This window comes from Arthrobacter sp. NPDC056691 (assembly GCF_042791415.1).
Classification (GTDB): Bacteria; Actinomycetota; Actinomycetes; order Actinomycetales; family Micrococcaceae; genus Arthrobacter.
Genome location: NZ_JBHTXX010000019.1, coordinates 38,751 through 96,421 on the forward strand (window position 1 = coordinate 38,751; position 57,671 = coordinate 96,421).

Annotated in this window: 43 protein-coding genes and 1 tRNA gene; 17 read left to right on the plus strand and 27 right to left on the minus strand. The window is 67.9% G+C overall.

Translation table 11 applies throughout. The annotated features are described in order from the left end of the window. Window positions 1–190 precede the first annotated feature (190 nt). A complete protein-coding gene (gene nhaA / locus ACFRAU_RS15545) occupies window positions 191–1,567 on the plus strand; it encodes a Na+/H+ antiporter NhaA (protein WP_378000596.1) in 1,377 nt (458 codons plus the stop codon). A 10-nt stretch (window positions 1,568–1,577) separates the two neighbouring features. Here nhaA and sufU read toward each other — a convergent pair whose 3' ends face one another. The 9 genes from sufU to ACFRAU_RS15590 all read right to left on the minus strand — a co-directional run bounded on the left by sufU (window position 1,578) and on the right by ACFRAU_RS15590 (window position 13,845). Then, the gene (gene sufU / locus ACFRAU_RS15550; RefSeq protein WP_377997925.1) at window positions 1,578–2,027 is read right to left on the minus strand and encodes a Fe-S cluster assembly sulfur transfer protein SufU; all 450 of its coding nucleotides are present in this window, start codon (window positions 2,025–2,027) and stop codon (window positions 1,578–1,580) included. Between the two features lie 44 nt (window positions 2,028–2,071). Further along, window positions 2,072–3,397, minus strand: coding sequence for a SufS family cysteine desulfurase (locus ACFRAU_RS15555; RefSeq protein ID WP_378000597.1), 1,326 nt, complete (start codon window positions 3,395–3,397; stop codon window positions 2,072–2,074). A 509-nt stretch (window positions 3,398–3,906) separates the two neighbouring features. Beyond that, window positions 3,907–6,657: a LuxR C-terminal-related transcriptional regulator gene (locus ACFRAU_RS15560; protein ID WP_378000598.1), complete on the minus strand. Its 2,751-nt coding sequence runs from the start codon at window positions 6,655–6,657 to the stop codon at window positions 3,907–3,909. Further along, complete coding sequence (locus tag ACFRAU_RS15565; RefSeq protein WP_378000599.1) at window positions 6,650–9,388, minus strand: LuxR C-terminal-related transcriptional regulator; 2,739 nt, start codon at window positions 9,386–9,388, stop codon at window positions 6,650–6,652. Before ACFRAU_RS15565 ends, ACFRAU_RS15560 begins: the two co-directional genes overlap by 8 nt. A 173-nt stretch (window positions 9,389–9,561) precedes the next feature. Continuing rightward, window positions 9,562–10,146: an aminoacyl-tRNA hydrolase gene (gene pth, locus ACFRAU_RS15570; protein ID WP_378000600.1), complete on the minus strand. Its 585-nt coding sequence runs from the start codon at window positions 10,144–10,146 to the stop codon at window positions 9,562–9,564. A gap of 118 nt (window positions 10,147–10,264) precedes the next feature. Continuing rightward, complete coding sequence (locus ACFRAU_RS15575; RefSeq protein WP_377997920.1) at window positions 10,265–10,879, minus strand: 50S ribosomal protein L25/general stress protein Ctc; 615 nt, start codon at window positions 10,877–10,879, stop codon at window positions 10,265–10,267. A 295-nt stretch (window positions 10,880–11,174) separates the two neighbouring features. Then, window positions 11,175–12,155, minus strand: coding sequence for a ribose-phosphate diphosphokinase (locus ACFRAU_RS15580; RefSeq protein WP_377997919.1), 981 nt, complete (start codon window positions 12,153–12,155; stop codon window positions 11,175–11,177). 5 nt (window positions 12,156–12,160) lie between these two features. Next, the gene (gene glmU / locus ACFRAU_RS15585) at window positions 12,161–13,651 is read right to left on the minus strand and encodes a bifunctional UDP-N-acetylglucosamine diphosphorylase/glucosamine-1-phosphate N-acetyltransferase GlmU (RefSeq protein ID WP_377997918.1); all 1,491 of its coding nucleotides are present in this window, start codon (window positions 13,649–13,651) and stop codon (window positions 12,161–12,163) included. Window positions 13,652–13,773: 122 nt separating this feature from the next. Then, window positions 13,774–13,845, minus strand: a tRNA-Gln gene (locus tag ACFRAU_RS15590). A 246-nt stretch (window positions 13,846–14,091) separates the two neighbouring features. Here ACFRAU_RS15590 and ACFRAU_RS15595 point away from each other — a divergent pair. After that, window positions 14,092–14,691 carry a TetR/AcrR family transcriptional regulator gene (locus ACFRAU_RS15595; RefSeq protein ID WP_378000628.1) on the plus strand — a complete coding sequence of 200 codons (600 nt, stop codon included), beginning with the start codon at window positions 14,092–14,094 and terminating at the stop codon, window positions 14,689–14,691. Window positions 14,692–14,758: 67 nt separating this feature from the next. Here ACFRAU_RS15595 and ACFRAU_RS15600 read toward each other — a convergent pair whose 3' ends face one another. From ACFRAU_RS15600 to ACFRAU_RS15620, 5 genes are all read right to left on the minus strand, one after another. Continuing rightward, a complete protein-coding gene (locus tag ACFRAU_RS15600) occupies window positions 14,759–16,585 on the minus strand; it encodes an ABC-F family ATP-binding cassette domain-containing protein (RefSeq protein ID WP_378000601.1) in 1,827 nt (608 codons plus the stop codon). 34 nt (window positions 16,586–16,619) lie between these two features. Further along, window positions 16,620–17,588: a 4-(cytidine 5'-diphospho)-2-C-methyl-D-erythritol kinase gene (locus ACFRAU_RS15605; RefSeq protein ID WP_378000602.1), complete on the minus strand. Its 969-nt coding sequence runs from the start codon at window positions 17,586–17,588 to the stop codon at window positions 16,620–16,622. After that, window positions 17,588–18,475, minus strand: coding sequence for a 16S rRNA (adenine(1518)-N(6)/adenine(1519)-N(6))-dimethyltransferase RsmA (gene rsmA / locus ACFRAU_RS15610; RefSeq protein ID WP_378000603.1), 888 nt, complete (start codon window positions 18,473–18,475; stop codon window positions 17,588–17,590). Before rsmA ends, ACFRAU_RS15605 begins: the two co-directional genes overlap by 1 nt. A gap of 169 nt (window positions 18,476–18,644) precedes the next feature. Beyond that, window positions 18,645–19,802, minus strand: coding sequence for a ubiquitin-like domain-containing protein (locus ACFRAU_RS15615; protein ID WP_378000604.1), 1,158 nt, complete (start codon window positions 19,800–19,802; stop codon window positions 18,645–18,647). Between the two features lie 294 nt (window positions 19,803–20,096). Then, window positions 20,097–20,984, minus strand: coding sequence for a TatD family hydrolase (locus ACFRAU_RS15620; protein WP_378000605.1), 888 nt, complete (start codon window positions 20,982–20,984; stop codon window positions 20,097–20,099). 235 nt (window positions 20,985–21,219) lie between these two features. Between ACFRAU_RS15620 and ACFRAU_RS15625 the strand changes: the two genes are divergently transcribed. The 4 genes from ACFRAU_RS15625 to ACFRAU_RS15640 all read left to right on the plus strand — a co-directional run bounded on the left by ACFRAU_RS15625 (window position 21,220) and on the right by ACFRAU_RS15640 (window position 27,991). Continuing rightward, window positions 21,220–22,329: an AAA family ATPase gene (locus ACFRAU_RS15625; RefSeq protein ID WP_378000606.1), complete on the plus strand. Its 1,110-nt coding sequence runs from the start codon at window positions 21,220–21,222 to the stop codon at window positions 22,327–22,329. 14 nt (window positions 22,330–22,343) lie between these two features. After that, window positions 22,344–23,768 (plus strand): DUF58 domain-containing protein, encoded by a 1,425-nt coding sequence (locus ACFRAU_RS15630; RefSeq protein WP_378000607.1) that lies wholly within the window; start codon window positions 22,344–22,346, stop codon window positions 23,766–23,768. Beyond that, the gene (locus ACFRAU_RS15635) at window positions 23,765–26,305 is read left to right on the plus strand and encodes a transglutaminaseTgpA domain-containing protein (RefSeq protein WP_378000608.1); all 2,541 of its coding nucleotides are present in this window, start codon (window positions 23,765–23,767) and stop codon (window positions 26,303–26,305) included. The genes ACFRAU_RS15630 and ACFRAU_RS15635 overlap by 4 nt, the downstream gene beginning before the upstream one ends. A 276-nt stretch (window positions 26,306–26,581) precedes the next feature. Then, on the plus strand, window positions 26,582–27,991 hold the full coding sequence (locus tag ACFRAU_RS15640) for an MFS transporter (protein WP_377995272.1): 1,410 nt from the start codon (window positions 26,582–26,584) through the stop codon (window positions 27,989–27,991). A gap of 112 nt (window positions 27,992–28,103) precedes the next feature. Here ACFRAU_RS15640 and ACFRAU_RS15645 read toward each other — a convergent pair whose 3' ends face one another. Continuing rightward, window positions 28,104–29,603, minus strand: a complete 1,500-nt coding sequence (locus tag ACFRAU_RS15645; RefSeq protein WP_378000609.1) for an NAD-dependent succinate-semialdehyde dehydrogenase — start codon at window positions 29,601–29,603, stop codon at window positions 28,104–28,106. Between the two features lie 315 nt (window positions 29,604–29,918). Next, window positions 29,919–30,911, minus strand: a complete 993-nt coding sequence (gene rsmI, locus ACFRAU_RS15650; protein ID WP_378000610.1) for a 16S rRNA (cytidine(1402)-2'-O)-methyltransferase — start codon at window positions 30,909–30,911, stop codon at window positions 29,919–29,921. Between the two features lie 80 nt (window positions 30,912–30,991). On the opposite strand from rsmI, the gene ACFRAU_RS15655 reads away from it, so the two are divergent. Together ACFRAU_RS15655 and ACFRAU_RS15660 are read left to right on the plus strand one after the other, a co-directional pair. Further along, window positions 30,992–32,698, plus strand: coding sequence for a dolichyl-phosphate-mannose--protein mannosyltransferase (locus ACFRAU_RS15655; protein ID WP_377995275.1), 1,707 nt, complete (start codon window positions 30,992–30,994; stop codon window positions 32,696–32,698). A 55-nt stretch (window positions 32,699–32,753) separates the two neighbouring features. Next, on the plus strand, window positions 32,754–34,583 hold the full coding sequence (locus ACFRAU_RS15660) for an AMP-dependent synthetase/ligase (protein ID WP_378000611.1): 1,830 nt from the start codon (window positions 32,754–32,756) through the stop codon (window positions 34,581–34,583). Between the two features lie 41 nt (window positions 34,584–34,624). Here ACFRAU_RS15660 and ACFRAU_RS15665 read toward each other — a convergent pair whose 3' ends face one another. Both ACFRAU_RS15665 and ACFRAU_RS15670 read right to left on the minus strand, forming a co-directional pair. Next, on the minus strand, window positions 34,625–35,887 hold the full coding sequence (locus tag ACFRAU_RS15665; protein ID WP_378000612.1) for a TIGR01906 family membrane protein: 1,263 nt from the start codon (window positions 35,885–35,887) through the stop codon (window positions 34,625–34,627). A gap of 155 nt (window positions 35,888–36,042) precedes the next feature. Further along, window positions 36,043–37,035: a stage II sporulation protein M gene (locus ACFRAU_RS15670; protein ID WP_377995278.1), complete on the minus strand. Its 993-nt coding sequence runs from the start codon at window positions 37,033–37,035 to the stop codon at window positions 36,043–36,045. 69 nt (window positions 37,036–37,104) lie between these two features. On the opposite strand from ACFRAU_RS15670, the gene ACFRAU_RS15675 reads away from it, so the two are divergent. Further along, the gene (locus ACFRAU_RS15675; RefSeq protein ID WP_378000613.1) at window positions 37,105–37,917 is read left to right on the plus strand and encodes an RDD family protein; all 813 of its coding nucleotides are present in this window, start codon (window positions 37,105–37,107) and stop codon (window positions 37,915–37,917) included. Between the two features lie 10 nt (window positions 37,918–37,927). Here ACFRAU_RS15675 and ACFRAU_RS15680 read toward each other — a convergent pair whose 3' ends face one another. From ACFRAU_RS15680 to ACFRAU_RS15695, 4 genes are all read right to left on the minus strand, one after another. Next, window positions 37,928–39,160 (minus strand): Ig-like domain-containing protein, encoded by a 1,233-nt coding sequence (locus ACFRAU_RS15680; RefSeq protein WP_378000614.1) that lies wholly within the window; start codon window positions 39,158–39,160, stop codon window positions 37,928–37,930. A gap of 152 nt (window positions 39,161–39,312) precedes the next feature. Continuing rightward, the gene (ahcY, locus tag ACFRAU_RS15685) at window positions 39,313–40,794 is read right to left on the minus strand and encodes an adenosylhomocysteinase (RefSeq protein ID WP_377995281.1); all 1,482 of its coding nucleotides are present in this window, start codon (window positions 40,792–40,794) and stop codon (window positions 39,313–39,315) included. 51 nt (window positions 40,795–40,845) lie between these two features. Next, window positions 40,846–41,085: a hypothetical protein gene (locus tag ACFRAU_RS15690; RefSeq protein WP_331574087.1), complete on the minus strand. Its 240-nt coding sequence runs from the start codon at window positions 41,083–41,085 to the stop codon at window positions 40,846–40,848. A 94-nt stretch (window positions 41,086–41,179) separates the two neighbouring features. Next, complete coding sequence (locus ACFRAU_RS15695) at window positions 41,180–41,563, minus strand: DUF3499 domain-containing protein (protein WP_377995282.1); 384 nt, start codon at window positions 41,561–41,563, stop codon at window positions 41,180–41,182. Window positions 41,564–41,685: 122 nt separating this feature from the next. Between ACFRAU_RS15695 and ACFRAU_RS15700 the strand changes: the two genes are divergently transcribed. Continuing rightward, window positions 41,686–42,198: a metallopeptidase family protein gene (locus tag ACFRAU_RS15700; RefSeq protein WP_378000615.1), complete on the plus strand. Its 513-nt coding sequence runs from the start codon at window positions 41,686–41,688 to the stop codon at window positions 42,196–42,198. Window positions 42,199–42,207: 9 nt separating this feature from the next. Here the strand turns inward: ACFRAU_RS15700 and ACFRAU_RS15705 are convergent, their stop codons facing one another. The 3 genes from ACFRAU_RS15705 to ACFRAU_RS15715 are packed head-to-tail and all read right to left on the minus strand — an operon-like array spanning window position 42,208 to window position 47,835. Beyond that, window positions 42,208–43,905: a DUF5719 family protein gene (locus ACFRAU_RS15705; RefSeq protein ID WP_378000616.1), complete on the minus strand. Its 1,698-nt coding sequence runs from the start codon at window positions 43,903–43,905 to the stop codon at window positions 42,208–42,210. Continuing rightward, complete coding sequence (locus ACFRAU_RS15710; RefSeq protein WP_378000617.1) at window positions 43,898–47,245, minus strand: glycosyltransferase family 2 protein; 3,348 nt, start codon at window positions 47,243–47,245, stop codon at window positions 43,898–43,900. Before ACFRAU_RS15710 ends, ACFRAU_RS15705 begins: the two co-directional genes overlap by 8 nt. Before the next feature lie 29 nt (window positions 47,246–47,274). Beyond that, a complete protein-coding gene (locus tag ACFRAU_RS15715) occupies window positions 47,275–47,835 on the minus strand; it encodes a WhiB family transcriptional regulator (RefSeq protein WP_378000618.1) in 561 nt (186 codons plus the stop codon). A gap of 349 nt (window positions 47,836–48,184) precedes the next feature. On the opposite strand from ACFRAU_RS15715, the gene ACFRAU_RS15720 reads away from it, so the two are divergent. Next, complete coding sequence (locus ACFRAU_RS15720; protein WP_377995287.1) at window positions 48,185–48,883, plus strand: TIGR03089 family protein; 699 nt, start codon at window positions 48,185–48,187, stop codon at window positions 48,881–48,883. Between the two features lie 32 nt (window positions 48,884–48,915). Here the strand turns inward: ACFRAU_RS15720 and ACFRAU_RS15725 are convergent, their stop codons facing one another. Further along, on the minus strand, window positions 48,916–49,482 hold the full coding sequence (locus tag ACFRAU_RS15725) for a GtrA family protein (protein WP_378000619.1): 567 nt from the start codon (window positions 49,480–49,482) through the stop codon (window positions 48,916–48,918). A 196-nt stretch (window positions 49,483–49,678) separates the two neighbouring features. Here ACFRAU_RS15725 and ACFRAU_RS15730 point away from each other — a divergent pair, with 196 nt between their 5' ends. From ACFRAU_RS15730 to ACFRAU_RS15755, 6 genes are all read left to right on the plus strand, one after another. Beyond that, window positions 49,679–50,872, plus strand: coding sequence for a 5-(carboxyamino)imidazole ribonucleotide synthase (locus ACFRAU_RS15730; RefSeq protein ID WP_378000620.1), 1,194 nt, complete (start codon window positions 49,679–49,681; stop codon window positions 50,870–50,872). After that, complete coding sequence (gene purE, locus ACFRAU_RS15735; RefSeq protein ID WP_378000621.1) at window positions 50,869–51,456, plus strand: 5-(carboxyamino)imidazole ribonucleotide mutase; 588 nt, start codon at window positions 50,869–50,871, stop codon at window positions 51,454–51,456. Before ACFRAU_RS15730 ends, purE begins: the two co-directional genes overlap by 4 nt. Before the next feature lie 9 nt (window positions 51,457–51,465). Further along, a complete protein-coding gene (locus ACFRAU_RS15740; RefSeq protein WP_377995291.1) occupies window positions 51,466–53,130 on the plus strand; it encodes an LCP family protein in 1,665 nt (554 codons plus the stop codon). 31 nt (window positions 53,131–53,161) lie between these two features. Further along, on the plus strand, window positions 53,162–54,412 hold the full coding sequence (gene manA, locus ACFRAU_RS15745) for a mannose-6-phosphate isomerase, class I (protein WP_378000622.1): 1,251 nt from the start codon (window positions 53,162–53,164) through the stop codon (window positions 54,410–54,412). 6 nt (window positions 54,413–54,418) lie between these two features. Further along, on the plus strand, window positions 54,419–55,372 hold the full coding sequence (locus tag ACFRAU_RS15750) for a lipid II:glycine glycyltransferase FemX (RefSeq protein WP_378000623.1): 954 nt from the start codon (window positions 54,419–54,421) through the stop codon (window positions 55,370–55,372). A gap of 460 nt (window positions 55,373–55,832) precedes the next feature. Further along, the gene (locus tag ACFRAU_RS15755; RefSeq protein ID WP_377995294.1) at window positions 55,833–56,441 is read left to right on the plus strand and encodes an endonuclease domain-containing protein; all 609 of its coding nucleotides are present in this window, start codon (window positions 55,833–55,835) and stop codon (window positions 56,439–56,441) included. 104 nt (window positions 56,442–56,545) lie between these two features. On the opposite strand, the gene glpX is transcribed toward ACFRAU_RS15755, so the two are convergent. Continuing rightward, a complete protein-coding gene (gene glpX, locus ACFRAU_RS15760; protein WP_003797994.1) occupies window positions 56,546–57,583 on the minus strand; it encodes a class II fructose-bisphosphatase in 1,038 nt (345 codons plus the stop codon). Window positions 57,584–57,671 lie beyond the last annotated feature (88 nt).

The following is a 57,671-nucleotide window of genomic DNA, read 5'->3' on the forward strand; positions in this document are numbered from 1 at the left end:
GGGGGGGGCGGGCCCCGGGCGGGTATCTTAAGGGGTCCCCTGGTGGGTTTTTGGGGGCCCGGTGGTTGAGCTGCCCTAACCGGGTTTCCCAAACCAAAAACCAGCGGCCTCCGCCAGTCGGATAAGCTGGACACAAGGTGCGCCGGGAAGTCTGGTCGGCAGGTCACTTTGCCGAGCCCGAGGAGCCCCGATGCCCAGACTGCCGCTCCCCTCCCGGAAATTCCGGGTCTTCAGCCGCTCCACCTATCCGGAGTACCTTCGCATAGCGGCCATCCTGCGTACCGAGACAGTCGGTGGCGCACTTCTCCTGGCCGCCACAGCAGCCGCGCTGATCTGGGCTAACTCCCCCGCCGCTGGCGCCTACTTTAGGCTGCGTGACCTGGAGCTCGGCTACGAGCCGTGGGACCTGCAGCTCAGCGTGGGGCACTGGGCCTCGGACGGATTGCTCGCCCTGTTCTTCTTCATTGCCGGGCTGGAACTCAAACGCGAGTTTGTTTCCGGCGACCTGCGCAGGCCATCCCGGGCAGTGGTCCCGGTAACGGCCGCGGTAGGCGGCGTCGCCGTGCCGGCCATCATTTACTCCGTCATTGTCTGGAACCAGGGGGCCGAGGCCCTCCGGGGCTGGGCCATCCCCACGGCCACCGACATTGCCTTCGCGCTGGCTGTGCTGGCGGTCATCAACACCCACCTGCCCGCCGCGCTGCGGACCTTCCTGCTCACCCTCGCGGTGGTGGACGACCTGATCGCCATCAGCATCATTGCGTTCTTCTACTCCTCCGGGCTCCAGCCGGCCCTGCTGCTCGCCGCCCTTGTCCCGCTGGCCCTTTTCGCCTGGCTGGCGCAGAAGCGGATCACCCGCTGGTACCTGCTCCTGCCGCTCGCGGCTGCCACGTGGGTCCTGGTGCACGCCTCCGGCATCCACGCCACGGTGGCGGGCGTTCTGCTCGGTTTCACCGTCCCGGTGGCAGCCTCGCGGCGGGACCGGCGCCACCCAGGCAGCAGTGCCGGCGGCAGCATCACTTCGGGCGGCACCACCGGCGACGGCGGCGGCACCGGCATGGCTGCACGCCTGGAACACCTGCTCCGTCCGCTGTCTGCGGGTTTTGCGGTCCCCGTGTTCGCGTTCTTCTCGGCAGGCGTTGCGCTCGGCGGCGCCCCGGGGCTGACGTCCGCCTTGGCCGACCCGGTGGCGGTGGGCATCGTTGCAGCACTGGTCGTGGGCAAGGCCGTTGGCGTCTTCGGGGCAACGTTCCTGGTCACGAAAACCACCCGCGCGCAGCTTGACGACGGGCTCAAGTGGGTCGATGTCGCCGGGCTATCCGTCCTGGCCGGCGTGGGCTTCACTGTCTCGCTGCTGATCGCGGAACTGAGCTTCGGGCCGGGCTCGGCCCACGACGACCATGCAAAGGTGGCCATCCTGACCGGTTCGCTGACCGCGGCGGTGCTGGCCGCCGTCGTTCTTAAGGCCCGCAACAGGCACTACCGGCGCCTGGAAGCGGAAGAGACAAGGGACGACGACGGCGACGGCGTGCCGGATGTCTTCCAACGGTCCGATCAGGACCGCTGAGGCCGGGCGGTCAGGCTGCCTGGTTGAGGGCGTCCTCGGCGGCGACCCACGAGATCATGGCGCACTTTACCCTCGCGGCGTAGCGGGCCACGCCTTCGAAGGCGGCGGCGTCGCCCAGGATTTCCGGGTCGGCCGGGATTTTTCCGCGGGACCGCAGGACCTCGCGGAAGTTCCCGATCACCGAGCGGAGTTCGTCCACGCTCATGCCCTCGGCCAGCTCGCTCAGCACGGAGGCGGAGGCCATGGAGATCGAGCAGCCTGCCCCGTCCCACGCCAACTGCGTGACCGTGCCGTGGTCCACGGCCACACGCAGGGTGACCTCGTCGCCGCACACGGGGTTGAGCTGGTGCGACTGGCCCGTGGACGCGCCGTCCGGAGCGGCCGTTGCGGCCAATCCGCTGCCGTGCCGGGCCTTGGAGTGGTCCAGGATGATCTGCTGGTAAAGCTGGTCGAGGCTCATGCTCAGGTACCTGTCGTCGGGGAGCGGGGCTAGTCGTCGGAGGGCTAGGCCCGGAAGTAGGCGCGGACTCCGGACACTGCGTCCAGGAATTCGTCCACGTCGTCGGTGGTGTTGTACAAGTAGGCGCTGGCCCGGGTGGTGGCCGTCAGGCCAAGACGGCGGTGCAGCGGCTGGGCGCAATGGTGGCCCACGCGGACGGCGATGCCCCGCGCGTCCAGGAACTGGCCGACGTCGTGCGCGTGGACACCGGCAACGTCAAAGGCCGCCAGGCCGATCCGGTCCTGGCCGGCGGCCGGACCCAGCACGCGGACGCCGTCGATGGCTTCCAGGCCTGCCACCATCCGCTGGCCGAGTTCGGACTCCCACCGGTGCACCCGGTCGATGCCGGTTTCCGTCAGATAGTTGACCGCGGCGGCAAGGGCCACTGCCTGCGAAATCTTCTGGGTCCCGGCCTCGAACCGCTGCGGCGCGGGAAGGTACTCCGCGCGTTCCATGGTCACCGTGGTGATCATGGAACCGCCGGTCAGGACCGGCGGGAGCACGTCCAGGAGCTCCTGCTTGCCGTACAGCACACCGACGCCGGTGGGTCCCAGCATCTTGTGGCCGGAAAACACCGCGAAGTCGACATCCAGCTGCTTGACGTCCAGGGCGAGGTGCGGTGCCGACTGGCAGGCATCCAGCACCACCAGGGCACCTGCCCGCCGGGCGAGGGCGACGAGTTCGCGGACGGGGTTGATGGTGCCCAGCACGTTCGAGGCGTGGGTGAACGCCAGCAGCCGGGTGCGCTCCCCCACAATGTCCGCTGCCTCATCCATCCGCAGCACCCCGGCGTCGTCCAGCGGGATGTGCCGCAGGGTGGCGCCTGTCCGGTAGGCCAGTTCCTGCCAGGGAATCAGGTTTGCGTGGTGCTCCATTTCGGTGACCACGATTTCGTCGCCCGGCCCCAGTGCGAGGTCCCGCAGCTTCGAGTCGCCGCGCCCCTGGGCTGCCCACAGGGCGGCGTTCGACAGCGCATAGCTAATGACGTTCAGGCCCTCGGTGGCGTTGGAGGTCCAGACGATTTCCGCATAGTCCGCCCCGACAAAGTCGGCGACGGTCTGCCGGGCGTCCTCGAAGACCTCGGTGGCCTCGACGGCAAGGTGGTGGGCTCCGCGGTGTACGGCAGCGTTGCGCTGTTCGTAGAACTCCTGTTCCGCCTCGATCACGCTCAGCGGGTTCTGCGAGGTGGCGCCGGAGTCAAGATAAATGAGCGGGCGGCCGTTGACCGTCTGGTTCAGCACGGGAAAGTCGTTGCGGATCCGCAGGACCTCGGCATTGTCCATCGCAGAAAGGGCACGCGTCAGCGTGGTTGGCGTTGATACTACGGCCAATGGGACTCCTTGGGTGCCTTGAGGTACCTCTCAATTGTCCCACAGCACGTTCGGCCGGAGCATGGGCAGGACCTGGCCTGCCTGACCGGTGCCTGCCTGACCGGTGACATGCCTGACCGGGCACGTGCGAAGGGCGGCCCCCGTCGCTGCGGGCCGCCCTTATCATGCAGTTGGATATTCGCTGGTTGCGGACTACTTGTAAGGGCCGGCGACGGCTGGGGGGAGAGCCTCGGTCTCAGAAGGCTCTGACGTCGCCGGCCCCGCCTTGCCCGGACCCCGAGGGCCGGAAATCTGGTGCGAGACCTGAAAAATCTGGTGGCAGCTTCGGGGGGAGATCAGCCCTGCTTCCGCTGCCACTAATAGTTAATCGCGTACTGGCGCCCGCGGCACCAGTACCCGGTACTCGTTTTTCTGAGTACTTAACTACTGGTTCCCGCAGGTGGCGCGGTCCGGCGTGCAACCGCGCGGAATTTGCCCCGGGGGGCCAGAAAAAAACAGCCTGGGAAGCGCTACTTCTTCGGAAGGGCCAGCGCGAGCTCGTCACGCCGGCGGACGCCGAGCTTGACGTAGCTGCGGTACAGATGCCCCTCGACGGTCCGTACGGACACCATCAGCTGCTGGGCAATCTCACGGTCGGAGAGGCCCTGCACCGCCAGCTCCACGATGTCCCGCTCGCGGCGGGTCAGGTGGACACTCGGAACGGAGGCGACAAACGGGCTTTCCCGGAACCGCTCGCCGAGTTCCTGGTCGCACTTCTCCCGATGGGCGATCGCCTGGCGGGCACGGCGCCGCTCGCCCGCGGCGTCCAGCAGGGCGCCGGCCCTGGCGTACGCTTCGCGCGCGAGGTTCAGCAGCCCGGCTTCCTCGAGGGCTGCGGCCGTGTCCATCAGAACGTCGGCGTCCTCCGAGGCCCAGGCCTGGGCCAGCTGCCGCCAGCCGGCTGCCCACCGGCCCTCAACGGTGGCGGCGAGGGCGGCGAGTTCCGGTGCCAGCGACCGCTCGCCGAGATCCGAGCAAAGGATGAGGCACTCCATCCTCGTTCCGGGATGGTCCGCAACGGACTCGGAACCCGCGAGTTCACGGAGCCTGTCCAGCCCGCTGCCCTTCCGGTCAAGGTGTTCAGCCGCGGCGGCAGCATAGGCCTCCGCGACGGCATCGCAGCCGGGTCCGCTGGCGTGCCGGGCCGAAATGAAGTCCTGTTCGAGCCGCTTCGCCTGGGCGGTGTCGCCCAGCCGTGCTGCGGCGTAGAAGGCAAGCGACGAGCCGAACCTGAACTCCTGCAGCGGGTCATTGACGCGGAGAGCTTCGACTGCGGGCAGGAGGACCTGGTAAGCGCGCTCCAGCTGGCCCTGCCGCAGCAGTCCCAGGCCGCGCAGTGCCTGGATCCCGCCGCCGAAGGTCGAAGCGCCCTCGGTGCGTTCCGCAGGGTAACCGGACAGCTCATGCTCGGCAGACTCCCAGTTGCCGGCAGCGAGGGTGCTGATCGCCAGGCGGGTCAGGACGAACTCGTTGAAGAAATAGAGGCCACCGCCAAGCGCCGGCAGGTAGGGGCCGGCCGCCAGCGCGGCGGCGTGGGCCTGGTGCGACCGTCCGGCGGCCACCAGCGTTTGGGCAAGCAGTGCCTGCGCCACGGCGTGCAGTGTTGCTTCGACACCCGGTGCAGACTCCGGATCCGTGGTCCCCAGCGCCGCGATGACAGCGCTGATGCCTTCGTGGTCACCGGCGGCAGTCATCTCCAGCAGGCCGTGGATCCTGTCCTGCCAGGCAGCGTCCGGGGCGATCCCGGCCTCCTCCAGCCGGTGGCGCGATTCAGCCCTGAGCGACGTCACGGACTTACCCAGCGCCAGATGGGATGACGCCCTGAGCATGAGGACCTGCGGCGCTTCCGGATCCCCGGCCAGGTTAAGCCAGCAGCCGTCGAGGAGTTCGGCGGCCTCGCGGTACTTGCCTTCGTTGAAGTGGGCCCGCGCCGTGATGGCGAGCGCGTGGGCCTGCAACTCCGGTGCCCGGACGTGGCTGGCCATGAGCCGGGCGCCGGCGTTGTTGAACGTGGTCGCAGCCAGCAGGGCGGCGTCCAGCAGGTCCCGGTCCGGCACCTCGAGACCGCATTCCAGCGACCACTCCACCAGCCGCAGCCTGCCCTCCGCGCTGGCGGCGGCCGGATCCAGGTGGGCATCAAGCTTCTGCCGCAGCTGCAGGCTCCGCGAGACGGACACCTGGCGCCGCGTCGATTCGCCCAGGATCGGGTGCGTAAGGCTCAGCTCGGTGTGCGTCGCGGCTGATTCGGTCACCACCTGGTTGTCCAGCAGGGAACGCACGACGCCGCCGCCGCAGACGTCCTCGATCAGGCCCCTGGGCACGGGCTCGGCCAGGGCGATCACTTTGAGCGCATCCTGCTCCTCCGGCGGTCTCCGGAGGAGATCCTTGACCACGAGGTCCGAAAGCCTGGGTCCGTCCGCCGGCAACGGTCCGAGCAGCACCCAGATCCCGTTCCGCTGGACCAGGGTACCATCGGCTGTTGCGTCGCTCAGCAGGCAGTCGAGGAGCAGCGGGTTGCCGCCTGAAGCGGACCACAGCGACTGGACGGTGCTCACGGGTACCGTCCCCTGCAGAGTGTGTTCCACGACCTCCCTGACCTGATCGCCGCTGAGCGGCCGGAGATCGATGCGTTCCGCCAGGCCGTCATACCAAAGCTGGTTCAGTGCCTGGGGCAGGCCCGGCCGCGGCCGCCCGGCGGCCAGAACGGTCGCCCAGCCGGCAGAGGTCATGTCCACCACCATGCTGGCCGTGGCGTCGTCGAGGTGGTGGGCGTCGTCCACCACCAGGAGGACAGGGGCGTCGGCGCCCCCTTTGAGGCCGCGGCTCCCCTTCAGCTCCTGGAAGTGGGCCCAGACGGCCCGCAACACCGCGACCGGCGAGTCTGCTTCCTCGGGGGCGAGCCCGGAGGTGTACGGCGCCAGCACGCCGTAGGGGACTTTTGCCAGCGAGGAGCTGCCGTGGATGCGAAGCACTGTCATCTCTGCCGCGAGCTTCTCGCGCACGGCGTCCGTCACGGATGTTTTCCCGACGCCGGGGCCCGCCATCAGGTAGACGGCCTGGCTGGCACGGCTGCGGATGATGGTGCAGACATGCTCAATCGCTTCACGGCGGCCGGTCAGCTGGCGGAGTTCCGGTTCCGCCTTGGCACCGCGGCCGTTGGACGAGACGCCGTGGGACGAAGTGTTGGGCGAAGCGCTGTTTGGTGAGGAGCTGTTAGACAAGGCCAGGCAGATCACCCCTGGATGTCACGCCGAGCTTGGTGAAGACCTGGTACAGGTGGCCCTCAACCGTTCGGACGGATACGCCCATCTCCAGGGCGATGTCACGGTTGGACACGCCCCTTCCGGCCAGACGGGAAATCTGGCGTTCACGCGCGGTAAGGAGCGGGCTTCCGCTGCTGGGAACGATCGGCAGGCTGGGCACCGTGGCGGTGAGCGTGTCCAGCCGGGCCTGGGCAACGCGGGCGGAGGCAGAATCCCCGGAGTGGCGGGCAAAGTCGACAGCGAGCGCAACGCACCGGGCCTCCACGGCGTCGAGCTCCAGTTCGGCGCACAGGTGCGCGCCTTCCAAGAGGACCTTGGCGTCCTTGGTGCGGGTGCCCACGGCGACGAGGCGTGAGATCTCGGCGAGGGTCCCCTGGCGGCGGCCTGCCACCTCCTCCATCAGGCGGAAGTCCTCATCAGTCCCGTTCACGGTGGCTCCGAGCAGGCTGATGCCCGCCAGCGTGTACCGGCCGGCGTCGATGTCGCGGTGTGCTGCCTCGAGGAGGCGCTTCACGGCGTCGGTGTCCCCCAGCCACCGGCCCGCCATGTCGGCACAGAACTCGGTGACGAACAGCGTGCCGAAGTTGCAGTGGCCGCGCACGCCGCGGAGCTTGTCGAGGTACTTGTGTGCCTGCCCGGCGTTGCCGATCTGGGCGTAGGCGAAGGCCGTGGCGGCGTAGGCGGCCTGCAGCATGTTCAGCACTGGGCGGAGCTCGAGCTGGGCGACGGCGGACAGCAGCGAATCCAGGGCCACCGCACCGCGGCCTGAGAAAACGTAGGCGATGCCGGCTGCCAGTTCCGTGGCGGACGTCCGGTAGGCCAGCCGGCGCTCCTCCTGCCCCTTGGGCGGCCCGACGAGTTCCAGGCACCGCTTCCACTGGCCGGCCTGCAGCAGGACGTTGAACGCCGTCATCGCGAACCGTTCCCGCAGGCCGGTGAGCGGCCCGGCATCCGAAAGCTGTCCGCCGACGCGGCGCATCAGCTGGAGGGCGTCCATTTCCCGGCCAACGGCCGACAGGGCGTGCATCAGGAGCAGTGCTGCCTGGATCCTGAAGCCGGGGTCCTTGTTGACCGCGGGGTCGATCGCCTCCTCCAGCTCCGCGACCATGGAGGCGTAATCGCCGACGAAGGACTTGTATTCGAATTCGGCCAGGGTAATGGCGTCGGCGGCCGTGCCCAGCGGATCGGGCCAGCTGGAGGCCACTCCCACGGCAACGCCCAGCCGCTTCCGCGCAGCTGCCAGCTCGTCCGGCACTTTGTCGCACAGCTCGGGCAGCCAGACCATGACCCGGATCTTGGCTGCCACCACGCGGGCGAAGGCCTCCGCATCGAGCGCGTCCAGCTGTCCCTGGGAAATGTCCTCCAGCGCGGACATGGCCTGCACCGGCAGGTCGAGCAGCAGGTAGGCGGTTGCCTTGTGCAGCTGCGCTTCCACCCAGACGTCGTCGGTCTTCGTGATGCCTTCAACGCACGAGATCGCGAACCGCGGGTCAAAGAGCTGCACCGCTGCCTCCGCGGCGGCCACCGCCATGGCAGGGCTGAGTTCGGCCTGGCATTCCCTGGTCCAAGCGGCGAACTCGATCCGCTCCTCCATGGTCAGGGCGGACAGCTCGGGTTCGTGGCCGCCCAGCAACAGGGTCCGGAGTTCACGACGGCGGGAGATGCTCAGCCATGAGCGCACAACGTCCCCAAGGTACTGTTCCCGCAGGGAGACCCAGCGGTCTCCGGCGTCGGCGACCGTCAGCAGCCCGGCATCTTCCATGTCGGCCACGGTGGCGGTGCCGTAGATTTCGGACAGCCGGGCCAGCGGCACACGCCGGGCGCAGGAAAGCATCTCGATGACCTCGCGGGTTTCCGGCTCTTCCCGGGTCCAGCGGGACCGGACAATGTCATCCAGCCCGGTGGCGCCGTCGAGCACCACCCTGTCCCGCAGGGTCCAGACGGAATCGGACAGGACGAGGTTTCCTGACTGCTGCTGCTCTGTGACAAGTGCCTTGAGCAGGAGCGGGTTGCCGCCCACGATGGCGTGGTAGGTGCTCACGAGCGAGGCCGAGACGCGGTGGCCCAGCAGCGTCAGCAGGACCTGCCGGGTCTGCAGTTCGTTGAGATTTTCCAGCCGGGCTTCCGTCAGCCGCCGGTCGGTGAGCAGCCAGTGGAAGTCCGCCGGAAGGTCGCTGGTGCTGGGCGCGATGGCGATGACGCGCGCAGTGTGCGTCAGCATGATGTTCAGGATGACGCCGGCGCTCATGTCATCGATCTGGCCGGTGGTATCCAGGGTGATGACGCAGTCCCGGCCCGCGGCGTCGGACCGGATCAGGGAAGTGATGCCCTGGAGGATGGCGGTGGGGGAAGCCAGCGCCGACTGCGGAAGCCGGGCCAGGAGGAACGCGAGGCAGCCGTACGAGGTTTGCGAGCCGGTCAGTGGGCTGCGCAGCTGAAGCGCCCAGACGTCTGGACCCAGCTCGGCGACGGCGGTGCGGGCGAGCGAGGATTTCCCCACACCGCGGGCACCTGTGATGACGACGCCCAGGGACTCGGGATCTGTCAGCGCCGTGCGGATGGCGTCAAGGTCTGCGCTGCGCGCCGGAACGGACCAACGTTGGAGGTCCGTTCCGCCCGCAACGCCCGCCGGTCCCGCCAGCACGCCCGCCGTAGACCCACGTCCCCAGCTCAGTGGCTCAATTGACATGAACTTTTCCTTACATCCCGCCCGGCAGGATGAAGGCTCCGTCGCCTCCCCCGCTTAGAAAGAAGACTACCCCGTTACTTTGCAGGGATATAGGGCACTGCGTTCACATTTCGCAGACCTTGATGCGACCTTGAGGTAGGTGCGTCGGGGAGGAAAAACCGTGGCGGAAGACGCTACACCTTGGCGGTGTGGAACTGCTGCTGGGCGGCTGTCAGGCCCTCCCTGACCAGGAGCTCGACGGCGTCGGCGGCATCATCGAGCAGGAAGGGCAATTCCTTCTTTTCAGCGGTGCCGAAGTCCCGCAGCACGTAGTCTGCGGTGTCCATCCGCCCCGGCGGACGGCCGACTCCCACCCGGACCCGCAGGTAGTCCTTGGTGGCGAGGGCCTTGGAGATGTCCCGGAGGCCGTTGTGCCCTCCCTCGCCGCCGCCGATCTTCAGCTTCACCGTATTAAAGGGGATGTCGATCTCGTCATGGACCGCCACCACTCGGGAGGGCCCGACGTCGTAAAACCTGGCGAGCGCGGACACCGGCCCGCCGGAGACGTTCATGTAGGTGCCGGGCTTCGCCAGCACTACGCGGGGGCCGCCGATGCCCAGCCGGCCTTCGAGGACGAGGGCCCTGGCCTTGTGGGCCTTGAACTTCGCGCCGATCCGTCCGGCCAGCCCGTCCAGCACCATCTGGCCGACGTTGTGCCGGTTGCCGCTGTACTCGGGTCCGGGGTTGCCAAGGCCTACGATCAGCCAGGTGTCAGTCATGAATCAATCCTAAAGGCGGGGTTTGCCCGCAAGTGGGCAGGGACGGCAGTGGCCGGGCCCGAAAAGGACCCGGCCACCGGTCCGCGCCGGATATGGCGCGGGAAGGGTTGTGCCCGAATTACTCGGCAGCAGCTTCTGCGGCCGGAGCCTCTTCAGCGGCGGCTTCCTCAGCTTCGCCCTCTTCTCCCTCAGCCGGTGCTGCGGCCTCGGAGATGTTGACCACCAGGGCCTCGGCGTCGGTCAGCAGGACGGCACCCTTGGGGAGCACGAGGTCGGAGGCGTGGATGTGCTCGCCGGCGGCGCGGCCCTCGATGTTGACCTCGACGGCCTCGGGCAGGTGGGTTGCCTCGGCCTCGAGGGAGACGACGGTCAGTTCCAGGTTGTGCACGGTGCCCGGGGCGGTTTCACCGACGGCGTGTACGGGAACGTCAACGGTGACCTTCTCGCCCTGGCGGACGGTCAGGAGGTCGATGTGCTCGATGATCTGCTTGATCGGGTCGCGCTGGACATCCTTGACGAGTGCCAGGTGGCCTTCACCGTTGAGGTCCAGGGACAGCAGGGCGTTGGCCGTGCGGACAGCCAGGGTGGTGGCCTTGGCCGGCAGGGTGATGTGGATGGGCTCTGCGCCGTGGCCGTAGATCACGGCGGGGATCTGGCCGGCGGCGCGGGCGCGGCGGGCGAAGCCCTTGCCGAATTCGGTGCGTGCTTCTGCTGCGAGCTTCTGCTCAGACATGTGAATCTCCTGGTGGATGGTTGGTTCAGCAAGGGCGGAGGTCTGGAGTGACCTTCAACGCCGGGCGGCCCGAAGGCGGCCCCACCAGAAGGGTGGTTCAGACCCAGTCGATAACGGAGACCAGCAGTCCGGAATTCCGGAGGTGCTCTCCCTCGCCAAGGTATCGGGAAAAAGCTTACCAGCGCCCGGCCCGTTTACTGAAAACGAGCACTTTCGTGGCACCGCTGGTTGAGCTTGCCGGAACCCGGTGCTTCGGGTTTCGGCAAGCTCAACCGGCGGAACTCAAACAGCGCCGCTATGCGTTGCCGTCGAACAGGCTGGTGACCGATCCGTCGTCGAACACTTCCCGGATGGCCCGGGCGATGAGCGGCGCGATGGACAGGACGGTGAGCTGCGGGAACCGCTTCTCCGGGTTGATGGGCAGCGTGTTGGTGACCACCACTTCGCGGGCACCGGACTCGGAGAGGCGACGGGCGGCGGGGTCGGAGAACACCGCGTGCGTGGCGGCGATGATGACGTCCTTCGCGCCGGCGTTCTTGAGCACCTGCACGGCGCCGGAGATGGTTCCGCCGGTGTCGATCATGTCGTCGATCAGCACGCAGGTGCGGCCCTCAATCTGGCCCACCACGGTTTTGGACACGGCCTGGTTGGGCACTGTCAGGTCGCGGCTCTTGTGGACGAATGCAAGCGGCGCGCCGCCGAGGCGCTCGGCCCACTGTTCAGCCACGCGCACGCGGCCGGTGTCCGGCGAGACCACGGTGATGTTGTCGGCGCTGACGCGGGTGCGGATGTAGTCGGCGAGCAGCGGGATGGCCATGAGGTGATCCACCGGCCCATCGAAGAAGCCCTGGATCTGCGAGGTGTGCAGGTCCACGCTCATGATGCGGTCAGCGCCGGCGGTCTTGTACATGTCGGCCACGAGGCGGGCGGAGATGGGCTCGCGGCCGCGGCCCTTCTTGTCCTGGCGCGAGTACGGGTAGAACGGTGAAACAACGGTGATCCGCTTGGCGGAAGCCCGCTTCAGCGAATCGATCATGATCAGCTGTTCCATGAGCCAGTTGTTCAGCGGTGCGGGGTGCGCCTGGATGACGAAGGCGTCCGTTCCGCGGACGCTCTCCCCGGCGCGGACATAGATCTCGCCGTTGGCGAAGTCGTAGGCGTCCACAGGCAGCAGTTCCGTGCCCAGCTCCTTGGCGATCTCCCGGGCAAGCTCCGGGTGTGCACGCCCTGCGGCGAGCACCAGTTTCTTCTCGCCGCGAGCCGTAATTTCGGTCATGGTTGCTAGCCCTCTTCTGTAGATGCGGGGGAATTTGGGGAATCAGTGCGGCTTTCGCGGGCCGCGGCGGCTTCTGCCAGTTCCGCGGACAGCGTGCCGGGGCGGTTGGCGGTGACCCAGCCTTCGGCGTTGCGCTGAGCTGCCATGGAGAGCGCCAGTGCACCCGCAGGCACGTCCTTGCGGATCACGGCTCCGGCGCCGCTGTAGGCGCCGTCCCCCACCGTGACCGGAGCGACGAATACTGTGTTGGAGCCGGTGCGCACGCCAGAGCCGATCACCGTGCGGTGCTTCTTCTCGCCGTCGTAGTTCGCCGTGATGTTGCCGCAGCCGATGTTGGTGTCCTCGCCGATTTCGGCGTCCCCGGCGTAGCCCAGGTGGGACAGCTTGGAGCCGCGGCCGATCCTGACGTTCTTGGTTTCGTAGAAGGCGCCGATCTTGCCCGTCTCGCCCAGGACCGTTCCCGGGCGCAGGTAGGTGAAGGGGCCAACGCTGGCCCCCGCGCCGATCTCTGCACCGGAACCGTGGGTCCGGGTCACCTTGGCGCCCTCACCGATGCTGACATCGGTCAGCGTGGAGTCGGGGCCGACGACGGCGTCCCTCGCCACGGTGGTGGTGCCGTGCAGCTGAGTGTTGGGCAGGATCCGGACGTCCTCCGCCAGGGTCACGGTGGAATCGATCCAGGTGGTGGAAGGGTCGACGACGGTAACACCGGCGCGCATCCAGGCTTCCACGGTCCGGCGGTTGTGCTCGGCGCCGAGGGCGGCGAGCTGCACGCGGTCGTTGGCGCCCTCCACCTGCCAGCGGTCGGCCGTGACGACGGCGGCCACGCGGCCGCCGGCCACGCGGGCGAGCCCGAGGACGTCGGTCAGGTACTTTTCGCCCTGCGAGTTGTCGGTGGTGACGTGGACGAGGGCGTCCCGGAGGACAGCAGCGTCAAAGGCGTAGATGCCGGAGTTGATCTCACGGATCGCACGCTCGGCGTCGGTGGCGTCCTTGTGCTCGCGGATGCCGGTCACGGTGCCGTCTTCGCCGCGAAGAATGCGGCCGTAGCCGGTGGCGTCGTCCAGGATCGCGGTGAGCACCGTGATCGCGTTGCCCTCGCGCTCATGCGTGGACACCAACTCGGCGAGCATTTCACCCGTCAGCAGCGGGACATCGCCGTACGTCACCACGACCGTTCCGGCGACAGGTTCCTTGGCGTCCAAGGCTTCGAGGGCAACTTCGACCGCGCGGCCGGTGCCGGGAACCTCGTCCTGGTCCACGATCAGGGCGTCCGGATCGAGTTCGGTGAGGTGCGCGGCGACGCGGTCCCGCTCGTGCCGGACCACCAGGGCCAGGCGCTCGGGGCTGATGCTGCGGGCAGCAAGCAGGGCGTGGCCAACCATGGAACGGCCGCCGATTTCGTGGAGGATCTTGGGGGTACGGGATTTCATCCGGGTACCGGCACCTGCAGCTAGGACGATAACGGCGGCTGGGCCGGATTTCTCGGGGCTCACGTACGGGCTCTCCTTGCTCGGTTGCGCTGTACTGCATCCGCGGCTGCCTGCGCGGCGGTGTCCGAACCTGTGCCCGGAACCGGCAACAGGGTTCATCCTACTGGACACCTCTGATGCAGCTGTTCCGCCCATAGGATTCGAACCTATACTCCACGGCTCCAAAGGCCGGGGTGCTGCCATTACACCAGAGCGGACCATGCCCGGCGTTTAGCCTGGGCACGAGAACCAATTCTGCCACGAACGTTGATGCTCGTGCGACCTCGGCGCTTTGGGTGCGCCGGCTCCGGCTGGGGCAGCGCGCCGGGACCCGCCGTCGCCCCCGCCCGCTGCTTGACGTAAGGCATGATTGGACCGTGAGAAACAGCACAGGGACAACTGACGGTCCGGGGAACCTGCCAGCAAGGCCCGAAGCAGCGGCGGGGCGCATCCCCCGGTCGCGGATGACCGGGCCCCAGCGCCGGTCCCAGCTCATCGAGGTAGGCCGGTCCCTGTTCGCGTTGCGGGGCCTGGACGGCACCACCATCGAAGAAATCGCTGCCGCTGCAGGCGTTTCCAAACCGGTGATCTACGAGCACTTCGGCTCGAAGGAGGGCCTGTACACGCAGGTCGTCGAGTACGAGTTCCGCATCCTGCTCGCCGCCATCAACGACGCCCTGGCCGACGAAGCCAAGCCGCGCGTCCTCGTGGAACGCGCCGCCCTGGCCCTGCTCACCTACATCGAGGAACGCACCGACGGATTCCGCATCCTCATGCGGGACGCTCCCCCGTCACAGCCCGAAGGCGCCTTTTCCACCCTGCTCTCGCACGTGACGGCCCGCGTTGAACACATCCTGGCCGACGAGTTCGCCCGCCGTGGATTCAGCGCAGCCGACGGCGCCATGTACGCGCAGATGCTCGTGGGCATGGTGGCGATGACGGGGCAGTGGTGGCAGGACGCCCGCCAGCCCGACAAACGGGCCGTCGCCGCCCACCTCGTGAACCTGGCCTGGAACGGCCTGACCGGTCTCAAAAAGGAGCCGGAACTCCGCAGCGAGCCCTGAGCCCGGCAGACCGCCGTCGGGGTTCCCGCCTTTAGCGGCCAATGTCTGGACAAAAACCCGGAACCGGCTACTCGCCGAGGACTTCCAGGGCCTCGAGCCACTCGAGTTCCAGGGCTTCGCGTTCTTCGGCCAGGGTCTTCAGCTTTTTGTTCTGCTCGGCGAGGGCGTCGAAGTCGGAGTCGGCGGTGCTTTTCACCATCTGCTCGTGGAGTTTCTTCTCCTGCTGTTCGAGCTTGCCCAGCTGCCGTTCGATGCGGTTCTTGGCCTTGCGGGCGTCGCGCTTTTCGGCCTCGGACGGTCCGGCCGGGGCCGCCGCCCCGGTGGCGGACGGGCCGGTGACCGGGTTCCCGCCGCCGGCAACCGTGGAGCCGGCGAGGGCATTCTCGCGGAGTTCGAGGTACTGGTCCACGCCGCGCGGGAGGGCCCTGATCTTGCCGTCGCCCAGCAACGCCATCTGATGGTCCGTCACCCGTTCCAGAAGGTACCGGTCGTGGCTGACCACCACGAGCGTGCCCGGCCAGCCGTCCAGGACGTCTTCGACGGCGGCGAGGGTGTCGGTGTCGAGGTCGTTGGTCGGTTCGTCAAGCATCAGCACGTTCGGCTCACCCACGAGCAGGCGCAGCAGCTGCAGCCGCCGGCGTTCGCCACCGGAGAGGTCCCTGACCGGGGTCCACTGCTTCTCGTTGGTGAAGCCCAGCTGCTCCACCAGCTGCCCGGCGGTGAATTCCTTGCCGCCGACGTTGAAGGAGCGCTTTTCGCGCTCGATCACTTCGATCACGCGCAGGTCCGAGACGTCGTCGAGCTCTTTGACCTCCTGGGTGAGGACCGCGGTGACCACCGTCTTGCCTCGCTTGAACTTCCCGGAGGTTGGCCGAATCTCGCCGTTGAGGAGCTTCAGCAGGGTGGTCTTGCCCGCGCCGTTGACGCCTACCAGGCCCAGCCGCTCGCCCGGCGCAAGCCGCAGCGTGATGTTATCGAAAAGCTTCTGCCCGTCATCACCTCCCAGGAGGTCCAGTGAGACGTGCTCGAGGTCCAGGACGTCCTTTCCGAGCCGGGCAGTGGCCATCTTGCTCAGGGCCGTGGAGTCCCGCGGCTCGGGTACGTCGGCGATCAGGGCGTTGGCCGCCTCGATCCGGAATTTGGGCTTGGCTGTGCGGGCCGGTGCACCGCGGCGCAGCCAGGCGAGTTCCTTCTTGACGAGCTGCTGGCGCTTGCTTTCCATCACGGACGCTGCGCGGTCGCGTTCGGCGCGGGCCAGCACATACGCGGCATAGCCGCCGTCGAAAGGGTCCATGATGCCGTCGTGGATTTCCCAGGTCTTGGTGCAGACCTCGTCCAGGAACCAGCGATCGTGGGTGACCACGAGGAAGGCGCCCTGGTTGGCCCGCCAGCGGGTCTTCAGGTGCCGGGACAGCCAGGCGACGCCTTCGACGTCGAGGTGGTTGGTGGGCTCGTCGAGCATGATGACGTCGTGGTCCTCGATCAGCAGCTTGGCCAGCGCCACGCGCCGCTTCTGCCCGCCGGACAGCGCGTGCACGTTGGCGTGCCAGTCGACGTCGGACACCAGTCCGCCCATGATCTCGCGGATCCGGGGATTGCGGGCCCATTCATAGTCGGCCTGGTCGCCCACGATCGCTGCACCCACAGTGAGGTCGGCGTCGAGCACATCGCTCTGGTCCAGGTAGCCGATGTTGACATCGCCGCGCTTGGTCACCCGGCCGGAATCCGGGGTGGAACGCATCGCCAGCAGCCGCATAAGGGTCGACTTGCCGTCACCGTTGCGGCCCACCATGCCGATCCGGTCGCCCTCTTCCAGGCCGAGGGTAATGCCGTCGAGGACGGTACGGGTTGCAAACGAAACCGTGAGGTTCTCGCCGCCGAGCAGGTGTGCCACGGGGAACTGCTTTCTGGTGTGTTGGTGGAAAGTATTAAAGGAGCGTATCGGAGATGATGCGGGCGCCGGGCACGGGGCCATGGACGGCCAGTGCATTGAGGCCCTTGTGCTGGAGCTCCCCGGCGAGGTTTTCCGCCGCCTCCGGATTGTGTGCCAGCAGGGCCACGGTGGGTCCGGAGCCGGAAACGATCCCGGCAATGGCCCCGCAGGATTCTCCCAGGCCGAGGGTGTCCCGGAGCCCGGGAGCGAGGTCGATGGACGCACGTTGGAGGTCATTGACCAGCACCCTGCTCAGCGCATTGGCGTCGCCGCTGCGCAGAGCCTGCAGGATCTTCGGGTCCACGGCCGAGGGCTCCTCGATGTCCAGGCCCTCGGCATCGCGGAGCCGGTCGAGGGTGCGGAAAACGTCCGGGGTGGACAGTCCGTACTCTGCCGTGACCAGAACCCAGTCCATCTGCGCCTTTGCCAGCGCAGGCGACAGGTCATCGCCCACGCCCAGCCCCACGGCAGTGCCGCCCAGGAGAGCGAAGGGAACGTCAGCCCCGAGCTCGGCGGCGAGCTGGGCGAGTTCGTCCCGGGACAGGCCGCTGTTCCACAACGCGTCGCAGGCCAGGAGGGTGGCGGCAGCATCCGCGGACCCACCACCCATGCCGCCCGCCACGGGCACCCGCTTGGTGATTTCAAGGTGCACGCCGGTGGAGTGTTCGGACACGTCGGCCATGATGGCCGCTGCCTTGTAGGCGAGGTTCCGTTCGTCGAGCGGGATGTCCACCCCGTCGAGGTCCAGCGTACTGTCGGCGCTGATGCTGACGGTGATGCCGTCGGATGTTGTGCTGGTGGCCGCGACTTCCTCATACAGCGACACCGCCAGGTAGACGCTCGCCACGGAGTGGTACCCGTCCGGCCGCAGCGGCCCGACATCCAGCGAGACGTTGACCTTGCCCGGAGCCTTGACCCGGACGGTCCTCGCCGCAAAGCGGCCCCTCAGGCCGTGGAGCGCCATCAGTCGTCCGAGGCGTTGCGGGCTTCGGCGATCCTCGCGAACGCAGCGATATCGATCACTTCGCCGCGAGCGGTGGGGTCCACCCCGGCCGCGACGAGGCAGCGTTCCGCTTCGGCGGCGCTGCCGGCCCAGCCTGCCAGGGCTGCCCGGAGCGTCTTACGGCGTTGCGCGAAGGCAGCATCAATGACGGCGAAAACCTCCTTGCGGCTGGCGGTGGTGGCCGGCGGCTCGCGCCGGGTGAAGGCCACGAGGCCGGACTGGATTTTGGGTGCAGGCCAGAACACATTCATGCCGATGATGCCGGCCTTGCGCATGCTGCTGTACCACGCGGCCTTGACCGAGGGCACCCCGTAAATCTTGGATCCCGGTTCGGCGGCCAGCCGGTCGGCCACTTCGTCCTGGACCATGACGAGGCCGTGCCGGATGGACGGGAAGTGCTGCAGCAGGTGGAGCACCACCGGCACCGCAACGTTGTAGGGCAGGTTGGCCACAAGCGCCGTGGGCTCGGCCGGCAGTTCGGTCACCTTCATGGCGTCGGCGAGGACCAGGTGGAAGTTGTTGGCGGACTCTGGCCGCCATTGCCGGATGGTCTCCGGCAGCTTCGCAGCAAGGACGGGGTCAATTTCGACGGCGACCACCGCCTTGGCGGCGTCGAGGAGCCCCAGCGTCAGCGACCCCAGCCCGGGCCCGATTTCGAGGACCGTCTCGTCCGGGCCGATGCCGGCCGCGGTCACGATCCTGCGGATGGTGTTGCCGTCGATGACGAAATTCTGGCCAAGTGTTTTGGTGGGGCGGACGCCGATCTCTCCGGCCAGCCTGCGGATATCGGAGGCACCGAACAGCGGAGCGGGCGCGGTGCCGGAGGCGGCGGGGGTCGGGTCAGTCACCTAGGTATCCTATCCCGCTGCTCCATATGGAACGGGGTTCTGTGTTCGCCGGGGACGGCGAAGGCCGGGCCCGTTAGTTCCGGGCCCGGCCTTGGCGGCCGCCGCGGCTGTGGTCAGCTGCCGCGGCGGCGAGGGGTTTCCTGCGCCGGCGACTGCCGGCGCCGGTGGTTTAGCTGCTGGCAGCCCAGCCGCAGCCCCACGGCTGCAGGCCGCGCTCCGCGTAGATGCGGTTGGCAATGTCGATCTGCTGCGCCTTGGATGCCTGGCTGGCGTTCGGGGCGTAGGCGCCGCCGCCGGCGCCAATCCAGGTCTGGACATCGAACTGGAGGCCGCCGTAGTAGCCGTTGCCACTGTTGATGGACCAGTTGCCGCCGGATTCACACTGGGCGATCTTGTCCCACATGCCCGCGTTCATCATGGCCGGGGCTGCCGCCCCAGTGTTACCGCTTTCGGCGGCTGCTGCGGGCTTGGGCTCTTCCTTGGTGCCGACCGTGATCTTCTCGGTTACCGGCTCGCGGGTGGTGGTCTTGGAGACGAGCGTCCGGGATGCCTCACGGCCATCGACCAGGACCAGCTTGTAGGTAAGGGTCGTCTCGCCGGGAACGCCCTCCTGGGTGACTTTCTCTTCACCCTTGGGAAGGGTGGCGCTGTCCGTGGAGAGGGACTGGAACGCGACCTCTTCGGTGACGGTGGCGGTCTTGCCGGCCACCCGGGACACCTTGATCACCATGTTGTTGACCACGGGGGCGTGTGCCGGCTGCGACGTCCGGTCTGCGGCGGCGAGCCTGATCCCGGCGTCCTTGAGGACCTCGCCAACGTCGGCTGCTGTGGTGGTGGTTTTCTTGGCCTTGCCATCGGCAATGATGCTGACGGTTTTCGGCGTCGAGATGGCCACGAACGAACCGTCCACGGCCAGCTGCGCGTTCTTCGGCACGGAGAGCTCCGACGAACTGGCGACGCCGAGCTGGGTCACGAGCCCGGCCACGTCCTGCGCCGTGGTGCTCACGGTCTTCTCTGCACCGTCCAGGCTGACCTTCACGGCCTTCGCCATGTTCACGTTGATGACGGAGCCATTCTCAACCCTGGCGTCCAGCGTCGGAGAGACGCGGTCGGCCGGGTGCAGTTCAACATTTGCACTCTTCACCACCTGTTCGACGGTGCCGCCGAAGGTCTGGACGGAGCTGACTTTCCCGTCGACGTTCAGGGTGACTGTCTTGTTGCTGCCCACAAAGGCAACGAGCCCCAGCACGAGGGCCGAGAGCACCACCAGCTGCGTGCCGACCTTGATGAAACTGAACTTGCCGTCTGACGTGAAGAAGTTGACCACGATTGCCCGTAACTTTTGAGCCATCCGGGCACGGGGAAAAACGCACAGGGGAACCCGCGGCGGACACCGAAATGGTGGCTCCGGACAAGCCGGAGCAGGCCGCAGGCATGTGCGTCGCCACACTCACATGGCAGGACATCCGAGGGCGCCCTGCCTGTCACGAAAGTGAGTTACATCATCCGGAGGCCTTCCCCGACCCCGGCTAATAGTTTTTCACTGTAACCGAAGCGTTATAAAGCATCCAAAATATTTGCCTACCAGGTATGCATTTCCCGGCATGCGGCGTGCTCGGTCCTAGTCCCAGGATCCGTACGCCCGCACGGTATTTGTGCTCACTTGGCCGCACAGCTCGGACAGGTCTGTTTCTGTCAATTCCGCAATCGCCCGCACGGTGTACGGCACCATGTAACTGGCGTTGGGGCGGCCCCGGTGCGGATGCGGGGTGAGGAACGGCGAGTCGGTTTCAACCAGCACCAGCTCCGGATCGGCCACGGCGAGCGCCTCCCTGAGGTTCGTGGCGTTCTTGAAGGTCAGCGTCCCCGCGAAGGACATGAACCATCCTTCGCGGTTGCAGATCCGGGCTAGCTCCGCGTCCCCGGAAAAGCAGTGGAAAACCACCCGTTCCGGGGTGCCCTCCTCGCGCAGGACCTGGACCACGGCGTCGTGGGCGTCACGGTCGTGGATCTGCAAGGTCCGGTCCAGCCGCTTGGCGATGTCGATGTGCCGGCGGAACGAGTAGCGCTGATGGGCCAGCCCCTCCCCTTCCGTGCGGAAGAAATCCAGGCCGGTTTCGCCAATGGCGCGCACGCGGGGGTGGGCGGCCAGCTCCTCGATCTCCGCCAGGGCGTCCTCCAGCTCACCGCGGGCCGCGTAGTCCGGTGCGTCATTCGGGTGGAGGGCCACTGCCCCCAAAAGCCGCGGATCCACGTCGACGGCGCGCACGGTAAACCTGGAGGATTCGAGGTCGCAGCCCACCTGCACGGCGCCGCAGACACCTACGGCTTCAGCTGCATCGAGGGCAGCCGCGATGTCCACCCGGACGCCGTCAGTCGGGAAGTCCAGGTGCGTGTGGTTATCCATCACGGGAACGGGCAACGGTTCGGGGGCCGGCGGGAAACCGCGCTTGCCGGAGCCGTCACTGCCGGGCGCCCGGTAGGGCCTGGGAGTCAGGGAATGCCGCATTCCTCCAGCCTAGCGGCCGCCCGGCCGCGTCTTCTCCACTGCCCGGGCCGCATCCCATCCCCCCGGCATGACCCGGAGACTACGCTCGGCATTGCCCGGAGATTTACGGGGAACTCTCTGTTAGCCACGGCAGTTGTGTTAGTACGCTGGATACGGACGGATGTGAGCGCCCAACGAGGGCAACGGCAGACCTCCGCCGCTTCGTTCCGCTTCATTCTGGGCTGAAAGGTTGCCGATGGAACCGCACCGACGCATCACGATCGACGAAGCACTTCCCGGCGGACAGGGCTTCACTGGAAGTGCTGCGCGCAACGTCAACCCCCTCAACGGACACAAAACGGTTCCTCTGGAAGCCCCGGCTTTCCGGGCCGCCAGCGAACGCATCCTCAGTGCCATCAACACCGTCATCGACGGCAAGGCCGAGGCCGCGAAACTGGCGCTGACGGTCCTCCTCGCCCAGGGCCACCTGCTCCTGGAGGATGTCCCCGGGGTGGGCAAGACGCTGCTGGCCAAAACACTGGCACGCACCATCGACTGTTCCGTCAGCCGGATCCAGTTCACACCCGACCTCCTCCCGTCGGATGTCACCGGCGTCTCCATTTATAACCAGTCCTCGCGCCAGTTCGAGTTCCGTCCGGGTGCCGTGTTCGCGAACATCGTGATTGGCGACGAGATCAACCGGGCTTCGGCCAAGACGCAGTCCGCCCTGCTCGAATGCATGGAGGAGCACCAGGTCACGGTGGACGGACACTCCTACAAGCTTGGCGAACCGTTCATGGTGGTGGCCACCCAGAACCCCATCGAAATGGAGGGGACATATCCGCTCCCGGAGGCCCAGCGGGACCGCTTCATGGCGCGAATTTCCATGGGATATCCGGACAAGGACTCCGAGATCGAAATGCTCGAAACCCACCAGGCCGAGTCCCCCCTAGCCCGGGTCAAGGCGGTCGTCACGGCGACGGATGTCGCCGCCATGATCGCCACCGTCCAGCAGGTGTTCGTCTCCGAAGCCGTGAAGGAGTACACCGTGGCCGTCGGCCGGGCCACCCGTGACAGCGCCATGCTGCGCCTCGGGGCAAGCCCGCGTTCCCTGCTGCAGCTGCTCCGGGCCGCGAAGGCAACGGCGGCGCTCGACGGCCGTGACTTCGTGCTGCCCGATGACGTCGTGGCCGTTGCCGAGGCGGTGCTCGCGCACCGGATCATCCTGGACCGCAAAGCCGCCAGCACGGGCGAGACCCCGCAGGGCGTGATCCGCGGCGTCCTTGCCCGGATCCCCGTCAGCCGGGAGATGACGGACACGGCAAAGACCGGACGGACTTCACCCGGACTCCGCCCTAGCCGCTAGTCAGGACCGCCGCCGTGGCACTGCTGGACAGCCTCCCCCGACATCTCTTCAGCTCCCGGGGCTGGGGGCTCCTGGCGGCCGGCGCCGTCTCGCTGCTCTGCGCCCAGGTCATGGGCCGCCGCGACCTCCTGGCCCTCGGCGTCCTGCTGGTTGTCCTGCCGCTCGTGTCACTGGCCGGCATCAGGGTGGTCAAGCCGCGGTTCCGGGTGTACCGGGAGTTCAGCCCTTCCACGGTCGAGACAGACTCGATCACCACGGTGCGGCTCGCCGTCGCCCGGACCGGGCTGGGCACAGGCCGGGTCATCATGGAGGAGCGGCTGCCGCCCCGGTTCGGCGAATCCCCCGCGTTCCGCTTTCCCGCCAGGTCCGCGTCGGGCGGCACCAGCCGCTACGAGTACCACCTGCGCTCGGGAAAGCGCGGACAGTTCACCATCGGCCCCGTCACCGCCGAGTTCACGGATCCGTTCGGGCTGTCACTGCACCGCCACTCGATCGACGACGGCGACACCCTCACCGTGACGCCGGCCGCCGTCGAACTTCCGTCCACCGGCCTGGCCGGCGCGCGCGGCAACGACGGCATCACCACCACCCGAACCAGGGCCAACCCCAGCGACGACGACGTCATGACGCGCGAGTACCGGCACGGCGATCCGATGCGCCGGGTGCACTGGCCGGCCACGGCCCGGCACGGCTCGCTCATGGTCCGGCAGGAGGAATCGGTCACCACACCCGAGGCCACGGTCATCCTGGACCACCGGTTCGTGGCCCATTCCTCGGGCTACGGCTCGGTGTTCGGCAGCCCGGGCGAGGACGGAAGCGACCTCGTCACCAGCGACACCTTCGAGTGGGCTGTCACGGCGGCGATGTCCGTGGGCGCCCACCTCGCCGAACTCAATTACTCGTTGCGGTTCCTGGACGCGGCGGGTGAGCCTGCCTTCCACCGCTCGTCCTCGGCCCCGGAGCCCGACAACGAGGAGTACAGCGGCGCGGCCGGCCTCCAGTCCATCGCCGAAAGCCTTGCCGCGATCCAGTTGACCGGCCCGCATCACGCGCGCAGGGAGCACGATACTGGACGCCGCGACCATGCGGGGGGCGCCGATCCGGCCCAGTCCGTCTATGACGACCGCCTCATGGACAAACTCGCGGCCCACCGGATGCGCGGCCCGGTCCTGGCGCTGCTGGGGAAGATTTCACTCGCGGAGGCGCGTGCCCTGGCACCGGCGGCCGGCTACGCCGCCAACGCGTTTGCCGTGGTGATCACGGACAAACCCGCGGACTGCCATGACGTGCTTGAGGCACTGCGGCTGGGCGGCTGGCGCGCTGTTGCCGTCGAGGCGTCCACCTCGCTGCCGGCCGCTTGGATGTACTTCGACGAGGGCGATGCCGCCATGTGGACGGCTGCGGCGGACGTACGGCGCGGTGCGGAGGTAGGGCGATGACACTGACATCACAGCGGCCGTCGGGGGCCGACGCCCAGCGGCAGACCGCTCCGGCGTCCCCGGGGAGCGGACGGTTCGGGGCGGGCGTCTTTCCGTGGGTCATGTCCGGCGCAGTGGCGTTGTCCGTCCTGGGCGCGTCGCTGTCCCTCAACGGCGTCCTTCGGGGCTGGGCGTGGTTCCTGCCTGTGGTGACCATGGTGGTGGTGGTCTCGCTGACCATGGCCCTGCTCCGCACGTTCCGTGCCCCGCCCTTGCTGGTGGCCGCGGGGGGCCTGGTGTCCCTGGCCCTCATCCTGACGTTCACGTTCTTCCGACGCGACAGCATTGCGGGTTTCCTCCCCTCCCAAGCCACCCTCGACGCGCTGGGCAGGCATCTTCGCCGGGCCAGCGAAACGGTGCTGGCCGAGAGCTCGCCGGTGGCGCCCAACGCCGGTATCGTCCTGGTGGCGTGCGCCGCGCTGGGACTCGTCCTCATCCTCGTGGATGCGCTGGCCCTTCCGCTGGGTATGCCCGCCACGAGCGGGCTCGGCCTGCTGGCGGTGCTGGTTGTGCCGGCCATGATCAAGCCCCAGAGCGTCGGATGGCTGGGATTCGTGGTGACGGCGGCCGGCTACCTGATGATCCTCGCGGGCAGCCAATGGTTCGTACCTGATGCGAGGACGCAGGCTGACACGGCCCGCAACCCGGGGCAGGTCAGGCGCGCTGCCCTCACCGGAGCCGTGACGCTGACGGTCACGCTGCTGCTGCAGCTTGTGGTTCCCGGCTTCGACCAGGGCACGTTTCCGCAGGGCTCCCGGCTGAACCCCTGGGGAACGGCCACAGGACTTAACCCGATGATCAGCCTCGGTAACAGCCTGCGGACCCCGACGGGCGAGGGCAGGATCACGTACGCCACCAACTCCACCACGCCGCTCTACCTCCGCTCGGTCACGGTGGACCGCTTCGACGGCGAGTCCTGGTCCCCGGACGACCGCAATGCCGGCCGCCGGGCAGGCACCGGACGGATGGATGTGGGCCACGAGATCCTGGCACCCGAACAGACCCGGCAGGTGACGGTGGTCAACACCGGGGACTTCACCAGCCCCTACCTCCCCGTCCCCTACGCCCCGGAATCCGTCAACGGCCTGACCGGGCGCTGGAGCTGGGACCCTGCGACCCTGAGCATCAAGGGCACCGACACCAACTCCCGGGACCAGCAGTACCTGGTGCAGTCCTCGGTGCCGAAGCTGACCACGGAGTTGCTGGACGCGTCCTCCGCCCCTGTCCGGGGAATCCCCGATGAGTTCATCCGGCCGCCGTCGAACGTTCCGGACATCGTCCGGACCACCGCCGAGTCCGTCACGGCCAACAGCCGGACAGCCTACGCCAAGGCGATGGCGATCCAGAGGTTCCTGCGCGGGCCGGGCTTCACCTATTCCCTGGAGTCGCCGGTCCAGGGCGGCTATGACGGGAACGGGCTATCAGTCCTGGCGGATTTCCTGACCCAGAAGAGCGGCTATTGCATCCACTTCGCGTCCGCCATGGCGGTGATGGCCCGGCTTGAAGGCATCCCCAGCAGGATCGCCGTCGGCTACGCGCCGGGCAGGCTGACCGGTGCCACGGTGTCTGTCGCCGGCCAGGGAGCGCTCCCGGAGTTCGAAGTTGACGCCCGCGATGCCCATGCCTGGCCCGAGCTGTACTTCCAGGGCCTCGGCTGGGTTCCGTTCGAACCCACGCCCTCGCGTGGCGTGGTCCCGCCCTACGCCCAGGACTCCTCAACGTCCGGAGGCGCCAGCACCAACGACCAGAACAACGACGGTCTGGTGCCGAGCAACGGTGCCACGGCACCGTCGGCGCAGGCACCGGCCCCGCTCCCACTGCCGGGGAGCGGAACGGCCGACGCCGGGAACCAGCTGGCGCCCGCACTTTACAGCACCGCCGGGGTTCTGCTGCTGGTCCTCCTGGCCGCCTCACCCCGCCTGGTGCGCGGAGGCATCAGGGCAAGGCGCCTCAGGGGAACGGGCACCGGCAGGAACCGGCTGGCGGAGCCGCCGCTCGTCTGGTCCGAACTCCAGGATTTGGCTACGGACTACGGAGTGCGTCCTGAGCCGAGCGAGACTCCGCGGACGTTCTCTGCCCGGCTGCGCGGCTCCGCGGCAGTGCGACAGCGGGCCGGGTCAGAACCCGGCAGCGGAGCAGGCACCGGCGGCGGAGAGGGGCCCGACGCCGGGACCGCCGAGGCCGTGGCGGTCCTGACGGATGCCTACGAGCGGCATCAGTACGGCCGGCCCGCCGGCCAGGACGCCACGCGCCGCGGCCTGCCGGAGGAAACCGCCGTCGAACTCATTGGCCGGGTGCGGCAGGCGCTGCGCCGCAATGCCGGCATGGTCAGCCGGCTTCGCGCCGACTGGCTGCCGCCGTCGGTCCTCTTCCGCTGGGGAGCCGTGGCTGGATGGCCTGTCCGCGTCCTGGGCCGGGCGGCGCTGCGGGTGGGGCACGCCGCGTCGGTGCTGTGGCGCAGAACCCGCAGCGGCCTCCGGCGTCTACGGGAAGGCTAGCCGCCGGCAGGAACGCCGGCACGGCCCGGGCCGCCCGGCTGCCGCCACGCCGCCATCCTGCCGACATTCCCAACGTTTGACATGTGACCGCCGCCACCTTATCTTTGAGAAACGGGAAAGCGCATTCCAGATGACATCCAAAGCCTGGGAAACCAGAAAAGTCGTCCGCGGACCTGCCGCAGCCTTGGCGGCGCGGAGCGCAACCTCCCACCTGATCCGACACCCAGCGACGGGGCGAATCCGGCGGGGCAGACGATTTGTCCAAAGGAGGACGATATGAAGAGCGACACACGCAAGCTGCGGACTACGACTGAATCGATTCACGCTGGCACGCACCGGACGAGCAGCACCAGGAAAGCTGCCGCCAGCGGCTGGGTGGGCAGCGCCCTTGAGTACTACGACTGGTTCATCTACGCCCAGGCCGCAGCCCTGGTCTTTCCGACGGTGTTCTTCCCGGGCGGAAACCCGACCGTCGCGCTGATCGCGTCACTCGGCACCTATGCGGTGGGATATGTCGCCCGCCCGATCGGGGCATTCGTCCTTGGCCAGTGGGGTGACAAGCACGGCCGGAAGAACGTCCTGGTCCTGGCCATGCTGCTGATGGGCGTCTCGACCTTCGCCGTGGCCCTGCTGCCCACCTATGGTCAAGTCGGCATACTGGCCCCGGCCCTGCTGCTGGTGCTTCGCCTCGTCCAGGGTTTCGCCGTGGCAGGGGAACTGAGCGGAGCCAGCGCCATGATTGTGGAGCACGCACCGTTCGGCCGCCGCGGCTTCTATGCAAGCTTCGCACTTCAGGGCACCCAGGCCGGGCAGATCATCGCCGCCGCCGTCTTCCTCCCGCTCTCGGCTGTGCTGTCCGCGGACGACTTCCACGCATGGGGCTGGCGTGTCCCGTTCCTCCTCAGCGCCCTGGTGGTGTTCGCCGGCTACATGATCCGCCGCCGGGTTGAGGAAACGCCCGTCTTTGTGGAGGAGAAGGCGCACAAGGACGTTCCCAGGATGCCGGTGGTCCAGGTGCTGCGCGAAAGCGGGCTGAACGTAGTGCGGGCGGTCTGCATGACGCTGGTCAACGTTGTGGGCGTCACCGTCGCAGTGTTCGGCGCAGCCTACGCCACGCAGCCGGGGTACGGCATCGGCATGAGCACCACGGTCTACCTCTGGATTCCGGTGCTGGCCAACGTCATCGCACTCGCCCTCATCCCCTGGTTCGGCGACCTCTCGGACCGGTTCGGCCGGCGGCCGCTGATGATCGTCGGTTCGCTGGGCTCCGGTGCGCTGGCCTACGGGTACCTCTACGCGGTCAGCCAGAACAACGTGCCGCTGACCATCGTCCTCGCGATCCTCATGTGGGGCACGCTGTACCAGGTCTGGAACGCCACGTTCGCCAGCTTCTTCCAGGAGCTCTTTCCCTCCCGCACGCGGGTCACCGGGTTTGCCATCTCCCAGAACATCGGGCTCCTGATCACGTCCTTCCTGCCGAGCCTCTTTGCGGTGGTCGCTCCCCCGGGCTCGGCAAATGTTCCGCTCACCGTCGGGTCCATCTGCTTCGGCATCACCGTCATCGGGGCCATAGCGGCCTGGTCTGCCAGGGAAACGCACCGGATTCCGCTCCAGCAGCTGGGATCACCGGACGCCACGCCCGTCTCCCGCGAGGAGTACGCAAGCGTCCGGGCCGCAGCCCGCTAAACGCTGCTCCACCGGCCTGACTCAGGCAAGGCTGGCCGCATCCGCGCAAAAGAACGCACCTGCAGCAGGTTTCCTGCCGCAGGTGCGTTCCTTGTTTGTCCGGAAAATATCCTTAGCCGGCGTAGGGGTCGGCGATGCCGATGTACTGCGTGTAGAGGTATTCCTCGATGCCCTCCAGGCCGCCTTCACGGCCCAGGCCGGACTGCTTGACGCCGCCGAAGGGTGCCGCGGCGTTGGAGACGACGCCGGCGTTCAGGCCGAGCATGCCGGTCTCGAGCCGCTCGCCCATCCGGATGCCGCGGTTCAGGTCCTTCGTGAAGACGTAGGCCACGAGGCCGTATTCGGTGTTGTTGGCCAGGCGGACGGCCTCGTCCTCGGAGGAGAAGGTGATGATGGGGGCGACGGGGCCGAAGATCTCCTCGGACAGGATCCGGGTTCCCTCGGTGACCCCCTTGAGGATGGTGGGCTGGTAGAAGTACCCGGGTCCCTCGACGGGGGCGCCGCCCACCACTGCCGTGGCGCCGGAGGCAACGGCATCGGTGACCAGCTCGTGCACCTTGTCCCGGCTCTTCGCGTCGATCAACGGGCCGACCTTGGACTCGGGCTCGGTGCCGCGGGCGGTGGTCATCTCCTTCATCTTCGCGGCGAACTTCTCCGCGAATTCGTCGGCGACGGAATCGTGCACGATGAAGCGGTTCGCGGCGGTGCAGGCCTCACCCATGTTCCGCAGCTTGGCCAGCATGGCCCCGGCAACGGCCGCATCGACGTCGGCGTCCTCAAACACCACGAACGGGGCGTTGCCGCCCAGTTCCATCGAGGTCCGCAGGACCGTCTCGGAGGCGTCGGACAGCAGGCGGCGGCCCACCTCGGTGGAACCGGTGAAGGAGAGCTTCCGCAGCCGGGAATCCTTGACCAGCGGGCCGGTGGTGGCGCCTGCGCTGGTGGTGCTGATGACGTTCAGGACACCGGCCGGCAGGCCCGCTTCCTGCATCACGGCTGCGAACAGGTGGGAGGTCAGGGGCGTCAGGTTCGCGGGCTTGAGGACCATGGTGCAGCCGGCCGCGACCGCGGGGGCGATCTTGCGGGTGGCCATGGCCAGCGGGAAGTTCCACGGCGTGATCAGCAGGCACGGACCCACCGGCTTCTTGGTCACCAGCAGGCGGGACTTGCCGTCCGGGGAGACCGAGTACCGGCCGAAGGCGCGGACGGCTTCCTCAGAGAACCAGCGCAGGAACTCGGCGCCGTAGGTGACCTCGCCGCGGGCTTCGGCCAGCGGCTTGCCCATTTCCAGGGTCATCAGCAACGCGAAGTCCTCGGCGCGCTCGGTGACGAGTTCAAAAGCCCGGCGCAGGATCTCGCCACGCTCGCGCGGCGGCACCTTGGCCCATGACTCCTGGGCAGCGGCGGCCGCGTCCAGGGCAGCGGCGCCGTCCTCGGCTGACGCGTCGGCGATGCTCAGCAGTGTCTTCCCGGTGGCGGGATCCTCGACGTCGAACGTCTTGCCCGACGCCGCAGGACGCCACTCGCCGTTGATGAGCAGGCCGGTGGGGACAGACGCGAGCAATTCGCTTTCGCGTTCTGCGGTAGCAGTGGACTGTGTGGTAACAGACACGGTGACTCCCTCGTCAGCAATCGGATTGCCGGTTATGTGCAGCTCCTGCACACGGCGTGCCGCCGCCTGCCGCCCGCTGCTTGCTTGGCTGGATTAAAGCCACGGTACTGCCGGGATCTCGGCAGTGTCTACGCATCGGCGCACTGCCCGTCCGGCCATTTGTTGTGCAGCTGCACAGCAGCTCCGGCGGCATCGCGGGGCGGCTGGGAGCGTCTCTCCTGGTCCGCGCTGCGGGCGCGTCAGGGCCGCCGGCTCAGGGTAAGTCAGGGCCGCCGGGGCGGGGTCAGCAGGGCAAGACCTACCAGAGTGCGGATGTCACCGGGCGGCGAGCACGGCGGAGTACAGTTCCCGCTTGCTCACGCGGGTTTCTTCGGCGACGGCCGCCACGGCTTCCTTGAGCCGGACGCCCTTGGCCACTAGTTCGTTGACGGCGGCCACGCCGTCCTCCGGCGAGCCGGGTGCACGCTCCGGCGCGCCTGCCACCACCACCGCGATCTCGCCGCGCACTTCGTTGGCCTCCGCCCACTGCAGCATGTCGCGCAGCGATCCGCGGAGGACTTCCTCGTAGGTCTTGGTGAGCTCGCGGCACACCGCCGCGCGCCGGTCCGGGCCGAAGCGCTCGTGGAGCGCCCGCAGCATGGCCTCCAGCCGGTGCGGTGCCTCGAAGAAGACCATGGTGCGGCGTTCGGCGTCAAGATCCCCCAGGCGCGAAGCGCGTTCACCGGCCTTCCGCGGGAGGAACCCTTCGAAACAGAACCTGTCGGTAGGCAGGCCGGAGAGGGCCAGGGCGGTGAGGACGGCGGAGGGGCCGGGGACGGCCGTGACCTTGAGGCCGGCGGCCACTGCGCCTTCGACCAGCCGGAAGCCGGGGTCGGAGACTGCGGGCATGCCGGCGTCGGTGACCATGACGAGGGTTTTTCCGGAGCGGACCTGTTCCAGGAGTTCCGCGGTCTTGGTGGCCTCGTTGTGCTCGTGGTAGCTGATGATCCGCCCGCTCACGGCGACGTTGAGGCTCTGCACCAGGCGGTGCAGGCGACGGGTGTCCTCGGCCGCCACGATGTCCGCCGTTGCCAGCAGCTCCACGAGCCGGGCCGAAGCGTCGCCCACGTTGCCGATGGGTGTTGCCGCCAGGACAATCCGCCCAGGACCCCCGCTGCCGAGGTCCTGCTCGCCTCTGCCCGCGGCGCCGGCCGGTACTGCGCTGCCGGCCGATTCTGCGGCGCCGGCTGGTTCTGCGCTGCTGGAAGGGTCGGAACTGCCGGGAAGGTCGGAAGTGCTGTCAGGGGCGCTGCTCGCATCATGGTCCACGGATCCAGCCTACTGCCGCCGGGTCCCATCCAAGCCGCACTCCAAGCCGCACGACAAGCCGCAAACGGTAGCATGGGCTCGTGACACAGACCTCCGTGCGGCCTGACGGGGCCGAACCAGCAAGCACCCCGGCTTCCGCACCCGCCGCGGAAGGCCGTGGCCCGCACGGGAAGCGCTGGATCAGCCGTCCCTCGGAGGCCTTCACGGCAGACGCCCTCACCCGGCGCCTGATCGGCGGCATCCGCACCTGGCGGGACTACCCGCCGTCGCTCCGGCTCTGGTTCTGGCTGGTTCCGGCGCTGACTGCCGTCGTGGGCGGGATCCTGAGGTTTGTCCGGCTGGATGTCCCCCGCAGCCTCGTGTTCGACGAGACCTACTACGTCAAGGACGGTTACTCGCTGCTGGTGAGCGGGTACGAGCGGAGCTGGCCGGACAAGGCCAACGACGCGTTCGTGGCCGGCAACCCCAACGTGCTGCTGAACACCCCCGAATACGTGGTGCACCCGCCCGTGGGCAAATGGATGATCGCAGCCGGCATGTGGCTCTTCGGGGCAGACAACCCCTTCGGGTGGCGGTTCGCCGCCGCACTGACCGGAACCCTGTCCGTCGCCCTCCTCGCACTGATAGCCCAGAAACTTTTCGGCTCCCTGGTTCTCGGAGCGGCGGCCGGCCTGCTGCTCGCCGTCGACGGCCACCACCTTGTCATGTCGCGCACGTCCCTGCTGGACATCTTCCTGATGTTCTGGATCCTGGCCGCGTTTGGCGCGCTGTTACTGGACCGCGACGACGGCCGGCGCCGGCTCGCGGCCAGGCTCGGCGGGCAGGCGGCCGCCTCCCCCACCGGCAGGCCATCGGCGCTCCAACTGCTGTCCGGCCCATGGCTGGGCGTCCGCTGGTGGCGGGTTGTGGCAGGCATCTGCCTGGGCCTGGCCGTCGGCACCAAGTGGTCAGCGCTGTTTTTCCTGGCCGGGTTCGGGCTCCTGACTGTGTTCTGGGACCTGAGCTCCCGCCGGACCGCCGGCATCCGGGGCTGGATCAGCGCAGGAATCATCAAGGACGGGCTCCTGGCCTTCCTCAGCATCGTTCCTGTGGCCGCCGTGACGTACGCCGCCACCTGGACCGGATGGTTCCGGTCCACGGATGCCTACTACCGGAGGTGGGCTGAGACAAACCCCAGCGCGGAATGGGGCTGGTTGCCGGACTCCGTGCGGTCCCTGGCGCACTACCATCTTGAGGCCTACAAGTTCCACCAGGGGCTCAGCTCGGAACACCCGTACGAGGCCAGCGCCTGGAGCTGGCTCGTGATGGGCAGACCCACCTCGTTCTTCTACGAGTCCCCCAAGCAGGGCACCCCGGGCTGCGATTTCGCCCACTGCACCACGGCCATCCTTTCGGTCGGCAACCCGCTGATCTGGTGGAGCGCTGCCATCTCGCTCGTGGTCCTGCTGTTCTGGTGGGCGGGCAGGCGCGACTGGCGCGCCGGGGCGGTCCTGGCCGCCGTCGGCTCCGGGTACCTGCCGTGGTTCATGTACCCGGAGCGCACCATGTTCTTCTTCTACGCGGTGTCGTTCGAGCCCTTCCTGGTCCTGGCGCTCGTGTACTGCCTGGGCCTGGTGCTGGGGAAAACCACCGACCCGCCGTGGCGCCGGCGCTCCGGGCTGTACGGGGTGGCCCTGTTCCTCGTTGCCGCGGTCCTGATCTCGGCCTTCTTCTACCCCGTCTGGACCGCCGAAATGATCACCTACCAGGACTGGCGCCTCAGAATGTGGATGCCTTCCTGGATCTGAGGCACGATTGCAGGTGGAACCCGGACGTGATCATCAACGAAATGGAGAGCCGCCCGTGAGGGAAGCAAGCACGGAACTGATGGTTGCCCTGGAGGACAGCAGCAACGTCACCGACCTGCTCCTGGACTGTTACCGGCACAATCCTTCTCACGCCGTCTACGCCCGCCGGGACGCCAGCGGCTGGCAAAACGTCACCGTCGGGCACTTCCTCGACCAGGTCACAGCCCTGGCCAAAGGCCTGATCGCCGGCGGCCTGGCACCCGGCGACACCGTCGCCGTCCTCTCCGCCACCCGCTATGAGTGGACGCTGGTGGATTTCGCCATCTGGTTTGCCGGCGGTGTGACCGTGCCCATCTACGAAACCTCCTCGGCCAGCCAGGTGGAGTGGATCCTGTCCGACTCCGGCGCCGGGCGGGTCTTCGTTGAGGACCGCCAGAAGGCGGCGCTGCTGGACCAGGTCCTGTCCGCCTCCAGCGTGCTGGCCGGCCGCCTGGTGCCGGTGGTCCGGATGGATTACGACGGCGAAGCCCCCAACCTTGCCAGCCTGGCCGCCGCGGGGGCCGGGGTGACGGACGCCGAGCTGGAGCGGCACCGCTCCGCAGCTGCGCTGCCGGACGTCGCCTCCCTCGTCTACACCTCCGGCACCACCGGCCGGCCAAAGGGCTGCGAGATCACGCACGGCAACTTCGCCCTCGTGGCCAGGAACATCGTGGTCTTCCTGCCCGAGCTGCTGCAGCAGGAGGCCGCCAGGACCCTGATGTTCCTGCCGTTGGCCCACGTGCTGGCCCGTGCCGTCCAGGTGGTGTGCCTGACGGCCGGAGTGACCCTTGGCCACGCCTCCGGAGCCGCGCAGCTGATGGATGATCTGGAAACCTTCAAGCCAACCTTCCTGCTGGCTGTTCCCCGCATCTTCGAGAAGGTCCGTGCCGGCGCGGAACAGAAGGCGAAGGACGCCGGGAAGTCGCGGCTGTTCAGTGCCGCCGCTGGGGTGGCGGTCCGCTACTCGGAAGCGCTGGATGCTGCCGGGCGTGGGGAAGGCGGTGGTCCGGGCGCCGTGCTGCGGGCGCAGCACGCACTGTTCGACCGCCTTGTGTATCCCCGGCTCCGCCAGGTGTTCGGCGGCAGCATGAAGTACGCCGTTTCGGGCGCCAGCCCGCTCAACGCCGGCGATGCGCATTTCTTCAGGGGTGCGGGGATCGCCGTGCTCGAAGGCTACGGCCTGACGGAGACCACGGCGCCGTGCACGGTGAACACCGCCGGTCTCGCCCGGGTGGGCACGGTGGGGATCCCGGCGCCGGGCACCACCATCCGCATCGCTGAGGACGGCGAGATCCTCGTCAGCGGCATCGGCGTGTTCAAGGGCTACCACGCCAACGAGGCAGCCAACGCCGAAGCGTTTACGGACGGCTTCTTCCGCACCGGGGACCTGGGTTCCCTGGACGCCGACGGGTTCCTCACCATCACGGGCCGCAAAAAGGACCTGCTGGTCACCGCTGCGGGTAAGAACGTTGCTCCCGGGCCGCTCGAGGAAAAGATCCGCGAACACCAGCTCGTGGGCCACGCCGTGGTGGTCGGTGACGGGAAGCCGTTCGTTTCCGCCCTGGTCAACCTCGACCCCGAGGGCCTCGGCCACTGGTGCACGGCGAACAGCGTTCCGTTGCTCAGCCCCGCGGAAGCCTGCACGGACCCGGCGGTGCGCGGTGCCATCCAGGATGCGGTGGACCAGGCCAACAGCCTCGTGTCCAAGGCCGAATCGATCCGCAAGTTCCGGGTCCTGGATGCCGCCTTCACCGTGGAGTCCGGGCACCTGACGCCCTCCCTCAAACTCAGGAGGGCCGCCGTCGTCAAGGACTTTGAAGCGGAAATCGAACAGCTGTACGGCTGAGCAGGCCCTCCGGCCCGGTCACCTGTACTGCCATCAGGCCGCTACAGGTTCACGGGCCGCGCTGTGCCTGTCTCCGGAGCGTCGTCGGCGTCGTCATTCACGTCGCTGCCATCCGCGTCCTCATCCTTGCGGGCCTTCCTGGCCGGGGCCAGTCCGCGGCGCCGGCGGGTGGGCCAGGTCAGGATCAGCGTCACCACGGCGGTGATCAGGACAAGGGCGGCGATGACCAGGCCGGCGTCGATCCAGAACTGCCCGGGGAAGAGCCGGATGAGTGTGTCCTCCAGCGCAAACGTCCAGGAGCCGGCGGCAAAGAAGATGCGGTGGAACTCGGTGAAGAACTGCTGCCAGCCGAGGGCGGCCAGCGTGCCCAGCCCGATGATGAGAACCAGCGTCACAATGGAACCGGCGAACAGCCCGCGGCGGACTCCGCCGGGCGTGCGCCGCCGCAGGTAGATGATGGCGATGATGCTGATCAGGACCAGCAGTGCCCCGGCTCCGAAGGCGGACAGGAAGACGAGCTTCACGTCGGCCATGTGGCTGACTTCGCCGTCCTTGAACAGCTTTTCGCCGCTCCGGTTGACCAGTTCGCCCAGGTAGCGCGGACCGGACCAGTTGCCCAGGTAGTCCACGGCGTAGGATCCGTAGGTCATGCGGTCGTCCGCGTTGAAGCCGTAGCCGTCGCCGGGGAAGCCGGGCCGGTGGTATTCGACCCAGAGGAAGAGCGGGCTGGTCACGGCGCGCACGGCCAGGACCAGCAGGATCACGGGGTAGAAAATCGCCAGCAGGACCTGGAAGAACCGCGGCAGCACCGGCTTGGCCCTGGCTGCCTGTTCGCGCTCGGCGTTGCGGCGCTCCACTTCCTCCTGCGGGGGACGGATCTGCAGGGCGGATGTGGGGAGCGGCTCGCTGTAGTGGGTGCCCACGGCGGAGGAACGGGCCGGCTGGCGCGCCTCCGCGTTCCGGCCGGGCGCAGCGCCCGGTCCTGCCGGCGCGCGCAGGCCCGGCTCAGCGTTCGGGTCAGTTTCGGCGTTCCCGGCAGCGGCCGCCTCCGCAGCCTTGCGGTCAGCACGGCTTTCCGGCTGGGCCGCATCGGAACCGGCTGCCGCAGTGGAACCGGCTGCCGGAGCGGGACCGGCTGCCGTGCCGGCAGCGCCCTGCCCCTCGGCGGCGCGCGCTGCAGTCGCGGGCTTCATCCATTCAAACGCCGGCTCGTCGGTGTCCTCCGCGGGATCCAGGGCGGGGCCCGCCGCCGGATCCAGCCGCGGATTAAGGCGTCCGGACGGTGTCGGAGTATTGTCTTTCACTGCAGCTTCACTTCCGTAGGCGTCCACGCTCCATGGTCACCGGGGATGCCGGGCCACGCAGCGCTTTGTATCTCTTCAAGAGCCTACCGTCAGCCGCTCCGGCACCGCGATGTGCCACCCCGCCACCTGCGTGAATAATCGGCTGGCGGTAATAATCAGGCTGCAAGTTCTGTGTAGCCGGAGTCCTGGCTCCCCAGGTCTCCGCGGGCGCCGGAGCGGTGGGCCCGTCCCCCGCACACCAGCACATATGACCAGTATGCCGCCAGCACGGCCGCGCCGATACTGATTTTCGCCCACACCGGCAACGTGCTGGGCGTCACGAAACCCTCCACCAGACCGGAGACAAACAGGACCAGCACCAGGCCAAGCGCCACCGTGATCATGGACCGGCCCTCCGCTGCGACGGCGCGTGACCGGGTCCGGGTGCCCGGCGAGACCATGGCCCAAAAGATTCTCAGCCCGGCCGCGCAGGCCACGAAAACTGCCGTCAGTTCCATCAGTCCGTGCGGCAGGATGTAGCTGAAGAACACGTCCGTCTTTCCCACCGCGGCAAACATCCCGGCGGCCACACCCACACCCTGGGCGTTGCTGAACAGGATCATGGGCACCCAGAAACCGGTGATGCCCAGGGCCACGGCCTGGGCACTGATCCAGGCGTTGTTGGTCCAGACGGCGCCAGCGAACGACGCCGCCGGATTCTCTGAGTAGTAGTCGATAAAGTCCTGCTCGACATACCGCTGGACTTCCGCTTCCGAGGCTACGGCCCGCAGGGCCTCGGGCGAGGTGCCAATCCACAGGGCGAAAGCGCAGCCTACAAGGCAGAACGCGGCGCCGCAGGCCACCGTCAGCCAGCGGATCCGGTACAGGGCGGCCGGAAGCGAGAGCACGAAGAACTGTGCCAGGTCTTCCATAAAGTTCGACCGCGCACCGGTGAAGCGGGTGCGCGCCTGCGCCAGCGTGGCAGACAGGGATGCGGACAGGCCGCTTTCCGGCCCGGTGGAACGCAGGAGGGAGAGATGGGCGGAGGTGACCTGGTACAGGCGCAGCAGTTCATCGGCGTCGGCACCGCTCAGGCGCCGCTTGTTCGCAAGGTGATGCAGCCGCGACCACGTGTCCGAGTTGACGGCGGAGAAGGCGTCCATGTCCACGCTCCTACCCTAGCCTGCGGAGAACTAGACTAAGGCGACCGGTGGCCGGAACGACGTACGGGGCAGGAATTGAGTCCACTCATCACAGGCGAGGCAGTCGTCCTTGAACTCCGACCGGCGTCCTTCGCCGCCCGCTCCCTGGGCCTGCTGCTCGACGTCGTGGTGCATGCCGCGCTGCTGATCGCCATTCTGATGGCAATGGGCGCCGCCCGGGATGAGCTGGACGAGGCGGCCGCCGCGGCGCTCACCCTGGTCAGCGTGGTTCTCTGCTTCGTCATTGTCCCGGCCACCGTGGAGACCCTGACCCGAGGCCTCTCGCTCGGGAAACTGGCGGCGGGACTGCGGATAGTGCGTGACGACGGCGGGGCTATCCGTTTCCGCCACGCGGTCATCAGGGCGCTGATCGGCTTCCTGGAGATCTACCTGACCTTCGGCGGCGTTGCCATTGCTGTAGCCCTCTTCGACGGCCGGTCCCGCCGGCTGGGTGACATCGTGGCTGGCACCTATTCGCTGCGCCGCCGCGTCCCGGTGGAACCCGCAATCGTCCCCGTCACGCCGCGGCACCTGGCCGCTTGGGCAGAAGCCGCGGACATCGGCCGGATTCCGGATGCCCTGGGACGCCGTGCCGCCCAGTTCGTGCGCCAGGCGCCGCGGATGTCGCCGTTGTCGCGCAGCGGCATGGCCGCAGCCCTCGCCACCGAGATGTCCGGGTATGTGGCACCGTCGCCGCCGCCCGGAACCACTCCCGACGACTACCTGGCTGCGGTGCTGGCCGAACGCCGCAGCCGCGAACTCCGCCGGCTAGGCGCGGCGCGCACGGAAAGCAACCGGATCGGGGAACGGCTGCACCGCCTGCCGTTCACGGCGGCCCAGGACAGCTGAGACTGGCGCGTCAGCGCTTCGCGTACTGGGCCCAGGGGATGTTCCAGTCGCCGTAGCCCTCGAGCGGCTCGATTGGTGCGGCGCCCGTATTCAGGACCTGGACGACGTCGCCGGACTTCATGTTGTTGAAGAACCAGGCAGCGTCCACGGGAAGCAGCCCCACACAGCCGTGGGAAATGTTGGCGACGCCCACATAGCTCCATGCGGACTCAAGCGCCTGGTGGACGTAGACGCCGGAGGACGTGAGCCGGTTGGCGTACTCCACGGTCAGCGGCGGGTAGTAGCCCTTATCGCCGGGCTTCAGGCCGATGCTGCCCGCATTGAACTTGGAGTGCCGTTCCTGCTCCATGATCACGGCGTAGCCGGACGGGGAAAGCCAATCGGTGCCGCCCAGGGTGACGGGCGCGGTCCGGACCAGCTTGCCGTCGAAGTAGACCTTCATGGTCTTGGTGTTGTCGTCCACCACCGCCAGGCGCTGCTGGCCCACCTTGAACTGGACCTTGGCGTTGAAGTTGCCGATCATGCCCTTGCCGAAGTCAACCCCGAACAGCTTCATGTCCACGGTGACTTGGCTGTTGGAGGCCCAGAACTTCTCGGGGCGGATGCGGACCTTCTGGTCCGAATACCAGTGCCAGGCAACAGGCTGCTTGGAGGAGACGGCGATCTTCACGGCCTTTTCCATCGCAGCCTTGTTGGTGACGGGCTCGCTGAAGACGATGTCGATGGGCTGTCCTGCGCCGACCGTGGAGCCGTTCTCCGGGTAGACGGCGGCGTCCGCCTCGTTGGCGGGCTCCACCGTGGTGAAAGTCTGGACCTTCTTGGTTTCCCGGCCCGCCCCATCCACGATGGTGTAGCTGTAGTTGTACGGCGTGTTGAAGGCCAGCGGGTCCACGGCCGTCCACGTGCTGCCGTCGGCGCTGACAGTGCCCTTGACTGCTTCTCCACCGGCGGTCGGCACCAGCACAACGTCCTGGACGCGGCCGTTGACCGCCTTGACGGAGGGCGCCACCGCGGGGTTTACACCTTTGGCGCCGTCGAGCGGGGTCACACCCAGTTCCACGGCCTTGACCACGGGCGTGGCCAGGCCGGGCTCGTTGCGGACGGGACTGGAGGCCTCGGATTGGGGCGCGGGGTTGGCCCAGCCAGGAGCGGTGGCGACGCCGATTCCGCCGGCGGCAACGGCAGCGCAAATGGCAACCACGGCGATGATCTTGCCGGTTTTCCGGTTGTTCTTTTCCGTCATGACTGGTTTCTCCGTGTCCGCCGGGCTGCCGATCGGCATCCGTCCGTGTGCCCAGCGGTAACGCTGACCAGTCAATTTTATCGCAAGGCGGAGCTGACCCCGGCCGCCGTGGAGTGCCACGGCGCGCCGGGGTGCTGCGTCAAGGGCCGCTGCTAGTAGCGGTAGTGCTCAGGCTTGAACGGGCCGGCCACGTCCACGTCCAGGTAGTCGGCCTGGTCCTTGGACAGTTCGGTCAGCTCCACACCCAGCGCATCGAGGTGCAGGCGCGCCACCTTCTCGTCCAGGATCTTGGGCAGCACGTAGACCTGGTTTTCGTATTCCCGTTCACCCTCGGGCTGGTCCTTCTTGGTGAACAGCTCGATCTGGGCGATGGTCTGGTTGGCGAAGGAGTTGCTCATCACGAACGACGGGTGGCCGGTGGCGTTGCCCAGGTTCAGCAGGCGCCCTTCGGACAGGACGATGATGGACCGGGTGCTGTCCGCAGAGTCGCCGCCGAAGACCCATTCGTGGACCTGGGGCTTGATCTCCACCTTCCGGATACCGGGGATCCTGGCGAGGCCGGCCATGTCGATCTCGTTGTCGAAGTGGCCGATATTGCCCACGATGGCCTTGTTCTTCATGCCGGCCATGTGCTCGGCCATGATGACGTCCTTGTTGCCCGTGGTGGTGATGAAGATGTCGCCCTGCTCCAGCACACTCTCCAGCCTGGCCACCTGGTAGCCGTCCATGGCGGCCTGCAGCGCGCAGATGGGATCGATTTCGGTGACGATCACGCGGGCACCCTGGCCGCGGAGGGCCTCGGCGGCACCCTTGCCGACGTCGCCGTAGCCGCAGACGACGGCGACCTTGCCGCCGATGAGGACATCGGTGGCCCGGTTGAGGCCGTCAGGCAGGGAGTGCCGAATGCCATACTTGTTGTCGAACTTGCTCTTCGTCACGGAGTCGTTGACGTTGATGGCCGGGAAGAGCAGCTTGCCCTGTTCGGCGAGCTGGTAGAGGCGGTGCACGCCCGTGGTGGTTTCCTCGCTGACGCCGTGGATGCCGGCGGCAAGCCGGGTCCACTTCTTCGGGTCCTCGGCCAGCGTACGGCGCAGGACGTCAAGGACGATCCCGTATTCCTCGGGGTCGTTGGCTGCGGCCGCCGGAACGGCGCCGGCTGCCTCAAATTCCACGCCGCGGTGCAGCAGCAGCGTGGCGTCGCCGCCGTCGTCGAGAATCATGTTCGGGCCCAGCTCAGGGTTCGTGTCCGCGCCGGGCCAGGTGAGGATCTGCTCGGCGGTCCACCAGTATTCCTCCAGCGTTTCACCCTTCCAGGCGAACACGGGAACGCCCTGCGGGTTCTCCACGGTGCCGGTACCGACGACGACGGCGGCGGCGGCCTCATCCTGGGTGGAGAAGATGTTGCAGGAGGCCCAGCGGACCTCGGCACCGAGTGCCGTGAGGGTCTCGATGAGCACCGCGGTCTGCACGGTCATGTGCAGCGACCCGGCGATCCTGGCGCCCTTGAGGGGCTGACTGGCCCCGAATTCCCGGCGCAGCGACATGAGTCCCGGCATCTCGTGCTCGGCGAGGCGGATCTGGTGGCGCCCGGCCTCGGCCAGGGAGATGTCGGCAACCTTGTAATCGAACGTCATGGGAATCCTTTGCTGTATCCGGCGTCTAGCCTTCGGCGGTGCTGGCTGGTGTTAGGCGGTGGGGGCGGCCGCTGCGGGGCCGGCGTCGTGCTGGTCTGACCGGGCGGCCGTGGCTGCGGCGCGGAGCTCCGGCGGAAGCAGCAGCGGAATGCCGTCTTCGATGGCGTACCGGACCCGTTCGCCGCCCTCCGCCGCTGACGTTGAGACGAGTTCCTCGCCCTCCTGGGTCAGAGCCGATCCGGTGACCGGGCACCGCAGAACGGACAACAGTTCGGGACTGATCTTTGGCATGGTGGAGGCTCCCTGCTGGGCACAAGCGCTGAGGCTGACGGATTTCAGCTTCCACCCTACCGCCAGATCGGTGCCAGGACGGTTCGCGTCGGCGTCAGGACGGTTCGCGCAGGATGCGCAGGTGGCCGCGGCGGGTGCCTTCGGTAGCGGCCGGCGCTTCCAACGCCGAGTGCGCGGCGCGCTGGCCCGCGGCCGGGGCGGCAGGGCGGGACGCCGCCTCCCGGACGGCGTCGGCCAGGGCGAGAAGGTCGTCGGGGCCGGGCTGGGGCGGCTGCGAGGGCATGGCCAGGCGGAGCACTTCCCAGCCGCGCGGGACGGTCAGCGAACCGGCATGCTGCCCGCAAAGGTCGTAGCAGTGCGGCTCCGCGTAGGTTGCCAGCGGGCCGAGGACGGCGGTGGAGTCCGCGTAAACGTACGTCAGAGTTGCCACCGCAGACTGGCGGCAGGCTGACCTGGAACACTGACGTATTGCACCCACGAAAACACAGAATACTCCGCCTCGGGCACTTTTCCCGACATTGACGAACGGCCCGCGCCACGGCGGCGCGGCTCCGGTCCGGTTATGTCGCGCAAATCATTCGGCGGGTCTAAAGTCTGTATATGCAGTCATCGCACCATGATTCGGGTTTTACGGTCCGGTTGGCTGACCCGGAAACGCCCCGGGACACCGCCGGGACCCCCGCTGGCCGGAGCTTCACACAACGCCGGCGCAACCGGCACGGCCGCGGCCTCCGTGGCGAACTGCTGTTGCCCACGCTGCCCGGCTACCGGAGCCGCTCGGACCGGTTTGATGAACTGGTTATGGACTCCGCCCAGCGGCTCCATGACATCTGGGGCAAGCCGCTCGACGGCGTCAGGTTCGCTGTGGATGAGATCCCGCCGAACCTGGAACAGTTGCTGGCCGAGGGTTCGCCCGCTCCCCTGGGCTGCTACAGCCCCGCCACCGAGGACGAAGGCCCGATCATCACGCTGTACCGCCGCGTGGTTGAACAGGCCTGCCCCGTCAAGGAGGAACTCCAGGACCTGGTGCATGACGTGGTGGTGGAACACACAGCCGAAATGCTGGGCGTGGCCCCGGAAACCCTCGACCCGGTGTACCGCCGGCGGTACTAGGCCCCGCGGCTAGTAACCCAGCGTCACCGCTACTTTTTCCTGGCCCTCTGCGCCCGGGGCAATGGCCACGGTGGAAACATCGTTCCGGCCTTCCCGTTCCAGCAGCACGGCGCCGTACGCCGCGCCGCCGGAGGCGGACACAAGATAGCCGACGACGGCCGAGTTGCCGATCTCGTCGGCGGCCTTGAGGGTCGTGGTGGTGCCGGCGGCGATGTCTGCGGTGGCCGCCGTACGGAGTTTCCCGTCGGCCGTGATCGGGGTATAGGAAATGGTGGCCCTGTCGTCCAGGGCGCCGAAGACGAGTTGCCGCTCCCCGCCCTGGGGAAGCGGGACCACGTGCTGGCTGCCCAGCTGGGCTGTGGCGGGCGACCACGCGAAGTCCAGGCTCTGGCTGGCCTTCAGCCCCCGGCTCACCCGCGCGGCTGCCACGATGCTGACGTCCGACGTCGCGGAAACGGTGTACTTGCCGGCGGGAACACCGGCCAGGGGCACCTCGGTGACGGTGCCGGCCTTCGCCGTGACCACGCCGCCGCCCGGAAGTGCCTGCTGCCCGGCGCGGCCAAACAGCTTCACTTCCACCACGGCGTCCGACGGGCCGGGAACGGTGATCTGCAGCGACGGGCCGGCGTCGTCAAAACCGGATTCGCCGGTGAGTGACTTCACGTCGCCGGCGTCCTGGATGTCTATGCCCGTCACGACCTGGGACGGAGCCGCGGAGATGCCCGGCGAAATGAAATCCACGCCGCCCGAGGTCAGCCCGCGCAGCACGCTTTGCTGGATGAAGGCGCTGACGGGTCCGCCCGAACTTCGGACGTGCACGCTCAGCCGTTCCTCGCCGGGAGCGAGACCGGCCAGGACGATGGAGCGCGTCGACTTCGGCGCCACCAGCAGGCCACGGCTGCCCGAGGCCTTGATGTGGCCGGCCTTCCCGTAAAGCTCAAGGTTCACCGTTGCGGGGGTGGTGGAGGCATTGGTGAGGTGGATGACGCTGCTGCGGCCCACCGCGGTATTGGCGCCGCTGAGCCAGAGGTCGTTCGAGGGTGCCTGGCAGGCGGCCGCCGCCGATCCCTGCAGGTCTCCGTCGGTTGCCGTGTAGGCCATAAGGGCTGCGGCCGCAGGCTGCCGGTTGGCGAGGGCGTCAGCCGAGAGCACGCTGACGTCGTCCACGCTGTGCCCTTCGACGACCCCGGCCAGCACTCCGGAGGAGCCTGCCGGAGACGTCGCCGAGGCGGGCGCCTTGGCGATCCGCTGCAGCTCGGCCCCCTTCAGCGCGGACAGCGCGCTGCCGGGAAGACTGCCGCCCGCCGAACTGACCACCGCCGCGGACACGGCGCTCCTGGCCGTGGCGGATTCGGGGCTGAACTGCGGGTCGGTTCCCACCGGTGTTCCTTCAAGGAGCCTCGCCGGAGCAGGGCAGACGTCCTGGACGCTTCCGGCCGGCACAGCCGCCTCCGCCGCTTTGAAGGGCTTGGCGGCCACCGGCTGCGGCGCAAAGGCAGTCGCCGCTACAACGCCTCCGCCGGCGGCGAGGATGACCACGCCGGAGAGCACCCCGGCCACCATGCCGCGGCGGCCGGCAATGCGGGTGGCCCCACTGGACCGGCCTCCGGAAGCGTTGCTGCCGGAAGCGTTGCCTCCAGGCTCCCTGGCTCCCGGTCCGCTGCCCCGCTTAGCCGGCGTCCCGCCGTCGTTCTCTTCCTCATGCATTCTGGTATTCCTTACGCAGGGAGCCTTCGTCCCTGGACAGCCCGGTATTGGGGCGCCGGGCCGGCATTGGCAGCGCCAGCAGGACTGTCAGGCCAATGACGGCGGCCTGCAGGATGCCGGACCAGAGCGCCCAGGGACTTTCGTACCGGACGGTCACCTGCCCTGCCTGCGGAGGCAGTGTGAAGGCCTGGGACCAGCCGGAGGTGGTGGAGGTGAGTTTGCGGCCGTCGAGCCAGGCGGTCCAGCCGGGATCCGCCCGCTCGGCGAGCACCAGCAGCCGGCCCTCGGGACCCTTGGGCACCGAGGCCTGCACGCCGGTCAGATCCGAGGGAACCAGCCCGATCGTGGCGCCCTTGCTGTCCATGATCCGCACGCGGTGGGCGACGTCGGCGGGCTGCAGGACGGCGTCGTTCAGGGGTGTCACCCGCCACAGCCAGCCCGAGTCGGTAGGCCCGACGGCGGTCAGACCGGGAACCGCGTCCATCCGGCTGGCGGTCAGTTGCGCTGCCGTGTCTGCGGCGCGCAGGACGACGAATCCGACGCCGAGCCGCTCCAGTTCGGGCCGCGGGTCGACGCCGCGGGCGGCCACCAGGGTGGCCACGCTGGTGCGCAGCGCCGCGGTGACCTCGTCGTCGTCGCGGACCGATTCCTGCCCGGGGTTGCCCAGGATGTCCCGGGCCGCCGCGATGGTTGAGAGGCCGTCCAGGGTGGTGCCGCCTCCGCGCATCAGCGTGGCACTGTACGTTCCGTCTTCGCCGGTGCTGATCAGCAGCGTCCGGGTCTTTTCCGGTCCCTCGCCGCGGTCCACCGCGGTGGCGGGCAGCATCCGCGTGCCCGTGGGGCCCACGAGCCGGGGAGCCCCGAGGTCTGCCGTGTCAGCGTTCGCCGCCGCGTCGGCCGGCTGCACCACATTCTGCACCGTCCAGGCCGCCAGCCCGGCCAGCGGTCCGGCGAGCAGGAGCACCAGCGCCAGAGCCGCGGCACCGCGGGCCACGGCGCCGGGCCGCACCCCCCCGCCACGGGCCACGCTGTCCGGACCGGAACCGGCCAGCGTCAGAAGACCATCGCCGCCGATGATGGCCGCTCCGAGCAGCGCGAACACGGCTGCGGACACGGCCGGACCGGTGAATGGCACCACGAGCGCCTGCGGGCCGGCCCCGGTGGCGACGTGCGCCGCCAGCCACCCGCCGGCCAGGAAGACCAGTGCCGCGACCCAGAGGGCTCGGGCGATGCGGCCGCGGCGGTCCACGTGGACCCGGAGCGGAACAAAGAGCGCGGCAACGGCCAGCGCCAGCAGCGGGGCACCGATCAGAAGGGCCAGCAGCAGCGCCCAGGGGACGGAGCCGGCGGAAAACAGCACCAGCCCGGCAAGACCGCCGGCGGGGTCAAAACTGAGTGGCTGTCCCAAGATCTGCTGCCATACCGGGGCGCCGTCGAAGGGCAACGGCAGCCCGGGGTCGGCCAGCAGTGCCCTGGGACGGTCGAGGGTGGACAGCGCAAACGGCACAAACAGCGCAGCGCTCGGCAGCAGCGCCCACCACAGAGTGCGTCCGCGCTTCCCCAGCAGCAGGCTCAGGACAATGATCACGACGGCGGCCGGCAGCAGGAGGGAGGGTGCGGCGGCGGTGATAACCGCCAGCGCCAGGCCGGCGGCTGCCGACGCCGTCCACGACGGCGTGCCATTGATTCCGGGCTTGGCCGGCGGCTGGTCCGCGGGGCTGCCGGCCGGTACAGCGGCGAAGCGGCCGCGGCCGAAAGCGGAGCCGGTGGCCCGCAGCAGCCCAAGAACCAGCAGCGGCATCAGAAGGTGCGCCAGCAGGGCGCCGATGCGCCCCTGGTTGACAGCCACCTGCAGGGCGGGCGCCGCAGCCCAGACCAGGGCAGCCGCCAACCGGAAGCGGCGGTAGGAGGTCAGGGCACCGGAAGCGAACCAGGCAGTCAGGCCGGAGAGCGGCATGGCCAGCAGGAGCAGCCAGATCAGGGCGCCGTTGGCGTTGCCGCCGCCCAGCAGGCCGAGGATCCAGATGACGTAGCCTAAGGGGTCGCCGTGCCCCGGAAGCCCGGCGCCCAGTCCGATCCACCAGCTCGAGGCGTGGTGCCAGATGTCCTCCAGCCGGGCTGAGACCGGCAGGAGCGCCCCGCCGGCAGCGGCGTCGGCCTGGAAAAGCGCGGCAAGCCCGGCGAAGGACGCCCCGGTGGCGAGGATGACTGCGGCGACTGCACCGTTGCCCACCCAGCCCCGCTCGTTGGTGGACAGGGCTGCGAAGTCGTCAGTCGAGTCGCCGCTGGGCTGTTCCTCCAGCGGATCGTTGCTGTCCTCGGAGGCCCGCGCGTCGTCCGCGCCCAAGGCTTCCATGAGGGAGCGCCGGTGGCCCCACACTTCGCGCCGTTCGGTCTGCAGGGACTTGACCACGGACCGGCGGACGCGGCGGGTGCGGGCAGCGTTGCGCCGCCCTCGGGCAAGGGCGGCAGGCCTGGCGAGGGCCGCCGTGGTGGCCAGAAGCTGCGAAAAGCCGTACCCGGGATCCTTCACGGCGATGCTGAAGACCAGCCGGAGCAGGCTGCCGAGGAGGGCGCCGACAGCGTGCAGCGGCAGCGCCCACAGCGGGGCGTGCTTGAGCCGCAGGTGCACCTGTGCCCGGCGGGCGGCCGGGGCCGTGCCCAGGGCGTGCGGCCGGTGGGAGACGTGGAACATCCTGGCGCTGGGAACCACCACCACCCGGTGCCCGGCCAGCCGGTTCCGCCAGCAGAAGTCGACGTCGTCGCCCGTGCCGGGAAGTGCCGGGTCGAAGCCTTTGAGGTGCTCCCAGATGTCCCGCCGGACCAGCATGCCGGCGGAGTTGACGGCGAAGGTGTCCGAACGTCCGTCGTACTGGCCCTGGTCGAGTTCGTCCGCCTCGATCAGCGTGAGCCGCTCGGCCCAGCGGCTGGTGGAAAGCCCGACGTCGATCAGGCGCCGTTTGGCGTTCCAGTCCAGTTGCTTGCAGCCCGCGACCGTAACGGAAGGGGCGCGCTCCACGGCGTGCAGCAGTTCGGCCAGCGCTTCTGGGGCAGGTGCCGCATCATCATGCAGCAGCCAGATCCATTCGGACCGGTCTTGCGTGCCGTGCGGGTTCCAGGGGGCCAGGGAGGCCAGGCCGGCCCGCACGGCGGCGCCCATCCCTACCCTGCCGCCGTTGACGGTGATGACGTTGGCGTCGCCGACGGCGCGCTGCAGAAGGGCAGCCGACGTGTCCTGTGAGCCGGTATCCACCCCGATCACGGTGTCCGCCGGCCGGGTCTGTGAGGCCAGCGCTGAAAGCGTCCTGGGCAGATAATCACTGCCGTTGTGGGCTACCACAACGGCAGTGACGTGTACTTCCTGAAGAATTAGACTGCCCGCTTCCTCAGCCGTCGGCGCTCACGCTCGGAGAGGCCACCCCAAATCCCGAACCGTTCGTCATTCGCCAGTGCGTACTCCAGGCACTGCGACCGCACGCTGCACGCTCCGCAGACTTTCTTGGCGTCCCTCGTGGAACCGCCCTTTTCCGGGAAAAAGGCCTCCGGGTCCGTCTGCGCGCACAGGGCGTCGGTCTGCCACCCAAGTTCGCCCTCGTCGTCGAAATCCTGCCCCAGGGGCAATCCGATCCACACCGGCTGGGCCAGGGTGGAGGATGCCGGGTTCCGGATCTCCATGGGGGGATCAAGATCGTCCTCGTCCTGTTCAGGCTGACCAGCCAGCAGGGACTCGTTCTGGAGGGTGTCATGCTGTGCCAGGAAGGCCGTGGCCTGGTCCTGCAGCGAGGCAGACGTGTCCTGGTTGTACCGCTCTGCGGCGTCCGGATCAGCCGGATCTACGTACCAGTCGCTGGGTACCCCCCGAGACCTGTACTTTGCTGTGGCCTGGCCGGCCATAACAGCATCATCATGCATACGCTCCGCTTGCCCCATGGCGTCCCCTCCTGAGTAGTGCGGCCCCCCGCCCGGCGATCAGGACACTACGTGGTGTTCCTGAGAGTTCGCCGCGGCTTTTCGATATCTAATTACACGCGTGTAAGTAGGGGGAGTCAAGCCGCGACGGAATAATAATCAATCCCCCGGGCGATCGGCAGGTGCGCCACGCCCGGGAATTATTTTTCAGCAACGCGCGGCGGCCGTCCGGAATTTGACAGCAACCTTAGTATCCAGCCCGGCGCGACCGCAATTCCGCCAATTCTTTCGCGTTCCGGGAGAGTAAGGCAAACAACGTTACAAACTGTTGTGCCGGAGATCACGCCGGAAGGCGTGGCAAGATGAAGCCATGAACATCCCGGCCACTGACCTCATGACGGCCCTGCGCTCGGGCCACTCCACCTCGCCGCGCCTGACCTGGTACGGCCCCGACGCGGAGCGGGTGGAACTCTCCGGGCGCGTGCTGGACAACTGGGTCGCGAAGACCAGCAACCTGCTCCAGGACGAACTCGACGCCGAACCGGGAATGCGGCTGCGGCTTGACCTTCCTGCGCACTGGAAATCCATCATCTGGGCCCTTGCCGCCTGGCAGCTGGGCATGGAGGTGGTGCTCGGATCAGGTGAAGCGGACCTGCTCGCCACGTCCGAACCGGACGCGGCAGAGGACGGATTCGACGCCGTCGTTGCAGTTCCGCTGCCGGCCCTGGCAATGCGGTGGCCCGGCGACCTGCCCGCCGGAGTTCTCGACTACGCCGCGGAGGTCCGCTCACACGGCGACGTGTTCATGGCCCACAACGACCCCGATCCCGGAGCTCCTGCGGTCCGCAGCTCAGAGGGTGCGGCCGTCCGCCACGAAGCCCTCCTGGCGGAGTTTGCTGCCGGACACGAGCCGAGCGCGAGGCTCCTGGTGCGCGCGGCCGACGGCCTCGAGTCGGCGCTGGCCAACGCGCTTGGCGCGTGGAAAAGCGACGGTTCCGTGGTCCTGGTCCACGGCGACGTGGAGCTGACAGACAAGCTTCTCGCAGCGGAGCGCGTCCACGGCGACTGAGCCGCTGGCCGGGCATGGCCCCGGGGATGGGACTAGTTCGGCCAGACGGGCCGCTCGGGGTCCTCCACGTCCGGTTCCAGGACGCGCTCCGCCGGATGGGCGGAGTGGTGGTGGACCTCGATGATCTCGTGGTCGTGCGAGAACTCCGGCTCCTGGTCCAGTTCCTGGTTGAAAACGAGGAACCGGTACGCAAAGAAGCGGACGACCGTCGCAACCAGAATGCCCACCACGCCAGCGGCGAAGAGCATGTTCTTGTCCGTGACGCCCAGCGAATACTTCGCCAGGGCCGTAAACCCCGTGGAGATGCCGATGCCGATGCCGTTGATGAGGATGAACATCAGGAATTCACGCACCACGTTGGCCTGGCGGCGGTGCCGGAACGTCCACAGACGGTTGGCAATCCAGGAAAACACGGTGGCTACGGTGGCGCCCACAAAACGGGCCTTGGCCTCGCTGTCCGTCATGGGTCCGTGCATCAGGTAATAAGTCAGCCCGTTGTCAATGACAAATGCCACACCGCCCACGGCACCGAACTTCGCCACCTCGCGCCAGAAAAGCGAGGCGAGTCCCCGGATGCGCTCTGCAAGTGTGTTAATCATGACCCTCCGTGGCCGTCTGAATACTGGGGGCCGTTGGGCCAAGCTCCCATTTTAGCCCCGTTTCCCGGGAGTATCCTCAGAGCACCCCTGCCATGGACGGCACCATCCGCAGCCGACCCAATAAATTCGTGCGACTTGGGGAGCTTCACAGCCATTAAAGACGGCAACCGCGATCCTTTTCTGTAGGCTGGAAGATGTGACTTTTCCAGTAATCGGCGTGGTTGGCGGCGGCCAGCTTGCGCGCATGATGGCCCCCGCCGCCACCGCCTTGGGCTTTGAACTCCGTATTTTGGCCGAAGGCGAAGACGTATCCGCGGTCTCCGCGGTCCCCAACGCCCCCGTGGGCGACTACAAGGACCTCGCGGCCCTGATGGAATTCTCCAAGGGCCTGGACGTGATGACCTTTGATCACGAGCACGTCCCGGGTGACCACCTCTATGCCCTGATCGAGGCCGGGGTCAACGTCCAGCCCGGCCCGGACGCGCTGGTTAACGCCCAGGACAAGCTGGTCATGCGCGCCGCCATCGACCGCCTGGAACTGCCCAACCCCGAGTGGGCCGCAGTGGACGACGTCGCCGGCCTCGTCAGCTTCGGGGACCGGATCGGCTGGCCCGTGGTGCTGAAGACCCCGCGCGGCGGCTATGACGGAAAGGGCGTGCGCATCGTCGGCTCCCCCGAGGAAGCCGCGGAGACCGCCGACTGGTTCGAGTCCATGAGCCCGCTCCTCGCCGAGGCCAAGGTCGACTTCAGCCGTGAGCTCTCGGCACTCGTTGCCCGCACTCCGGACGGGGCGTCCCGCGCCTGGCCGGTGGTCCACACCATCCAGGTGGACGGCGTCTGCGACGAAGTGATCGCGCCGGCACAGAACATCTCCCTGGAGGTGGCTGCCGCCGCCGAGGAGGCTGCCCTCCGGATCGCGAACGAACTCGGCGTCACCGGCGTCATGGCCGTGGAGATGTTCGAGACGCCGGGCACCGGCGCCGGCTTCCTGATCAACGAACTGGCGATGCGCCCCCACAACACCGGGCACTGGACGCAGGATGGCTCCGTCACCAGCCAGTTCGAGCAGCACCTGCGGGCGGTCCTGAACCTGCCGCTCGGCGCCACGGACGTCCTGGGCCAGGTTGCCGTGATGAAGAACTTCCTGGGCGGCGACAACCAGGATCTTTTCTCCGCTTTCCCGGCCGCACTGGCCACAGAACCGGCCGCCAAGGTCCACTGCTACGGCAAGTCCGTGCGTCCCGGCCGGAAAATCGGCCACGTCAACCTGGTGGGCGCGTCCGCTGCGGACGTCGACTCCCTCCGCCAGCGCGCCACCGCTGTGGCAAACATCATCCGCGACGGCCGGCTGCCGGCCGCGGCAACAGGCACCACCGAGGAGACCCCATGAGCCCCGAATCCGCTGCAGCCACGGAAACCGGCGCCCCCTCCCCCCTCGTAGGCCTCGTCATGGGCTCGGACTCGGACTGGCCCGTCATGGAGGCGGCGGCCGACGCCCTGGCCGAGTTCGGCATTCCGTTCGAGGCGGATGTTGTCTCGGCCCACCGCATGCCCACCGAAATGATCCGCTACGGACAGACCGCCCACGAGCGCGGCCTCCGTGTCATCATTGCCGGCGCCGGCGGTGCCGCGCACCTTCCGGGCATGCTGGCGTCGGTCACTCCCCTGCCCGTGATCGGTGTGCCGGTCCCGCTCAAGACCCTGGACGGCATGGATTCCCTGCTCTCCATCGTGCAGATGCCCGCCGGGGTCCCGGTGGCCACGGTTTCCATCGCCGGGGCGCGGAACGCAGGCCTGCTCGCCGTCCGCATGCTGGCCTCGGGCACCGACGAGCTCGCTGCCCGTCTCCGCACGGAACTCCTGGACTTCGCCCAGGAACTCAACGACGTGGCGAGCCGGAAGGGCGCCAACCTCCGCCAGAAAGTCAACGAAGTCTTCTCCGACTCAAACGTGGCTCTCCGGAGCAGCCGATAGGGATCTGCCATGTCCAACACCGAACTGCCGTCCATGGGCCCACTGTCGGATCCCGTCCGCAACCCGTCGAGCGCTGCTGAACCTGTCCGGACCAAGCGCGCGTTCCTGCTGATCGTGCTCACGCTGCTGGTGCCCGGGAGCGCCCAGATCGTGGCCGGGGACCGCAAGCTTGGCCGGATCGCCCTGCGCGTCACACTCAGCGCCTGGCTGCTCGTGGTCCTTGCCCTGGTACTGCTGTTCACCAACCGGACCCTGCTGATCAACATCATCACCAATCCGGTTGCCTCGCTGCTCATCGTCCTGGTCCTTGCCGCGCTGGCAGTGGGCTGGCTGGTGCTGTTCGTCAACACCCTGCGTCTCATCCGGCCGGTGCTGCTGCCCACCAGGATGCGGCCCGCCGTCGTCATTGCGCTTGTCCTCGCCATGGTGGTGAGCAGCGGATCGCTGGGCTACGCGGCGTACCTGCTCAACGTCAGCCGGAATGCGATCGGCAGCATCTTCAACGCCAACGGCCCGGCCATCGACCCGGTGGACGGCCGCTACAACTTCCTCATGATGGGCGGCGACGCCGGTGCCGACCGGACCGGCCGCCGCCCGGACAGCCTGTCCGTGCTCAGCGTTGACGCCAAGTCCGGCCAGACGGCCATCATCTCCGTGCCGCGTAACCTGCAGAACGCCCAGTTCAGCGAGGGTTCGCCGATGCGGAAGGTCTATCCGGACGGCTACAACTGCGGCGACGAGTGCCTCATCAACGCCATCAACACCGAGGTCACGAACAAGCACAAGGACCTGTACCCCGGCGTCGCCGACCCAGGTGCACAGGCAACCCTGGAAGCAGTCTCGGGCACGCTCGGGATCAAGGTGCAGGCGTATGTGCTGGTGGACATGGACGGCTTCGCGAAGCTCATTGACGCGATGGGCGGCATCCGGATCAAGGCCGGCGGCTGGGTGCCCATCAGCGGCGACATGATCGACGAGGCCAACGGCATCCACGGCATGCCCCTGGGCTGGATTCCGGCCGGCGACCAGAAGCTGGACGGCTACCACGCCCTCTGGTACGGCCGGTCCCGGGAGTTCGTGGACGACTACGCCCGGATCCAGCGGCAGCAGTGCGTGCAGCAGGCCATGCTCAAACAGCTGGACCCGGCAACACTGCTGTCGAAATTCGAGGACATCGCCAACGCCGGCACCAAGGTGGTGGAGTCGAACATCTCCTCCAGCCAGCTCGGCAGCTTCGTGGACCTGGCCATGAAGGCCAAGGGCCAGGACGTCAAGAGGCTCACCATCGGTCCGCCGGATTTTGCGGCGTCCTTCTCCACGGTGCCCGACTTCGACCAGATCCATGACCGGGTCAGGAAACTGCTCGCTTCCGCCAGCTCCGAATCGTCGCCGGCCGCCGCCCCTGAGGGCACGGCGACCGAAGACACGCTGCTGCAGCCGCGTTCCGTGCCCGGCAGCGGGCTCTCCGCCGCAGGTGCCGGAGGTCCCCTGGCCGGACTTCCGGCCACCACCCCCTCACCGGCACCATCGTCGTCGTCGGACTTCACCCCGGTGACCACCACCCCTGAGGGGGAACCGATCACGGAAGCGATGCTGAACCAGTTCAAGCGCGAAGGCAACGAACAGGCCATCCGCGACCTTGTGGCCACGAACGGCCAGTGCGCACCGCTTTGAGCATTTACACCAAAAGAGGGGGACACGAGGCGTGTACCAGATAGATAATGTCCTGCGCCGGTATGCATGGGGATCGACGACGGCGATCGCCGGCCTGCTCGGCCGGCTGGCGTCCGGCGGTCCGGAAGCCGAGCTGTGGATCGGGGCCCATCCGGACTCGCCGTCGGTGGCCATCCGGCCGGACGGCACGACGACGCCGCTGGACGCACTGATCGGTGAGGACCCGGAACATTTCCTGGGCGCGGCTTCGGTGGCCGAGTTCGGTCCGCGGCTGCCGTTCCTGGCCAAGCTCCTCGCCGCGGCAAAGCCGCTGTCGCTGCAGGTGCACCCGAGCCTTGAGCAGGCCAGGGCCGGTTACGCCCGCGAAAACGCGGCCGGCATTGCGGCCGACGCGGCAAACCGAAATTACCGGGACGACAACCACAAGCCGGAAATGATTTTCGCTTTGACCCCGTTCGAGTCGCTGTGCGGTTTCCGTGCACCGGAGAGGTCCCGCGACATCTTCCTCCACCTGGCAGGCTGCCTTGAGCTTCCCGGGAACGGCGTGCCGCAGGTTCTGAAGGACGTCATCGAGGACCTCTCGCAGCCCGAGGAGGAGAAGGCGCTGAGGTCGGCGTTCGAACGGCTGATCGCAGGCGGCGAGGCAGTCAGCGAAGCGACGGCCCGGGTGGTCGACGTGCTGGCCTCCGGCGCACCCATGGCTCCCTACCAGCTGGAACTGTCCACGGTACTGAGCCTCAACAGCGAATACCCCGGAGATCCCGGCGTGCTGATCTCCCTGCTGCTCAACCGGCTGTCCCTGCAACCCGGCGAGGCCGCCTACCTTCCGGCCGGCAAAGTCCACGCCTACCTGCATGGCCTCGGCGTCGAGGTGATGGCGTCCTCGGACAACGTGCTCCGCGGCGGATTGACACCCAAGTTCATCGACATTCCCGAACTGCTGGACACCATCGTCTTCGAGTCGGTGGGCTTCCCCATGCTACGGCCGGAGACATCCGAATTCGGACAGGAACTGTACTTCCCGCCCTTCCGCGAGTTCCAGCTTCAGCGCATCGAACTGAAGCCGGACGGCGAGCCTGTTCCGCTGGCGCAGTCGGGCGCCGCGGTGGTCATCGTGGTCGCCGGTTCCGTGATCCTTGACTCCCCGAAGGGCGACCTGCAGCTGGAGCACGGCGCAAGTGCCTTCCTGCCGGCCGCCGAAGCGCCCGTGAACGTCCATCCCGTGGCCGGGGCGTCGGAGAATGCCGTGGCGTTCGCCGTGACCACCTCGACAAAGGCCTGACCCGCTGTGGAGTATTTCCTGCAAACGAAAGCCTGGGAGGACTTCCAGAAGTCGCTGGGCCGCCACGTGCACCGGCAATCCGGTCCCGGCTGGAGCTTCCTGGCCATCGAGGAGAAGAACCCCGCGGGCAAGGTCCTGTATGCGCCCTACGGTCCTGTCGCCGAGTCGGTTGAGGCCTTCGACGCCGCGCTGGCAGCCCTCCGCGGGCTGGCCAGGTCCTGCGGTGCCGTGTTTATCCGGATCGAACCGGTGGGCCTCGATCCTGAGAGTGGGCCCGGGATCCTGCGGAACCGTGGGCTGCAGCCGGCCCCGGTGAACCAGCAGCCCGAACTCAGCTGGATCGTGGACCTGGACCGGGATTTCAAGGAAGTCCTGGCGGAGATGAAGCCGGTCAACCGCAACCTGTACCGGAACATCCATAAAAAGGGCGTCACGTTCCGCACCACACAGGATCCCGACGACATCCGGGTGCTCCTGAACTTCCTGCACATGACGGCACGGCGGAACGGCTTCAAACCGCAAAGCGACGAGTACCTGACGCAGGTGGCCCAGTCCCTCATGCCGGCGGGCGCAGCAACCCTGTTCATCGCCGATCTGCACGGCGGCCCGGTGGCGGCAGCGCTGGCCTACGATTCGGCCGACACCCGGACCTACGCCCACGCGGCCATGGATGACACGCACCGCAAGCTCAGCGCGGGCATTCCCCTCCTGGTGACGCTCATGGCCGATGCCCGGGAGAAGGGCCTGAAGCACGTGGACCTGTGGGGGGTGGCCCCGTCCGACCAGCCCGACCACAAGTGGGCAGGGTTCACCGCATTCAAGAAGTCGTTCGGCGGGCGTGAAATCGCCTACCCGGGCACGTGGGACCTGCCCGTCAACCGCCCCCGGTACGCGGCCTACCAGGTGGCCCGCAAACTCCGCGACGGCATCAAGGCCCTCATCAAGCGTCTCACCCCCTGAGCGCGAACGAACACTTAAGCCCCGCCCGCCGGAGATTCCCGGGCCCCAAGTGTACGTTCGCGCTCCATGCGGGGATTGCACCTGTGGATAACGTTCAACGTGCCCTTGGGCCGGTGCAAACTGAAGCATGGGTCTCTCGCCGCTTCCGTCTGACTTGCTCGGAGGATCATTCACTTCATCCGACGCCGCTGCGTCCGGGGTGTCCCGGCGGCGCCAACGCAAACCTGACGTAGCCATTCCCTCACGCGGGATCCGCGTTCCACTGCAGGGGGATGCGACAACTCCGGCGAATTTGCGCGCCTACACTGCGCTCGATGACTCGTCAACTCTCACCCATCACTCCGGCGCCCGCATCTGGGAGTTTGGTCTTCCTGGCTGGATGCAGGAGGACTGGAGGATACATGTTGCGCGTGACCGAAACGGAAGTCAGCCGCGGCGGCGAAACGTGGTCGGTCACCGGATGACGTTCAAACCCGGCGAGGTAGTCACGCACGCCGGCGTCCGGGTTACCTCGGCTGCCAGGACGTGGCTCGATCTCGCCGGCCTTCTCAGTGTTGACGAGCTAATCGCCGCAGGAGACTCGGCGGTAGTTGCCCACGGGCCTGAATTTCCGAAGCCAAGGACCCCGCTGGCCACGATCGATGACCTGCGGCGAATGGTTGCCTCGCATCCTGGCATGCGCGGCATGAAAACCGCACGCTTGGCGCTCCCCGAGATCCGCGTCGGATCGGATTCGCCGCAGGAAACCAGGATGCGGCTGATTCTGGCCCGCACGAAGCTTGGAGAACCGGTCCTGAACTATGTCATCCACAACAGCTGGGGGCAGGCAGCGGTATGGCCGGACGCCGCCTATCCGGAACACCGGCTGGCGCTGCAATACGATGGCGGGCACCATTCGTTTCCGGACCAGGCTGCGCGCGACAGGAGGCGGAAGGAGACCACCGAACGCCTCGGCTGGACGGAACTGAGGATCTTCAAAGATGACCTCGACGGCGATAAGCCGTTTGTCCTCGAAAAAATCAGGGCAACGATTCTGGGTCAGCAGCGTCGCCGGGCGTCGGGAACCTGAACGTCGGCTGACTCGCAAACAATCGCGAATGAACACACTTGAGCCCCGGATCCGTGACGGATTCGGGGCTCAAGTGTTCGTTCGCGCTGGAGGAAAGCGGAGGGCTAGCTCTTGCGGGCGTAGCCTTCCCACTTGCTGGCCTGGTGCTCGCCGTCCACGAAGCGGATGGTGCCGGACTTGGAGCGCATGACGATCGACTGCGTCAGGACCTTTTCCTTGTTGTACCGGACGCCGCGGAGCAGGTCGCCGTCGGTGATGCCGGTGGCGGCGAAGTAGCAGTTGTCGCTGGTGACGAGGTCGTTGGTGGACAGGACCCGCTCGAGGTCGTGGCCGGCGTCGATCGCCTTCTGCTTCTCGTCGTCGCTGGTGGGCCACAGCCGGCCCTGGATCACGCCGCCCAGGGACTTGATGGCGCAGGCGGCCACGATGCCTTCCGGGGTTCCGCCAATACCCATCAGGGCGTCCACGCCGGTGCCCGAACGGGCAGCCGCGATGGCTCCGGCGACGTCGCCGTCCATGATGAACTTGGTGCGCGCGCCGGCTTCCCGGATCTCCTCGACCAGCGGGCGATGGCGGTCACGGTCCAGGATCATGACGTTGAGCTGGTTGACCTTCACGCCCTTGGCCTTGGCGATCAGGTGCAGGTTCTGCTTGACGGGCAACCGCAGGTCAACCATGTCGGCGGCCTCAGGACCGGTGACCAGCTTCTCCATGTAGAACACGGCGGAGGGGTCGAACATAGAGCCGCGCTCGGCGACGGCCAGGACGGCGAGGGCGTTGTTGATGCCCAGTGCGGTCAGGCGGGTACCGTCGATGGGGTCCACGGCGACGTCGCACTCGGGACCGGTGCCGTCACCAACCTGTTCGCCGTTGAACAGCATCGGGGCCTCGTCCTTTTCGCCTTCACCGATGACCACGACGCCGTTGAAGTGGACGGTCTGAAGGAACGAACGCATCGCGTCGACGGCGGCGCCGTCCGCCTTGTTCTTGTCGCCGAAGCCAACCCAGTGGCCACCGGCGATCGCCGCGGCCTCGGTGACGCGGACAAGTTCAAGAGCGAGGTTGCGGTCCGGCTCGTCAATGCCGACGGCGAGCGACGGGGAAAGCGTTGAGTACTTCTGGGTAATGGACGCTGGTGACACGTGAACCTCTTCTTCGAGTGGCGATCATTGAACCCGCGAGGCCTGAGTCGACCATCGCGGTGATTCCTCTGTAACTGATCATAGTCGC

Bases quoted from the DNA above. Each gene is read 5' to 3' on its own strand.
- nhaA (WP_378000596.1), top strand. From the start codon at position 191: ATGCCCAGACTGCCGCTCCCCTCCCGGAAATTCCGGGTCTTCAGCCGC.
- ACFRAU_RS15725 (WP_378000619.1), bottom strand. From the start codon at position 49,482: ATGATTAACACACTTGCAGAGCGCATCCGGGGACTCGCCTCGCTTTTC.
- ACFRAU_RS15620 (WP_378000605.1), bottom strand. From the start codon at position 20,984: ATGCGGCATTCCCTGACTCCCAGGCCCTACCGGGCGCCCGGCAGTGAC.
- ACFRAU_RS15740 (WP_377995291.1), top strand. From the start codon at position 51,466: ATGTCCAACACCGAACTGCCGTCCATGGGCCCACTGTCGGATCCCGTC.
- ACFRAU_RS15580 (WP_377997919.1), bottom strand. From the start codon at position 12,155: ATGACCGAAATTACGGCTCGCGGCGAGAAGAAACTGGTGCTCGCCGCA.
- ACFRAU_RS15755 (WP_377995294.1), top strand. From the start codon at position 55,833: ATGACGTTCAAACCCGGCGAGGTAGTCACGCACGCCGGCGTCCGGGTT.
- ACFRAU_RS15640 (WP_377995272.1), top strand. From the start codon at position 26,582: ATGAAGAGCGACACACGCAAGCTGCGGACTACGACTGAATCGATTCAC.
- ACFRAU_RS15625 (WP_378000606.1), top strand. From the start codon at position 21,220: ATGGAACCGCACCGACGCATCACGATCGACGAAGCACTTCCCGGCGGA.
- ACFRAU_RS15715 (WP_378000618.1), bottom strand. From the start codon at position 47,835: ATGGGGCAAGCGGAGCGTATGCATGATGATGCTGTTATGGCCGGCCAG.
- ahcY (WP_377995281.1), bottom strand. From the start codon at position 40,794: ATGACGTTCGATTACAAGGTTGCCGACATCTCCCTGGCCGAGGCCGGG.
- ACFRAU_RS15605 (WP_378000602.1), bottom strand. From the start codon at position 17,588: ATGGCGCTCCACGGCCTGAGGGGCCGCTTTGCGGCGAGGACCGTCCGG.
- ACFRAU_RS15690 (WP_331574087.1), bottom strand. From the start codon at position 41,085: ATGCCAAAGATCAGTCCCGAACTGTTGTCCGTTCTGCGGTGCCCGGTC.
- sufU (WP_377997925.1), bottom strand. From the start codon at position 2,027: ATGAGCCTCGACCAGCTTTACCAGCAGATCATCCTGGACCACTCCAAG.
- ACFRAU_RS15635 (WP_378000608.1), top strand. From the start codon at position 23,765: ATGACACTGACATCACAGCGGCCGTCGGGGGCCGACGCCCAGCGGCAG.
- ACFRAU_RS15705 (WP_378000616.1), bottom strand. From the start codon at position 43,905: ATGCATGAGGAAGAGAACGACGGCGGGACGCCGGCTAAGCGGGGCAGC.
- ACFRAU_RS15700 (WP_378000615.1), top strand. From the start codon at position 41,686: ATGCAGTCATCGCACCATGATTCGGGTTTTACGGTCCGGTTGGCTGAC.
- pth (WP_378000600.1), bottom strand. From the start codon at position 10,146: ATGACTGACACCTGGCTGATCGTAGGCCTTGGCAACCCCGGACCCGAG.
- ACFRAU_RS15720 (WP_377995287.1), top strand. From the start codon at position 48,185: ATGAACATCCCGGCCACTGACCTCATGACGGCCCTGCGCTCGGGCCAC.
- ACFRAU_RS15575 (WP_377997920.1), bottom strand. From the start codon at position 10,879: ATGTCTGAGCAGAAGCTCGCAGCAGAAGCACGCACCGAATTCGGCAAG.
- purE (WP_378000621.1), top strand. From the start codon at position 50,869: ATGAGCCCCGAATCCGCTGCAGCCACGGAAACCGGCGCCCCCTCCCCC.
- ACFRAU_RS15565 (WP_378000599.1), bottom strand. From the start codon at position 9,388: ATGTCAATTGAGCCACTGAGCTGGGGACGTGGGTCTACGGCGGGCGTG.
- ACFRAU_RS15595 (WP_378000628.1), top strand. From the start codon at position 14,092: ATGACCGGGCCCCAGCGCCGGTCCCAGCTCATCGAGGTAGGCCGGTCC.
- ACFRAU_RS15680 (WP_378000614.1), bottom strand. From the start codon at position 39,160: ATGACGGAAAAGAACAACCGGAAAACCGGCAAGATCATCGCCGTGGTT.